At 71.6% G+C, this 57,671-nt stretch carries 50 protein-coding genes and 1 pseudogene (1 of these 51 running past the window's edge); 32 read left to right on the top strand and 19 right to left on the bottom strand.

Going from position 1 to position 57,671, the window contains the following annotated elements; all coding sequences use genetic code 11:
• Together ADK67_RS20180 and ADK67_RS20175 are read right to left on the bottom strand one after the other, a co-directional pair.
• Positions 1-1,241, bottom strand: the 5' portion of a protein-coding gene (locus tag ADK67_RS20180) for a hypothetical protein (protein WP_053718005.1). It extends 271 nt beyond the left edge of the window; 1,241 of the gene's 1,512 nt are visible here — the first part of the coding sequence; it begins with the start codon at positions 1,239-1,241; its stop codon lies beyond the left edge, outside the window.
• The gene (locus tag ADK67_RS20175; RefSeq protein ID WP_053718004.1) at positions 1,238-1,651 is read right to left on the bottom strand and encodes a hypothetical protein; all 414 of its coding nucleotides are present in this window, start codon (positions 1,649-1,651) and stop codon (positions 1,238-1,240) included. Before ADK67_RS20175 ends, ADK67_RS20180 begins: the two co-directional genes overlap by 4 nt.
• A 105-nt stretch (positions 1,652-1,756) precedes the next feature.
• Here ADK67_RS20175 and ADK67_RS20170 point away from each other — a divergent pair, with 105 nt between their 5' ends.
• The 4 genes from ADK67_RS20170 (at position 1,757) to ADK67_RS20155 (ending at position 6,186) form a co-directional block, all read left to right on the top strand.
• The gene (locus ADK67_RS20170) at positions 1,757-2,494 is read left to right on the top strand and encodes an SIR2 family NAD-dependent protein deacylase (protein WP_082403628.1); all 738 of its coding nucleotides are present in this window, start codon (positions 1,757-1,759) and stop codon (positions 2,492-2,494) included.
• A gap of 62 nt (positions 2,495-2,556) precedes the next feature.
• Positions 2,557-3,129 (top strand): carbonic anhydrase family protein, encoded by a 573-nt coding sequence (locus tag ADK67_RS20165; RefSeq protein ID WP_157620622.1) that lies wholly within the window; start codon positions 2,557-2,559, stop codon positions 3,127-3,129.
• 45 nt (positions 3,130-3,174) lie between these two features.
• Positions 3,175-4,707, top strand: coding sequence for an AMP-binding protein (locus tag ADK67_RS20160; protein ID WP_053718001.1), 1,533 nt, complete (start codon positions 3,175-3,177; stop codon positions 4,705-4,707).
• Between the two features lie 171 nt (positions 4,708-4,878).
• Positions 4,879-6,186 (top strand): NlpC/P60 family protein, encoded by a 1,308-nt coding sequence (locus ADK67_RS20155; RefSeq protein WP_053718000.1) that lies wholly within the window; start codon positions 4,879-4,881, stop codon positions 6,184-6,186.
• A gap of 21 nt (positions 6,187-6,207) precedes the next feature.
• On the opposite strand, the gene ADK67_RS20150 is transcribed toward ADK67_RS20155, so the two are convergent.
• From ADK67_RS20150 to ADK67_RS20140, 3 genes are all read right to left on the bottom strand, one after another.
• The gene (locus ADK67_RS20150; protein ID WP_053718038.1) at positions 6,208-6,987 is read right to left on the bottom strand and encodes an ion transporter; all 780 of its coding nucleotides are present in this window, start codon (positions 6,985-6,987) and stop codon (positions 6,208-6,210) included.
• Between the two features lie 84 nt (positions 6,988-7,071).
• Complete coding sequence (locus ADK67_RS49155) at positions 7,072-7,869, bottom strand: GrpB family protein (protein ID WP_231648273.1); 798 nt, start codon at positions 7,867-7,869, stop codon at positions 7,072-7,074.
• Between the two features lie 50 nt (positions 7,870-7,919).
• Positions 7,920-8,666 (bottom strand): SAM-dependent methyltransferase, encoded by a 747-nt coding sequence (locus ADK67_RS20140; RefSeq protein ID WP_053717999.1) that lies wholly within the window; start codon positions 8,664-8,666, stop codon positions 7,920-7,922.
• Positions 8,667-9,034: 368 nt separating this feature from the next.
• Between ADK67_RS20140 and ADK67_RS20135 the strand changes: the two genes are divergently transcribed.
• From ADK67_RS20135 to ADK67_RS20100, 8 genes are all read left to right on the top strand, one after another.
• Entirely contained in the window at positions 9,035-9,790 is a 756-nt protein-coding gene (locus ADK67_RS20135; protein WP_231648272.1) for an alpha/beta fold hydrolase, read from the top strand.
• Entirely contained in the window at positions 9,787-11,241 is a 1,455-nt protein-coding gene (locus ADK67_RS20130) for a sensor domain-containing diguanylate cyclase (RefSeq protein ID WP_053717997.1), read from the top strand. The genes ADK67_RS20135 and ADK67_RS20130 overlap by 4 nt, the downstream gene beginning before the upstream one ends.
• A 161-nt stretch (positions 11,242-11,402) precedes the next feature.
• A complete protein-coding gene (locus ADK67_RS20125) occupies positions 11,403-12,152 on the top strand; it encodes an MHYT domain-containing protein (protein ID WP_053717996.1) in 750 nt (249 codons plus the stop codon).
• A gap of 16 nt (positions 12,153-12,168) precedes the next feature.
• Positions 12,169-12,705: a molybdenum cofactor guanylyltransferase gene (gene mobA, locus ADK67_RS20120; protein ID WP_053717995.1), complete on the top strand. Its 537-nt coding sequence runs from the start codon at positions 12,169-12,171 to the stop codon at positions 12,703-12,705.
• A 135-nt stretch (positions 12,706-12,840) separates the two neighbouring features.
• Positions 12,841-13,872, top strand: coding sequence for an AAA family ATPase (locus tag ADK67_RS20115; RefSeq protein WP_053717994.1), 1,032 nt, complete (start codon positions 12,841-12,843; stop codon positions 13,870-13,872).
• Positions 13,873-13,937: 65 nt separating this feature from the next.
• Entirely contained in the window at positions 13,938-14,819 is an 882-nt protein-coding gene (locus ADK67_RS20110) for a DUF58 domain-containing protein (RefSeq protein ID WP_231648279.1), read from the top strand.
• The gene (locus ADK67_RS20105; RefSeq protein ID WP_053717992.1) at positions 14,819-15,784 is read left to right on the top strand and encodes a VWA domain-containing protein; all 966 of its coding nucleotides are present in this window, start codon (positions 14,819-14,821) and stop codon (positions 15,782-15,784) included. Before ADK67_RS20110 ends, ADK67_RS20105 begins: the two co-directional genes overlap by 1 nt.
• A gap of 9 nt (positions 15,785-15,793) precedes the next feature.
• The gene (locus tag ADK67_RS20100; protein WP_053717991.1) at positions 15,794-16,375 is read left to right on the top strand and encodes a DUF5655 domain-containing protein; all 582 of its coding nucleotides are present in this window, start codon (positions 15,794-15,796) and stop codon (positions 16,373-16,375) included.
• Positions 16,376-16,598: 223 nt separating this feature from the next.
• Here ADK67_RS20100 and ADK67_RS20095 read toward each other — a convergent pair whose 3' ends face one another.
• From ADK67_RS20095 to ADK67_RS20085, 3 genes are read right to left on the bottom strand one after another with little or no spacing between them, the layout of a single operon-like run.
• On the bottom strand, positions 16,599-17,483 hold the full coding sequence (locus tag ADK67_RS20095; RefSeq protein ID WP_053717990.1) for a TAXI family TRAP transporter solute-binding subunit: 885 nt from the start codon (positions 17,481-17,483) through the stop codon (positions 16,599-16,601).
• On the bottom strand, positions 17,480-18,835 hold the full coding sequence (locus ADK67_RS20090) for a sensor histidine kinase (protein WP_053717989.1): 1,356 nt from the start codon (positions 18,833-18,835) through the stop codon (positions 17,480-17,482). Before ADK67_RS20090 ends, ADK67_RS20095 begins: the two co-directional genes overlap by 4 nt.
• Positions 18,836-19,495, bottom strand: coding sequence for a response regulator transcription factor (locus ADK67_RS20085; protein ID WP_053717988.1), 660 nt, complete (start codon positions 19,493-19,495; stop codon positions 18,836-18,838).
• Positions 19,496-19,551: 56 nt separating this feature from the next.
• Between ADK67_RS20085 and ADK67_RS20080 the strand changes: the two genes are divergently transcribed.
• Together ADK67_RS20080 and ADK67_RS20075 are read left to right on the top strand one after the other, a co-directional pair.
• Entirely contained in the window at positions 19,552-20,277 is a 726-nt protein-coding gene (locus tag ADK67_RS20080; protein ID WP_231648271.1) for an ANTAR domain-containing response regulator, read from the top strand.
• Between the two features lie 137 nt (positions 20,278-20,414).
• A complete protein-coding gene (locus ADK67_RS20075; protein ID WP_053717986.1) occupies positions 20,415-21,128 on the top strand; it encodes a hypothetical protein in 714 nt (237 codons plus the stop codon).
• 82 nt (positions 21,129-21,210) lie between these two features.
• On the opposite strand, the gene ADK67_RS51050 is transcribed toward ADK67_RS20075, so the two are convergent.
• Both ADK67_RS51050 and ADK67_RS20065 read right to left on the bottom strand, forming a co-directional pair.
• Positions 21,211-22,350, bottom strand: coding sequence for a DUF6801 domain-containing protein (locus tag ADK67_RS51050; protein WP_157620620.1), 1,140 nt, complete (start codon positions 22,348-22,350; stop codon positions 21,211-21,213).
• 71 nt (positions 22,351-22,421) lie between these two features.
• The gene (locus ADK67_RS20065; RefSeq protein WP_053717984.1) at positions 22,422-23,630 is read right to left on the bottom strand and encodes a DUF6801 domain-containing protein; all 1,209 of its coding nucleotides are present in this window, start codon (positions 23,628-23,630) and stop codon (positions 22,422-22,424) included.
• Between the two features lie 223 nt (positions 23,631-23,853).
• Here ADK67_RS20065 and ADK67_RS20060 point away from each other — a divergent pair, with 223 nt between their 5' ends.
• Complete coding sequence (locus ADK67_RS20060; protein WP_053717983.1) at positions 23,854-24,480, top strand: hypothetical protein; 627 nt, start codon at positions 23,854-23,856, stop codon at positions 24,478-24,480.
• Here the strand turns inward: ADK67_RS20060 and ADK67_RS20055 are convergent.
• Together ADK67_RS20055 and ADK67_RS20050 are read right to left on the bottom strand one after the other, a co-directional pair.
• Entirely contained in the window at positions 24,449-25,744 is a 1,296-nt protein-coding gene (locus tag ADK67_RS20055; RefSeq protein ID WP_063797663.1) for a helix-turn-helix domain-containing protein, read from the bottom strand. The genes ADK67_RS20060 and ADK67_RS20055 overlap by 32 nt on opposite strands.
• Before the next feature lie 134 nt (positions 25,745-25,878).
• On the bottom strand, positions 25,879-26,391 hold the full coding sequence (locus ADK67_RS20050) for an AMP-binding protein (RefSeq protein ID WP_197289536.1): 513 nt from the start codon (positions 26,389-26,391) through the stop codon (positions 25,879-25,881).
• A 228-nt stretch (positions 26,392-26,619) separates the two neighbouring features.
• Here ADK67_RS20050 and ADK67_RS20045 point away from each other — a divergent pair, with 228 nt between their 5' ends.
• The 6 genes from ADK67_RS20045 to ADK67_RS20020 are packed head-to-tail and all read left to right on the top strand — an operon-like array spanning position 26,620 to position 32,807.
• Positions 26,620-27,726 carry an MCE family protein gene (locus ADK67_RS20045; RefSeq protein ID WP_082403624.1) on the top strand — a complete coding sequence of 369 codons (1,107 nt, stop codon included), beginning with the start codon at positions 26,620-26,622 and terminating at the stop codon, positions 27,724-27,726.
• Positions 27,727-27,750: 24 nt separating this feature from the next.
• Entirely contained in the window at positions 27,751-28,767 is a 1,017-nt protein-coding gene (locus ADK67_RS20040) for an MCE family protein (RefSeq protein WP_053717980.1), read from the top strand.
• Positions 28,764-29,744 carry an MCE family protein gene (locus tag ADK67_RS20035; RefSeq protein WP_053717979.1) on the top strand — a complete coding sequence of 327 codons (981 nt, stop codon included), beginning with the start codon at positions 28,764-28,766 and terminating at the stop codon, positions 29,742-29,744. The genes ADK67_RS20040 and ADK67_RS20035 overlap by 4 nt, the downstream gene beginning before the upstream one ends.
• A complete protein-coding gene (locus tag ADK67_RS20030) occupies positions 29,744-30,751 on the top strand; it encodes an MCE family protein (protein WP_053718036.1) in 1,008 nt (335 codons plus the stop codon). Before ADK67_RS20035 ends, ADK67_RS20030 begins: the two co-directional genes overlap by 1 nt.
• Positions 30,748-31,713, top strand: coding sequence for an MCE family protein (locus ADK67_RS20025; RefSeq protein ID WP_053717978.1), 966 nt, complete (start codon positions 30,748-30,750; stop codon positions 31,711-31,713). The genes ADK67_RS20030 and ADK67_RS20025 overlap by 4 nt, the downstream gene beginning before the upstream one ends.
• A complete protein-coding gene (locus tag ADK67_RS20020; RefSeq protein ID WP_053717977.1) occupies positions 31,713-32,807 on the top strand; it encodes an MCE family protein in 1,095 nt (364 codons plus the stop codon). Before ADK67_RS20025 ends, ADK67_RS20020 begins: the two co-directional genes overlap by 1 nt.
• Here ADK67_RS20020 and ADK67_RS20015 read toward each other — a convergent pair.
• The 4 genes from ADK67_RS20015 to ADK67_RS20000 form a co-directional block, all read right to left on the bottom strand.
• Entirely contained in the window at positions 32,804-34,075 is a 1,272-nt protein-coding gene (locus tag ADK67_RS20015) for a PIN-like domain-containing protein (protein ID WP_053717976.1), read from the bottom strand. The genes ADK67_RS20020 and ADK67_RS20015 overlap by 4 nt on opposite strands.
• A 33-nt stretch (positions 34,076-34,108) precedes the next feature.
• The gene (locus ADK67_RS20010; RefSeq protein WP_053717975.1) at positions 34,109-34,489 is read right to left on the bottom strand and encodes a YchJ family protein; all 381 of its coding nucleotides are present in this window, start codon (positions 34,487-34,489) and stop codon (positions 34,109-34,111) included.
• Positions 34,486-34,791, bottom strand: coding sequence for a hypothetical protein (locus ADK67_RS20005; protein WP_157620618.1), 306 nt, complete (start codon positions 34,789-34,791; stop codon positions 34,486-34,488). Before ADK67_RS20005 ends, ADK67_RS20010 begins: the two co-directional genes overlap by 4 nt.
• 84 nt (positions 34,792-34,875) lie before the next feature.
• Entirely contained in the window at positions 34,876-36,303 is a 1,428-nt protein-coding gene (locus tag ADK67_RS20000; RefSeq protein WP_082403623.1) for a glycoside hydrolase family 6 protein, read from the bottom strand.
• A 429-nt stretch (positions 36,304-36,732) separates the two neighbouring features.
• On the opposite strand from ADK67_RS20000, the pseudogene ADK67_RS19995 reads away from it, so the two are divergent.
• The 7 genes and pseudogenes from ADK67_RS19995 to cutA all read left to right on the top strand — a co-directional run.
• Positions 36,733-38,571 (top strand): annotated as a pseudogene (locus ADK67_RS19995) (glycoside hydrolase family 3 protein); the annotation flags it as partial.
• Positions 38,572-38,679: 108 nt separating this feature from the next.
• Positions 38,680-38,967, top strand: a complete 288-nt coding sequence (locus tag ADK67_RS53770; RefSeq protein ID WP_231648278.1) for a cellulose binding domain-containing protein — start codon at positions 38,680-38,682, stop codon at positions 38,965-38,967.
• 216 nt (positions 38,968-39,183) lie between these two features.
• Positions 39,184-42,126: a glycoside hydrolase family 9 protein gene (locus ADK67_RS19990; RefSeq protein ID WP_082403621.1), complete on the top strand. Its 2,943-nt coding sequence runs from the start codon at positions 39,184-39,186 to the stop codon at positions 42,124-42,126.
• Positions 42,127-42,242: 116 nt separating this feature from the next.
• Positions 42,243-45,179, top strand: coding sequence for a glycoside hydrolase family 48 protein (locus ADK67_RS19985; protein ID WP_053717973.1), 2,937 nt, complete (start codon positions 42,243-42,245; stop codon positions 45,177-45,179).
• Positions 45,180-45,440: 261 nt separating this feature from the next.
• Positions 45,441-47,972: a beta-glucosidase family protein gene (locus ADK67_RS19980; RefSeq protein ID WP_197289535.1), complete on the top strand. Its 2,532-nt coding sequence runs from the start codon at positions 45,441-45,443 to the stop codon at positions 47,970-47,972.
• A 1-nt stretch (position 47,973) separates the two neighbouring features.
• Entirely contained in the window at positions 47,974-48,972 is a 999-nt protein-coding gene (locus ADK67_RS19975) for a LacI family DNA-binding transcriptional regulator (protein WP_053717972.1), read from the top strand.
• A gap of 55 nt (positions 48,973-49,027) precedes the next feature.
• The gene (gene cutA / locus ADK67_RS19970) at positions 49,028-49,357 is read left to right on the top strand and encodes a divalent-cation tolerance protein CutA (protein ID WP_053717971.1); all 330 of its coding nucleotides are present in this window, start codon (positions 49,028-49,030) and stop codon (positions 49,355-49,357) included.
• 40 nt (positions 49,358-49,397) lie between these two features.
• Here the strand turns inward: cutA and ADK67_RS19965 are convergent, their stop codons facing one another.
• The gene (locus ADK67_RS19965) at positions 49,398-50,975 is read right to left on the bottom strand and encodes an alanine/glycine:cation symporter family protein (RefSeq protein WP_053717970.1); all 1,578 of its coding nucleotides are present in this window, start codon (positions 50,973-50,975) and stop codon (positions 49,398-49,400) included.
• Between the two features lie 150 nt (positions 50,976-51,125).
• On the opposite strand from ADK67_RS19965, the gene ADK67_RS19960 reads away from it, so the two are divergent.
• Positions 51,126-51,482: an ester cyclase gene (locus ADK67_RS19960; protein WP_053717969.1), complete on the top strand. Its 357-nt coding sequence runs from the start codon at positions 51,126-51,128 to the stop codon at positions 51,480-51,482.
• Positions 51,483-51,494: 12 nt separating this feature from the next.
• On the opposite strand, the gene ADK67_RS19955 is transcribed toward ADK67_RS19960, so the two are convergent.
• Positions 51,495-52,373 (bottom strand): NmrA/HSCARG family protein, encoded by an 879-nt coding sequence (locus tag ADK67_RS19955; RefSeq protein ID WP_053717968.1) that lies wholly within the window; start codon positions 52,371-52,373, stop codon positions 51,495-51,497.
• A gap of 106 nt (positions 52,374-52,479) precedes the next feature.
• Between ADK67_RS19955 and ADK67_RS19950 the strand changes: the two genes are divergently transcribed.
• A complete protein-coding gene (locus ADK67_RS19950; RefSeq protein WP_053717967.1) occupies positions 52,480-53,055 on the top strand; it encodes a TetR/AcrR family transcriptional regulator in 576 nt (191 codons plus the stop codon).
• Between the two features lie 95 nt (positions 53,056-53,150).
• On the opposite strand, the gene ADK67_RS19945 is transcribed toward ADK67_RS19950, so the two are convergent.
• A complete protein-coding gene (locus ADK67_RS19945) occupies positions 53,151-55,859 on the bottom strand; it encodes an FAD-binding and (Fe-S)-binding domain-containing protein (RefSeq protein ID WP_082403620.1) in 2,709 nt (902 codons plus the stop codon).
• A gap of 24 nt (positions 55,860-55,883) precedes the next feature.
• Between ADK67_RS19945 and fabG the strand changes: the two genes are divergently transcribed.
• Positions 55,884-56,588 carry a beta-ketoacyl-ACP reductase gene (gene fabG, locus ADK67_RS19940; RefSeq protein WP_053717965.1) on the top strand — a complete coding sequence of 235 codons (705 nt, stop codon included), beginning with the start codon at positions 55,884-55,886 and terminating at the stop codon, positions 56,586-56,588.
• Positions 56,589-56,664: 76 nt separating this feature from the next.
• The gene (fabI, locus tag ADK67_RS19935; protein WP_053717964.1) at positions 56,665-57,432 is read left to right on the top strand and encodes an enoyl-ACP reductase FabI; all 768 of its coding nucleotides are present in this window, start codon (positions 56,665-56,667) and stop codon (positions 57,430-57,432) included.
• Positions 57,433-57,671: the final 239 nt, after the last annotated feature.

Here is a 57,671-nt window from a genome sequence, read left to right as displayed (position 1 = left end):
GCGCTGTAGCAGTCGCCGTCCCGGCTCAGCTCGACCGTCTCGCCCTCGGCCTCGACCACGAGCTTGCGGATCGTCAGCAGCTTGCCGCCGGAGACGTCCTTCGCGTCGGTCTCCAGCTCGATCAGCTTCGCGCCCGTGGCGGGCGTCTTGCCGATCTGGTCCAGGATCACCGGGCCGACGTCCTGCAGCACGCCCATCTCGTCCGGCGGCAGCAGCGCGATGACGCCCTTGACGTCACCCTCGAGCGCCTTCTCCACCATCTGCTTCGCGGCGTCGTTCGCCGAGCCCGCGCCGGCCGGCGCGATGCCCTGGGCGGGCCACTTCAGGTCCTCTTCCTCCAGCGCCGCGTTCGCGAGGGTGTAGAAGAGGCTCGGGTACCACTCGTCGCCCACCTTGATGGTGGCGATGCCGATCGGCTTGCCGCCGCGGTCGGCCTTCTCCTTGGCGAAGTCCAGCGTGTCGGTCTCGGTGCCGGCCTTGTCCAGCTCCGCGCCGAGCGCGTCGACCAGCTTGTCGGTCAGCGGGATCTGCTTGACGTCCGAGGTGATCGTGATCTTGCCCTCGACCACCTTGTTGATCGTCAGGTGGTCGTTGACCTTCTCCGCGGCGGCGTCGTCGAACTTGATGCCCTCGCTCTTGATCTGGACGCCGCTGAGCTTGTTCGGGTCCGCGTCCTTCTTCAGGATCTCCAGCCGCTTGGCCTCGCTGATCGTGGCCTCGGTGTAGTCCTTGCTGAGCTTCGCCTCGGCGGGCGCCAGACCGTTCATGATGCCGAGGACGTCACCGCTGCCCAGCGCGCTGAGCAGGTTGTTCGCCGCGGTGGACGGGCTCTCGGAGCCGGCGGCCACGTCGTCGGAGCTGCGCAGCGCCCACACCGTGGCGACCGTGCCCGCGGCCAGCGCGAGGACGGCGACGACTGCGGTGATGACCAGGCCGGTGCGCTTCTTCTTCGGCGGCTCACCCGAGAAACCGGCGGGCGCCTGGCCGTAGGGCTGGCCGAAGTCCTGCTGGTAACCCGGCTGCTGCGGCTGCGCGAAACCCTGCGGGCCGGTCTGCGGGTAGCCCTGCTGCTGCGGCTGGGGACCGGTCTGCGGGTAGCCGCCCTGCTGGGGGTAGCCCCCCTGCTGCGGGTAACCGCCCTGCTGCGGGTAGCCCCCCTGCTGCGGCTGGCCCTGCTGCGGCTGGCCGTACGGGTTGTTCTGCGGTGGCCATTCGCCTCCGCCGCCACCTGGGTACGTCACGGTGCTCCTCCTGGAGTGCTGATCGCTGTGCGGGAAGTCGCGGTGAGCACGGTGATCGCCCCGGCGATCCCCAGCACAGCACCACCGAGGGTCGCCACCGGTCCGGTCAGGCTGATCCCGACCAGTGCCGCCTCGTTGCCCCCTTGGACGGCGGCAAGTGCCGCCACCGTTCCCGCAATCGTGCCAAACACTAGTGCGAGCCATGACGCGAACCGGTGAAAACCCGCGACCCACAGCACCACGCAGCACACCGCCAAAGGGGTGAGCGCCACCCACACACCGCGCACGACCTCGCCCGGCACACCGTTCAACCCGGCGAAACCACGCAGAGCGAGCACCTCGTAACTGGTCCTCGTGACGGTGCCGGAGCGCAGCCAGGGCAGGAAGAAACCCGTCACCGCCGTGACCAAACCGATAACTCCGAGCGCCGCGCCCGTCCAGTGTCTGAATGTCGGCCTCGCCGACGGTGTCCCGCGCACGCACCCATGCTCGCAGGCGTGTGGGACGGTGGTGCCATGAGTGCACGGGACGTGATGGCCCTCGCGCGGCGCATCACCGCGCTCACCGGCGCCGGTGTCTCGCTGGAGTCGGGGGTGGTGCGGTTCCGGTTCGACGCGTCGGCGTTCCTGACGTCGGCACGCGTGCGGCGGGAGGCGTGGGAGTCCTGGCTGGACGATCCGATGTGGACGGCCGAGCCGAATGCCGCGCACCGCGCGTTGACCGGGTTGCAGCGGATCGGGCGGCTGCGGTCGTTGCTGACGCAGAACGTCGACGGGCTGCACCAGCGGGCCGGGTCGTCCTCGGTGATCGAGCTGCACGGGTCCATGTCACGTGTGGTGTGCGTCTCATGCGGCGCCGTCGGAGCGATGAGCGAGGCGCTGGCGCGCGTTCGCGGCGGTGAGCTGCCGCCGGATTGCCAGGTGTGCGGCGGGGTCCTGCGGCCCGCGGCGGTCGCGTTCGGCGAGCCCCTGCACGACGACGTGCTGCGCGCGGCGCGGATGGCGGTGCTGGACTGCGACGCGATGCTGGTCGCCGGGACGTCGCTCACGGTCGAGCCCGCCGCGCAGCTGGTGCCATTGGCGGCGAAAGCGGGCGCGGCGGTGGTGATCTGCAGCCTCGACCCGACGCCGTACGACTCGCTGGCGGCGGCGGTGGTGCGCGAGCCGGCCGCGTCGGCGCTGCCCGCACTGGCCGCCGTGCCCGTGGTGGCGACCGGCCCGATCCGAACGTGGGGCGACCCCAGCACCTGGTGAACCACTCGTTCGTGGCAGGCAACCACCCGAACGTGACCGCGTCGCGGTGCAAGGGTGACCGCATGGGGAGTCTGGGGAGTCAACAGTCACCGATCAACCTCCGGGACGCGGTGGTGGTGCCCCGGCTGGCGGACGAGTTCGACGTGCGCTGGCGGGCCGACCAGTTCGTCGCCCGGGACGAGGGCCACGGCTGGCGGTTCCGGCCGAGGGGCGAGCACCTGGTGTGCCTGGGCGGGCAGGAGTTCCGGCTCGACAACCTCCACTTCCACCGGCCGAGCGAGCACTGGGTGCGCGGCCGGGCGCGGGGCGCGGAGCTGCACGCCGTCCACCTGAGGGCGGACGACGCGTTGCGCGCGTGCGTGGTGGCGGTGTTCGTCGACCTCGGCGAGCCGGGCGCGTCGGAGGGGAAGCCGCCGAGCGGCATCGACCTGCCGGCGCTCTTCCCGGGCGGCGGGTTCCACCGCTACGAGGGCTCGCTGACCACGGGCGAGTTCGACGAGATCGTCAGCTGGGTCGTGATGAACGAGCCGGTCCAGGTGGAGGACCCGGCCCTGCGCGCCTTCGTCCGCACGCACGCCGACCACCCGCGCCCCGTGCAGCCGGTGAACCGGAGGTTCGTGCTGGCGACCGGGTGACGTGGAGGTAGCCGGGGCGGTGGCGGGTAAATAAGGTCACCTCGTATGCGCGTACCCCTGACCGTCGCCGATTTCCTCCACCGGGCGGAGCAGGTCTTCGCCGACACCACGGCCTCCGTCGACGAGCCCGTCCAGCCCGCCGCGCCCGTGCCGACCACGACCTACGGCGAGTTCGCCACCCGCGTCCGCGCCTGGCAGGCCGGGTTCGACGCGCTCGGCGTCGGCGAGGGCGAACGGGTCGCCGTGGTCAGCCACAACTCGGCCCGGCTGCTCGAACTGCTGCACGCGGTGCCCGCCTCCGGCCGCATCGCGGTGCCGGTGAACTTCCGGCTGCGGCCCGACGAGGTGTCCTACATCGTCGAGCACAGCGGCGCGTCCGCGCTGCTCGTGGACCCCGAACTGGAGCTGGACGGCGTCACCGCCCGGCACCGCTTCGTGCTCGGCGAGCAGACCGAGACCGAGCTGATGCGCTTTGACACCGAGCCGCGGCCGTGGCGCGAGCCGGATGAGGACGCCACCGCCACGATCAACTACACCTCCGGCACGACCGCGCGCCCCAAGGGCGTCCAGCTGACCCACCGCAACGTCTGGCTCAACGCGGTCACGTTCGCCATGCACGCCCGCGTCTGGGAACGCGACGTCTACCTGCACGTGCTGCCGATGTTCCACTGCAACGGCTGGGGCATGCCCTACGGCCTGGCCGGGCTCGGCGTGCCGCAGGTCGTGCTGCGCAAGGTCGACGGCACCGAGATCCTCAACCGGGTCCGCGACCACGGCGTCACGCTGATGTGCGGCGCGCCCGCCGTGTGGAACGCCGTGCTGGACGCCGCCCAGGACTGGGACGGCGAGATCCCCGGCCGCGACCGGGTCCGCGTCATCTGCGCGGGCGCGCCGCCGCCCAGCCGCACCATCGCCCGCGTGGGCGAGGAGCTCGGCTGGGAGTTCCTGCAGCTCTACGGCCTGACCGAGACGTCGCCGCTGCTGACGTTCAACCGCACCCGACCGGCCGACGACGAGCTGCCGCCGCTGGAGCGGGCGCGCAAGCTGTCGCGGGCGGGCGCGCCGGGGCTCGGCGTGCGGCTGAAGGTGTCCGAGACCGGCGAGGTGCTGGCCCGCGGGAACGTCGTCATGGCCGGCTACTGGGAGAACCCCGAGGCGAGCGCCGAGGCGCTGGAGGACGGCTGGTTCCACACCGGCGACGGCGGCGAGCTGGACGACGAGGGCCACCTGACGATCTCCGACCGCAAGAAGGACGTGATCATCACCGGCGGCGAGAACGTGTCGTCCATCGAAGTGGAGGACGCCCTGTTCGGCCACCCCGCGGTGGCCGAGGCGGCGGTCATCGGCGTGCCGCACGACAAGTGGGGCGAGACGATCAAGGCGCTGGTCGTGCGGGCCGAGGGCGCGGAGGTGTCGGAGGCGGAGCTGATCGCGCACTGCAAGGCCAGGCTCGCCGGGTACAAGGCGCCGACCTCGGTCGAGTTCCGCGACGCCATCCCGCGCACCGCCACCGGCAAGGTGCAGAAGTTCAAGCTGCGCGAGCCGTACTGGGCCGACCTCGACCGCAAGGTCAACTGACCGTGATCCCGTCACCCGGCTGAGGGTGGTTCCCCGCGTCTGCTGTGACCCGTGTGGCTGATGTTCACGCCGGGTCGGTTGGAAACAGTGAGGCACGAGTGGCAGAGTCGGCCTGCGTAGCGCCGTTCGGCGTAATGCCGATCGGCCGAGTGCGCGGGGAGGGCGGCAGTCGTGACTCGCTGGGTGATCCCGATCGTGATCGCGTTGACCACCGCGACGGGCCTGGGAGGCGCGGCGCACGCGGTGCCGCCGCCACCGCCCAACCCCAGCGACGCCGAGATCAGCGCCGGCAGGCAGGAGGCCGACGCCAAGGCCGCGCGCGTCGGTGAGCTGACCGGACGGCTCACCGACGCCGAGGCCCGGCTCCGGGACCTGACCGACGACGTCGCGTTCAAGCTGGAGCTGGCCAACAAGGCACGGGTCGACCTGGAGACCGCGCAGGGCGAGGCCGACCAGGCACGCCGGGACGCCGACGCCGCACGGGTCGAGGCCGAGGCCGCCGGCCGCGCCGTCGAGGACGCCCGCGTGCGGCTCGACGAGTTCGCCGCCGCCAGCTTCGAGCAGGGCAGCCTGGTCGGCTCCGTGTCCGCCTACTTCGGCGCGACCAGCCCGCAGGACCTGCTGGCCCGCGCCCAGTTGCTCCAGGCCGTCAGCGAGTCGAGCCTCGACGCGCTGGACGACGTGGAGCGCACCCGCGCCGAGCAGGCGAACAAGGACTCCGCCGCGCGTGCCGCGCTCGACCTGGCCGACCGCAAGCAGGACGCCGCGGACCAGGCCAAGAGGGACGCCGACGCGGCGCAGGCCACCGCCGTGCAGGCCCAGCAGGGCCAGGCCGCCGCCGCGCGGGACATCCAGGACGACAAGGCCCGCGTGGAGGGCGAGCTCGACCAGGCGTTGAACGCGGTCGAAGGGCTGGAGGGCCAACGCGCCCAGTACGACCGGTGGCTGGACGACAAGCGCCGCGAGGAGGAGGAAGCCGCGCGCCTGGCCGCCCTCGCCGCCGTGCAGGCCCCTCAGGCACCGCAGGCGCCGCGACCGCCAGTGGTGACGGCGCCGAGCAGCAGCGGTGTGGAGACCGTCGTCGCCCGCGCCCTGCAGCAGCTCGGCGTGCGGTACTCGTGGGGCGGCGGCAACTACGACGGCCCCACCGTCGGCATCCGGGACGGCGGCGTCGGCGACGCGCACGGCGACTACTACAGCGTCGGCTTCGACTGCTCCGGGCTGATGATGTACGCGTTCGCGGGCGTCGGCGTGTACCTGCCGCACTACAGCGGCTACCAGTACCACGCCGGCCGCAAGGTGCCGCTCGCCCAGGCCCGGCGCGGCGACATGCTGTTCTGGGGACCGGGCGGCGGCACCCACGTCGCGCTCTACCTCGGCGACGGCATGATGGTCGAGGCGCCGTACTCCGGCTCGCACGTCCGCGTCGCCCCGGTCCGGTACGGCGGGATCATGCCGTACGCCACGCGCCTGCTGTAGCCGTCGCCGGCGTCTCCCCGGTCAACGGCGGTCTCCGACGGGCTCCAGCCGCAGCGCCCGGACCTCCTCGCGCAGCGCCTTGATCTCGTCCAGCAGCCGGTCGTCCGGTGCGCTCGGCGGCGCGGCCTCGGACTCCATCGCGCTGCACACGACCGCGATGAACAGGTTCAGCATGGTGAACGTGCCGACCAGCAGGTAGACCACGAAGAAGATCCAGGCCAACGGCTGGGTGGCCATCAGGTCGCGCATCACGTCCGACCAGCCGTCGCCGGTGGTGAGCTGGAACAGCGTCAGGATGGTCGCACCGAGGTCGCCGAACCGGGGGTCGCCGCTGGCGCGGAACAGGTTGATGGCGACCACGCTGCCGACGTACAGCATCAGCACGAGCAGCCCGGACAGCGACAGCAGGCCCGGGACGGACTTCACCAGCGCGGTCACCACGCGGCGCATGCTCGGCACCATCGCGACCAGGCGCAGCGCGCGCAGGATGCGCAGGGCCCGGACGACCGACAGCGGACCGGCCGCGGGCAGCAGGGCGACGCCGACCACGACGAAGTCGAAGCAGTTCCAGGGGTCGCGGAAGAACCGGAGGCCGTGCGCGTACAGCCGCGCGGCCAGTTCCAGGACGAAGATCGCCAGGGCGGCGTGGTCCAGCGCGTCGAACACATCGCCGTAGGACGCGACCAGTGCCGTCGACGTCTCGCAGCCGAGGGTGATCGCGTTGACCACGATCACCGCGATGACCATCCGCTGGAAGCGCCTGCCGTCCACGACATCGCGGACGCGGTCGCGCAAAGCCATGCCGAACTCCTCCTGCACGCGTCGGGGATCTTGCTCGATCGAGCACCGCCCCATCGGCGTGCCGGCTGTACGGCTTGAGCGAATTCACCCCGTCGAGCGGAAGAATTCCGATTTCGCGCGGGTGTAGTCGTCGTAGTCGTCGTCTCCGGCGTGCGCTTCGGCCGCACGGAGTTTCGCGGTCTCGTACGCTTCCCGCACGGCCGGGTCGGCGCGCAGCCGGTCGCGGAAGTCGATCGTCCGCCGGTGCCACGGGTTGCCGAGCTGCCGCACGTGCAGGATCGCGGGCGCCTCCGGGTCGTGCCGGACGTAGAGCCGCTTCCGGTACAGCGCCTCCGGCACCTCCGGGTCGGTGTGCCAGTCGTGGGTCACGCCGGGGGAGTCCGGGCGGGCGCCCGTCTCGGCGCGGAATCCCAGCGCGGCCAGCGTGTACTCGTCGTCGGGGTCGGGCAGCAGGGGCACGCCGAGCTGGAGGTCGATGAACCGCTTGGCGCGCAACCCCGGCACGGCGGTCGAACCGATGTGGTCGTACGTCCGCGACCGCTTGCCGAGGGCGTCGCGCAACCGGTCGAGCAGGCGGCGCGCGAGGACGGGCAGCCGCGGGTCGTGCTCCTCCAACACGGGCGGTGTGCGCGGTGGCGGGTCGATGCCCGCGAACCGACGTGCGAACGGCTCGATCCGCTCGGTCCACAGCGCGTCCGCCTGGGTGGAACTGTTCACCACGACGTCCGCCCGCGGGTCCTCGAGACCGCTCACCACCAGCGCGGCGGGCCCGGGCGAGGTGGAGTCGGCCACCATCGCCAGCCCGGTCACGTCCAGCGCGCGCAACCGGTCCGCGACGGCCGCGGCGGACAGCACTTCGACGATCAGTCGACGATCTTCCATGGGTCCATGATGGCGCGGACCCCCGACAAACCGGGGGCCCGCGCTCCTCATCAGCGGTCCATCAAGGCGAACACTCCCCAGCCCATGTACTCGCGTTGGTAGCGCGCGTACCGGACCGGTGCGGCCGCGAGTTCGGCGCGCAGCACGGGCGCCAACTCGTCGTCCGGGTTCCGGTCGAGCCACTGGCGGGTGTTGAGCCACTGCGCCGCGACGTAGCGGTCCCAGCTGTCCTGGTCGGCCAGCACCATCTCGACCACGTCGCAGCCCAACCCGTCGAACTGCGCGAGCAGCCCAGGCAGGGACAGGAAGTCGTCCCGGCTGGTCGCGTGGCTGCCTTCCACCGCGGCCTGGTCGGGCGGGTCGACCCGCCAGAACGGGTGCCCGATCAGCAGCAGGCCGCCGGGGCGCAGGCTGCGCCGCAACAGCTCCACCGTGCCGGGCACGCCGCCGCCGATCCACGCCGCGCCGACGCACGCGGCGATGTCCACCGGCTCGTCCGCGACGTGACCCGACGCGTCGCCGTGCGCGAACTCCACCCGGTCGGCCACGCCCAGCTCGGCCGCACGTGCCCGCGCCGAGGCGAGGAACGCCGGGCTGAGGTCGACGCCCGTGCCGGTCAGCCCGTGGTCACGGGCCCAGGTGCACAGCATCTCGCCCGAACCGCAGGCGAGGTCGAGCACGCGCCACCCGGGTTCCGGGCGCAACGCCCGCCCGAGGACGGCCAACTTGGCTTCGTCCAGCGGGTTGTGGATGCGGTGGGTGCTTTCACGGATGGTGAAACCACGAGGTATGTCCACTTCCGGTCGTCCTCACGTCAAGGGGAAAGGTCGGCGTGATCGGCCGCTCGGCGGCCGGGACCCGGACGGGCATGCAATGCACCTCGTTCGCACACGTGAGGACAGGGGACGGTGAGGTTAGGCATGATGGCGAGAGGCTGTCCACCGGTTTACCGGATCCGTCTCACTTGGCCTGTCCACAGTGGACTACGGGTGGATATGAACCCCTATTCGGCGTGATCGCGGAATTGTGACCCCCGAAATGCGGAGAAATGCCCGTGATCACCCGAATGCGCCGCGCGGATTCGGTAGCGTCAGTGGTCTGAGGGAGGAAGTCAAGTCCAGGGGGGACCATGACGGCCGGCCGCTTGATTCTCGACGACGGCGAATTGACCTATCACAGACGTGGCGACGGGCCACCGGTCGTGCTGCTGCACGCGGGCGGGCTCGGGGTCGCCATGTGGGACCGTCAGTACGACCTGCTGGCGCGGGACCACACCGTGATCCGGTACGACGCGAGGGGCCACGGCGAGTCTTCGCCGGTGACCGGCCCGTTCGCGCACCACGAGGACCTGAGGGACCTGCTGGACGGTCTCGACCTCGACCGGCCGACGCTCGTCGGCCTGTCGATGGGCGCCCGCACCGCGATCGACTTCGCGGTCACCCACCCCGACCGGGTGGCCGGCTTGGTGCTCGTCGGGCCGGGCGTGAGCGGGATGAAGTTCGAGGACCCGTTCGTCCTGGACCAGTTCGCGCGGATGCGGGCTTCGACCACGGTGGACGAGGTCGCGGAGTGCGTGCTGCGGATGTGGGTCGACGGTCCACACCGGTCACCGGACGAGGTCGACCCCGAGGTGCGGGAGATGTGCCGCGTGCTGACCGTCCACGCCGTGACGAGCGGGGTGTTCACGATCATGGGGGACGAGGTGCACGCGGTGGACCGCCTGCACGAGCTCACCGCGCCGACGCTGGTCGTCGTCGGCGACCTCGACTCGTCGGACATCCACGTGGTCGCCGACCTCGTGCTCGGCGCCGCGCCGCGGGCCGGGAAGGTCGTCGTCGAGGGCGCCGCGCACCTGGTGAACCTCGACCGGCCCGACGAGTTCGACCGCGCCCTGCTGCGGTTCCTCAGCGCGTCGCGATGAACGGCGGCTTCCACCAGGCGGTGCTCGACCGGGCCGACGCCGCCGTGCTGGTGGTCGACCCGACCGACCTGGGCGTCCGCTGGGCGTCCCCGGCGGCCCGGCGGTTGTTCGGCGCCGCGTCCGGCCTGCTGCCCGACCTGGTGGCGAACGGCGACGCGGCGGCGGTCGGCACGTTCCTCCAGGCGGCCGGCCGCACGGGCGCGTCGCGGTTGACGTGCGCGGTGCCGGTGGAGGGCTCGGTGCACCGGCGGGTCGACCTGATCGCCCGCGACCTGAGCGAGGACCCCGACGTGCGCGGCCTGGTGGTGGTCGCGCTCGACGTCACGGGGTGGGCGGAGACGGCCGACGAGCTGGGCAGCCGGCTCAACACCGACGCGTTGACGGGCCTGGCCAACCGCACCGGCTTCCTGCCGCGGCTGGAGCAGGCCGTGCGCGGCGCGCCGGGCCCGGTGCTGGTGTTCCTCGACCTCGACCAGTTCAAGGACGTCAACGACCTGCACGGGCACGCGGCGGGCGACCACGTGCTGCGCCTGGTCGCGTCCCGGCTGGCGGCGGTGGTGGCCGGCCGCGGCACGGCGGCCCGGCTCGGCGGCGACGAGTTCGCCGTGCTGCTCGACGAACTGGACGAGCAGCAGGCGATCGCCGCGGCGCAGGAGATCCTGGCCGTGATCGCCACGCCGGTGACGTTGGACGAGGGCGTGGTCCGGGTGACGGTGTCGGCGGGCATCACGTTCGTCCGGCCCGGCCACGGCGCGGAGGACCTGCTGCACCAGGCGGACCTGGCGATGTACCGGGCGAAGACGATCGGCCCGGTCGGCGTCGCCGTCTACGACCAGGACCTGGAGGACTGGGCGCTGGCGCGCAAGCACCAGGTCGACCGGCTCGCCGAGCGGCTGGAGGAGCTGCACGCGGAGAACCGGGCGCTGGCCGAGGCGGCGACCATCGACCAGCGCACGGGCCTGCCGAACCCGGCCACGTTCGACGCCGACCACGCCCGCCGCAACCGCGCCGGCGAGCCGTACAGCCTGCTGCTGGTCGACATCGACCGCTTCCACAGCTACAACACGCTGTACCGCTACCTGGCCGGGCACGAGACGTTGCGCAAGGTCGCCGAGGCCATCGACCGCACCACCCGGGCGGGTGATCGCGCGTACCGGTACGGGGGCGAGGAGTTCACCGTGCTGCTGCCGGGCACGCGACTGGACGGCGCGCTGGCGTCGGGCGAGCGGATCAGGCAGGCGGTGCAACGGCTCGGGCTGGAGCACCGGGGCAACACCGGCGGCGTGGTGACGGTGTCGATCGGCGCGGTGGAGGTCGTGCCGGGCGCGTCCGTGACCGACGCGGTGGAGGAGGCCAGCGTGGCGGTGCTGGAGGCCAAGGACGCGGGCCGCAACCGGGTGGTCGGCCGCCGTGCCGGTGGGGTGGGCGTGCCGCACGACGTGACCGCGTAGGACGGCCACGGGCGCGGCTCACCCTCACGGTGTTCCGAGTCGTCCATTTAGCCTAGCTAAAGACTACGCTCGGTAGAGAAATGGCCCAGGTGCATTGCGAATCAATGAATTCACCTGGGCCGTTCTGGTGAACGTGATCACCGTGAGTTAGTAATTGGGGTGTGGACCACGACTCGATGCAGCACTTCTCCGACGGCCTCTCCACCCTCGTGCTCGCCTACGTCGTCTCCGTGGTCGGCTCCCTCATCGGCCTCGCCTGCATGGCCCGCGCCCAGGCCGAGCCGAGCCGGGCCGCCAAGGCGCGCTGGACCGTGTTCGGCGCGTTCGCCATCGGCGGCGTCGGCATCTGGCTCATGCACTTCATCGCCATGCTCGGCTTCGACGTGCCCGGCGTCGTGGTCAAGTACTCCGTGCCGCTGACCGCGCTGTCCGCCGTGGTGGCCATCGCGGTGGTCGGCGCCGGGCTGTCGCTGGTCACGCTCGTCCGGTTCACCAGGATGCGGCTGCTCATCGCGGGACTGCTGGCCGGGCTCGGCGTGGCGGGCATGCACTACCTGGGCATGTCCGCCATCCGGTTCCGCGGCGGGATCTCCTACGCACCGGCGCTGGTCGCGTTGTCGGTGCTGATCGCGGTGGTCGCCGCGACCGCCGCGTTCTGGTTCACCCTGGTCGTGAAGACGGCGCTCGCGCGGATCGCGGCCGGGCTGATCATGGGCGTCGCGGTCACCGGTATGCACTACACGGGCATGGCCGCGGTGCGGGTCGACGTCGACCCGACGATCGCCGCGCCGCTGGGCACGGCCGCGTTCGACCTGGTGTTCCCGGTGTTCGTGACGAGCGCCCTGGTGGTGGCCGCGCTGCTGTGGCTGCTCTTCACCTCCGACGACGACGCGCTGGGCGAGCCCGTCTAGCGGCTACGGTTGGCCCGTGGCGTCCTGGACGGCGGTGGTCCTCGCGGGTGGTCGGGGCAGCAGGCTGGGCGGCGTGGACAAGGCGTCGGTCGTGGTCGGCGGCCGCACGCTGCTCGACCACGTGCTGGACGCGGTCGCGCTCGCCCGGCGGACCGTCGTCGTGGGCCCGCGCAAGGACGACGTGCCCGGCGTGACGTGGGCACGGGAGGACCCACCCGGCGGCGGACCGGTCGCGGGACTGGCCGCCGGGCTCGCGCACGTCGCGACCGACCTGGTGGTGGTGCTCGCGGTGGACCAGCCGGGCCTCACCCGGTCCACGGTGGACCGCCTGCTGGCGGCCGTCGGCGACACCGGCGCGGTCCTCGTGGACGACGAGGGCCGCTCGCAGTGGCTCATCGGGGCGTGGCGCACCGGTCCGCTGCGCCGAGCCGTGCCCGCCGACCCGCGCGACGTCTCGCTGCGCTCGGTCCTCGGCCCGCTGAACCCCGCGGCCGTCACCGCCCTGCCGGGCGAGGCACGGGACGTGGACACGCCGCGCGACCTGACACCCTGACGGGTGACCAAGATCGGGTGAGATGGGCGTGAGCTGCACCGCTGCCCGATTCCGGGGTCCGACCCCCTTCACAAGAGCCATACCGTCGGCAGGGGAGACTGGGCCACAGTCGTACAACCCTGTCGAGGAGGACCTTTGTCCGAGCCCGCCGCCGAGGCGCCCAACACGCCGGCTCGTGACGCCCAGTTGCTCGAACGCACCGTGTTCGAGGTCAAGCGGGTGATCGTCGGCCAGGACCGGCTGGTCGAGCGGATGCTCGTCGGCCTGCTGGCCAAGGGCCACCTGCTGCTGGAGGGCGTGCCCGGCGTGGCCAAGACGCTCGCCGTCGAGACGTTCGCGAACGTCGTCGGCGGCTCGTTCTCCCGCGTCCAGTTCACCCCCGACCTGGTGCCCGCCGACATCCTCGGCACCCGCATCTACCGCCAGGGCAGCGAGACCTTCGACGTCGAGCTGGGCCCCGTGGTGGCGAACTTCGTCCTCGCCGACGAGATCAACCGCGCGCCCGCCAAGGTGCAGTCGGCGATGCTCGAGGTGATGGCCGAGCGGCACGTGTCGATCGGCGGCAAGACGTTCCCGATGCCCAACCCGTTCCTGGTCCTGGCCACCCAGAACCCGATCGAGAACGAGGGCGTCTACCCCCTGCCCGAGGCGCAGCGCGACCGGTTCCTGTTCAAGATCCAGGTCGAGTACCCGACGGCCGAGGAGGAGCGGGAGATCGTCTACCGGATGGGCGTCGAGCCGCCGGTGCCGAGCCAGGTGCTCGGCCCGGACGAGCTGGTCCGCCTGCAGGGCGTGGCCTCCCGCGTCTTCGTGCACCACGCGCTGGTCGACTACGTGGTGCGGCTGGTCATCGCGACCCGCGCGCCCAAGGAGCACCAGCTCACCGACGTGGCCGGGTGGGTCGCCTACGGCGCCTCGCCGCGCGCCAGCCTCGGCATCATCGCCGCGGCCCGCGCGCTGGCGCTGGTGCGGGGGCGTGACTACGTGCTGCCGCAGGACGTCGTGGACGTGGTGCCGGACGTGCTGCGCCACCGCCTGGTGCTGTCCTACGACGCGCTGGCCGACGGCGTGCCGCTGGACCACATCATCACCCGCGTGCTGCAGACCGTGCCGCTGCCGCAGGTCTCCGCACGTCCGCAGACGCCGCAGCCCGCGGGCAGGCCGTGACCGAGCCGAACCCGACGGGCGCCGACCGGCCGAGCTGGGCGCCGCCCGTGCTGCACGGCGGCCGGATGGAAGCGGCGCTGCGCACGCTCGAACTGGAGGTCCGCCGCCGGCTCGACGGGCTGCTCCAGGGCAACCACCTGGGCCTCGTCCCCGGACCTGGCTCCGAGCCCGGCGAGGCGCGGCCCTACCAGCCCGGCGACGACGTGCGGCGGATGGACTGGGCGGTCACCGCGCGCACCACCGTGCCGCACATCCGCGAGACCGTCGCCGACCGCGAGCTGGAGACGTGGCTCGCGATCGACCTGTCCCCGAGCCTCGACTTCGGCACGGCGGCGTGCGAGAAGCGCGACCTGGTGGTCGCCGCGACGGCCGCGGTGGCGCACCTGACCCGCGGCGGCGGCAACCGGATCGGCGCCCTCGTCTCCACCGGCGAGGACCTCGTCCGGGTGCCCGCACGCGGTGGCCTGGCGCACTCGCGCGGCCTGATCCGCAAGGTCGCCGAGACGCCGCGCGCACCCGAGGGCACCCGCGGCTCGCTGGCGGAGGTGGTCGAGCAGCTGCGTCGCCCGCCGCGGCGTCGTGGCCTCGTCGTGGTGATCTCCGACTTCCTCGGCGGCACGGAGTGGCAGCGCCCGCTGCGCGCGTTGTCCGCCCGGCACGACCTGGTGGCCATCGAGGTGATCGACCCGCGTGACATCGACCTGCCCGAGGTGGGCACGGTCGTGCTGGCCGACCCGGAGTCGGGCCGGCAGCGCGAGGTCGTCGCGTCACCGCTGCTGCGCCGGGAGTTCGCCGCCGCGGCGGCCGAGCACCGCGCCGAGGTGGCGGCGGGTCTGCGGCGGGCCGGGGCGGGTCACCTCGTGCTGCGCACCGACTCGGACTGGATCGCGGACACCGTGCGGTTCGTCGTCGCGCGCAAGCGCCGCTGGTCGGGAGGGGTGGCCTGATGAGCCTGTCGGGTTTCACCGCGCCGTGGTGGTTCTTGTTGCTGGCGGCAGTGGTGGCGATCGCCGCGTTCTACGTGGTGCTGCAACGCGTGCTGCGCAAGCGGACGCTGCGGTTCGCGAACCTGTCGATGCTGGAGAAGGTCGCGCCCAAGCGGCAGGGCTGGTACAAGCACGTGCCGGTGGCGGTGCTGATGGTCGCGTTCATCGCGCTGACCGTGGCGCTGGCCGGGCCGACCGCCGAGCAGAAGGTGCCGCGCAACCGCGCCACCGTGATGCTGGTGATCGACACGTCGCTGTCGATGAAGGCCACCGACGTGCAGCCGTCCCGGTTGGAGGCCGCGCAGGTGGCCGCCAAGTCGTTCGCCGACGGGCTCACGCCGGGCATCAACCTGGGGCTGATCTCGTTCGCCGGTTCGGCCACCGTGCTGGTCGCGCCGACCACCGACCGCGCCGCGGTCACGCAGAGCATCGACGGGCTGAAGCTGGCCCAGTCGACCGCGACCGGTGACGCGATCGTGGCGGCGCTGGCGGCGATCGACTCGTTCGGCAAGGTCGTCGGCGGCGCGGACGGGCCACCGCCCGCGCGGGTCGTGCTGATGACGGACGGCAAGGAGACCGTCGGCACGCGTGACGCGTTCGATGCGGCCGAGGACGCGAAGAAGGCGGGCGTCCCGATCTCCACGATCTCGTTCGGCACCGAGGAGGGCGTGGTCGAGATCGAGGGCCGGCAGCAGGAGGTGCCGGTGGACGACGACTCGATGAAGGAGATCGCGAAGCTGTCCGGCGGCGAGTTCTTCAAGGCCGCGAGCGCCGAGGAGCTGCGCCGGGTGTACGACACGCTGGGCGAGCAGATCGGTTACGAGAAGAAGCAGGCCGACGCGTCGCGGCCGTGGGTGGCGCTGGGCACCGTGCTGGGGTTGATCGCCGTGGCGGGCGCGCTGCTCTTCGGGCAACGTCTGCCGTGAGCGGGCAGTATGTCGCCCGTGGTGGTGGCGGAGAACTGGCGGGAGATGGTCGACTGGTCCGTGGCGCTGCTGCGCCGCGGCACCGGCGAGGGCGTGCCCGAGTGGAATCGGCGGGTGCTGTCGTCCGGTCTCGACAACGAGTGCGACCTGCGGGTTTGGCTGCGTGAGCAGGGCGTGACCGGCTACCCGCAGATGCTGCTGGTGATGGAGCGGTTCGGGTACCCGGACCTGCTGAGCGCGTCGTCGGACGAGCTGGTGGACGCCCAGTACGCCGACCGGCCCGAGCTGCGGCCGATCCTCGACCGGCTGCTGGCCGAGGCGGCGTTGCTGGGTCCGATGCACGTCCGGGCGCGCAAGACGTACGTGGCCCTGGTGACGCCGCGCCGGACGTTCGCGATCGTCAAGGCGAGCACGCGGGCGCGGGTCGACCTGGGCCTGCGCCTCGCGGGCCACCCGCCGACCGGTCGGCTGGAGCCGGCGGGCTCGCTGGGCAACGACACCATCACCCTGCGGATCGGCATCAGCAGCGCCGACGACATCGACGACGACACCCTGACCCGCCTCCGCCAGGCCTACACCGCCAACACCTGACCTCTCGCGTGTCGAACCTTCAGGTCGCGCGTGTCCTACGTTCGCGTCACGCGTGTCCTACGTTCAGAACACCTGAATTCAACGCTCAGAACACGACCGGCCGTCCTGAGCGTTGAATTCGGAGTACCGGAACGTAGGACACGCGCGACCTGAACGTAGGACACGCGCGTTCTGAACGTTCGACACGCGCGGGTTGGAGGTTCGGCACGCGTGGGTTGAGTGGTTAGCCGTGGAGGTTGCGGTAGGTGGTGGCGGCGCCCGGGTGGAGGGGGAGGCCGGCGGTGCCGATCAGGCTGCGGACGTCGAGGAACTGGGTGCCCAGGGTTTGGCGGGGGACCAGGGCGGCGGCGCGGGAGATCAACGTCCGGGTGACGGCGGCGGCCACGTCGTTCGGCAACGAGGCCCGGCACACGAGCAGGTTCGCCACCCCGATGGTCGGCACCTCGCGGGTCGCGCCGTACACGCCGACCGGCACCGGCACCTGCTCGTACACCGAACCGTGCGCCGCACGCAGCCGCGGCACCAGCTCGGCCAACGGCAGCAGGCGGATGCCGGGCAGGTCGTCCAACGCCGGCGTCGGCACGCCACCCGACCACAGCAGCGCGTCGACCCGCCCGGCCGCCAACGCCTCCGCCGCGTCACCGAGCCGCAAATGCTCCACCCGCACGGAGTCGCGAAGCCCGAGCGCGACCAACATCCGCTCACCGGACAGCGACGCGCCGGAACCCTCCGCGCCCAGCGACACGGTCCGCCCGGCCAGGTCGGCGGGCGCCCGCGCCGGGTCGTCCTCGCGCACGACCAGCTGCAGGTAGTTCTCATACACCCGGCCCAACGCGCGCAGCTCCAGTCCCGGATCGGCCACGAGCGCGGAGTCGGCCAACGCCAGCGCGACCTGCGCCCCGCCCGACGCCAGCAGCGCCAGGTTCGCCAGGCTGCCCTCCGTCTCCAGCGCCCGACCCCGCACGTCGACCAACTGCTCCGCGAGCAGGGTCGCGAAGTCGAAGTACATGCCGCCCCGCTCACCGGCGGCGATGGCCACCTCGCCCGACGGCGCGCCGCTCGTGCACCCGGCGGCCAGCAGCCCGAGCAGGAACACCCGCCGGTTCACAGCGCCGGCTCCAACGGCAGCGTGACGCGGGCGGTGAACCCGTCCGCCGACGACAGGCCCAGCACCCCCTGCCGCGCCCTGACGAGCTGGTCCGCGATGGCCAGCCCGAGCCCCGTGCCCGGCTGCCCGGACCGCCCGCGCCAGAACCTCGACGTCGCCAACGCCAACTCCTCCTCGCTCAGCCCGGGCCCGTCGTCGTGCACCTCGACCCAGCCGACGCCCGCCGCGCGGTCCGCGCCGAGCGACACCCGCACCGCGCCGCCGTACTTGACCGCGTTGTCCAGCAGCACGTCCAGCACCTGCGCCAGGTCCGACTCCGGGCAGCGCACCAGCACCGCCAACGCGGGCGTCCGCGGCAGCGGCACCTGCCAGAACCCGGCCCGGTCCACGGCCACCGCGCCGACGTCGGCCAACTCCGGCTCACGCCCACCGGCCGCCACCTCGGTGGCCGCGCTCTCCGCCGACGCCAGCGCCAGCAGCCCGTCCAGCAGCGACTCCAGCCGTTCGATCTCGGCCACGCCCGCCGTGTACGCGCGCATGCCCTCCGGCTTGACCTGCCCGCTCAACGTGTCCATGCGCAGCCGCAACGCCGCCATCGGGTTGCGCAACTGGTGCGAGGCGTCGGCGATCAGCCGTCGCTGCTGGTCGGCGGCCTCCGTGACGGCGTCGGACATCCGGTTGAACGACTCCGACAGCTCCCGCACCTCCGGCGGCCCGCTGCTGCCCGCCACGTGCGCCCGCCGTTCGCCCGCGGCCACCGCCCGGACGCCGATCGCCAGCTCCGCCAGCGGTTTGAGCAGCCACCGCGTGACGGCCAGCACCAGCAGGATCGAGATGACGGCCGCCGCCAGCGCGCCGCCGAGGACCAGCGCCCACCGCCTGCTCACGTCCGCCGCCGCACGGTCAACCGACGCGCGCAGCACCACCGCCCCGGCCACCCGGGTGCCCGTGCCGACCGGCCGGGCGAACACCACGTGCCCCGACGACCAGGGCGTCACCGTCGGCACCGACGACGCGGGCTGGTTGCGCAGCGCCGCGTCCAGCACCCGTGCCAACGCGGGGTCGTCCGCGGTCAGACCGGCCTGGGCGACCGGCTGCCTGCGCGCGTCGACCACCACCACCGGATCCCCGTACAGCTCGACGTACGCGGTGACCTCGTCCTCCAGCGCGGCCTTGTCGCGGGTGGTCTCGGCCTGCTGGGCGAGCGCGGCGAACCGGTCCAGGTCACCGGTGCGGGTCAGCACGAACCGCTGCGTGCGCTCGGCGGCCGTGGACGACAGGAGCGGCACGGCGAACGCGGCCACCGCGGCGGCGGAGAACAGCAGCAGCACCAGCAGCAGGCGACGACGCATTCACTCACCGAGCCGATAGCCGAAACCGCGGATGGTGGTCAGCAGGCCGGGGCGGCCCAGCTTGGCCCGCAGCCCCGCCAGGTGCACGTCCAACGACCGCGACACGGCGAGGTACGCGTCGCCCCACACCTCGTCCATGAGCTGCTGGCGGCTCACCGCCGTGCCCGCCCTGCTGGCCAACGCGGCCAGCACCTCGAACTCCTTCGTGGTCAACGAGACCTCCGCGTCGCCGACCACCACGCGCCTGCCCTCCAGGTCGATCTCCACGTCACCGACCCGGACCGTGCGGTCCTTCGGCCCGGTGAGCGCCGCGCTGCGCCGCGCGACCGCGTCCATCCGGGCCAGCAACTCACCGAGGCGGACCGGTTTCACCAGGTAGTCGTCCGCGCCGAGGCGCAGACCACGCACGATCGACCGCTCGTCGCCCCGGGCCGTGAGCACCAGCACGGGCACCGGCGACACCTTGCGGATCTTGCGCAGCACCTCCAACCCGTCGGTGTCGGGCAGTCCCAGGTCGAGCAGCAGCAGGTCGAAGTCGCGGTGGACCAGGAGCGCGTCCGCGCCGCGGGCCACCCGGCTCGGCCGGTGGTCGTTGGCCTCCAGCGCCTCGACCAGGGCGTCCGCGACCCCGTCGTCGTCCTCGACGAGCAGCACGCGCACCCGTCCACCCCCTTTGGTTGGGGCGATTATGGCCTCATGGGTGTAAACAAGTGGCTGTGAGCATTGAGGAACACGTGCCGGCGTCCCTGCTGGACGAGGCCAGCGAGGCGTTGGAGGAGCTGGCCGGCGTGCTGGCCGACGGCCAGACCCTGAACGACGCCCTCCAGCAGCTGGTCGAATCGGCGTCGCGGGTCATCCCGGACGCGGAGAACGTCTCCGTGACCGTCATCGGCGCGGAGGGCGCGTCCACGGTGGCCTGGACGGACGAGAAGGTCGTCGCGATCGACCGCGACCAGTACGCGGCGGGCAACGGACCGTGCCTGGAGGCGGCCAGGACGCAGCGGCCGGTGCGGGTCACCGTGGACGGCGGCCGGGAGAAGTGGCCCGAGTTCGCCGCCGTGGCCGAACGTGCGGGTGTGCGGGCGTACCTGTCCGCGCCGATCTCCGTCGAGGACGACGTGCTCGGCTCGCTGAACCTCTACAGCTCCGACGTCCGGGCGTTCGACCCGTTCGACGAGGCGTTGTTGCGGCTGTTCGTCACCGCCGCGTCCACCTCGATCACCGGGTTCCGCCGGTACGAGCGGTCCCGCCGGCTGGTCGAGCACCTCCAGCGGGCGCTGGAGTCGCGTGCCGAGATCGACCAGGCCAAGGGCGTGCTGATGGCCGCGCACGGCGTCGACGCCGGCGAGGCGTTCGCCCGGCTGGTGACCGAGTCGCAGCAGCACAACACGAAGCTGCGCGAGGTGGCCCGCAACCTGCTCGCGTCGGTGCGGAGACCGTGATTGTCACGGCCCTGACAAAAGTCGTATTCGAATTTTGGTTTTGGCAACAGGCGTGAATTGACCGGTTCGAATTCTTCGGAGTGCGGTTAGAGTGGGTCGGCAGAAAGCCTGATTCCCATTCTGGTCCGAGGAGGGGCATGCGCTCCAACCGTGTCGCCGCGGCGGGATTCGCCGTCGTGGTCTCCGTTGTGCTGTCCGCGTGCGCCGACGACCCGTCGTCGACGATGAGGACGTTCGACACGCCGCAGGCGTTGGCGGAGGCGAACCGGGTGGCCGCCGAGGGCAAGGGGTCGGTCACCGTCGACCTCGACCTCGCGACCAACGGCAAGGGCAGCTGCGGGTTGCGCACCGACGACTTCGCCGCGTCGTGCCGGATCTCCATCGCCGACGCCGAGGAAGTCGCGTACGTGATGGTGCCGGACGGCATCTTCGTGCGGATACCGCAGGGCCAGGCGCCGCAGCCGGACAAGCCGTGGCTCAGGATCGACCCGGACGACCCGGACAACGCGCTGGCACGGGCCATGGCGGACGTCGCGGTGCACATCCGCGACACCGCCGACATCCGCAAGGCGTTGCCCGAGGGCGCGCGAATCGTGGAGAAGGCCGAGGAATCGTTGTCCGGCAAGCAGACCGTCCGCTACACCGCGCACGTGACGGTGGACGGGCGGGCGTCGGTGCTGAAGCTGTGGGTGGACGACCAGGACCTGCCGGTGAAGACCGAGGCGCGCACGCCGGTCGAGGGCGGTGAGGCGGTGCGGGTGGTCGCCCACTACCGCGACTGGGGCAAGCCGGTCGACATCACCCCGCCCACGCCGGAGCAGCTCAGCGAACTGCCCGCGCTGCCGGGCTGACCGCACGGCGATCGGCCCCCTCCGGCGGTTCGTCGGAGGGGGCCGATGTCGTTGGCGGGCAAGGGGTTCCGGCCGGCGTTCGTCAGGCGCGACGGCGGGTGTGGCGGAGGTATAGGAGCACCCCCACGCCCACGGCCAGCAGCGCGCCGCCCAGGACGAGCGGGCCCGTGATCGAGGAGCCGGTGTTGGCCAGCTTGCCGTTGCTGTCCGGGTAGTTGACGACCGGGACGACGGCCTGGGTCGTTGTCGTTGTGGTCGTGGAGGTCGTGGTCGACGTCGTGGTGCCGGCGCTCGTGGTTGTGGTGCTGGTGGGCGCGCTGGTGGTGGTGGACGTCGGGGTTGTCGTGGTGGTCGTGGACGTTGGAGTGGTCGTCGTGGTGGTCGGCCGAGTCGTTGTCGTTGTGGTTGTGGTGGTGGTGGGACTTGTGGTGGTGGTCGTCGGCTGAGTGGTGGTCGTGGTGGTGGTTGGCGATGTGGTGGTGGTGGTCGTGCTGGTCGGGTCCGTTGTGGTCGGATCCGTTGTGGTGGTTGTGGGATCCGTGGTCGTGGTCGTCGTCGTGGTGGGCTCGGTCGTAGTCGTCGTGCTGGTCGTCGTGGACGTCGGAGTTGTCGTGGTGGTGGTTTCCGGCTTCACGGTGAACTGGTAGAGCTGCGTCGACTGGCCGGGTTTGAGGGTGCACGGTGAGGTGAACGTGCCCAGCCCGGTCAGCGAGCCGTCGGACTTGCGCGGCGTCAGCGTGGTCTCGAAGTCGCCGATGCTGATCGTGGTGCTGCCCGCGTTGGGGAAGCTCACCGGCGGCGTGGTGCCCGAGGCGATCGTGTCGAACGCCCCCGACGGCGGCACCGGGGTCTTCGCCACGGTCAGGTTCGGCACGATGTCCAGCGCGAAACCGGCGTTGTCCACCCGGGTCTGCGCCTTCGCCGTGCCCTCCACGGTCGCTGCGCCGACCAGCGCCAAGCCCTGCGTCGCCAGGTCCGGCACGGTCGCGGTGGCGGTCACCCGCCCCTCCGGGATCGGGCTGCCCACCACCGCCTCGTCCGGCAGGTCGTCCACCACGATCTTGACGCTCATATCTTGCGCCCCGATCAGCGGGAACGGGCAGTTGTAGACCAGGGTGAGCGTCGCCGTCGCGGCACTGCCGACGCCCGCGCCCCACAGGGCCGCGCCGCCGACCAGCACCGCGCCGAGGCCGAGCGCGGCCACCCGGTGTCGCAATCTCATGTCAGGTTCTCTCCTGGGGAACGCCCTTCAGCGGGCCGGCGACGACGCCGACCCGCTGCGGGGGAGTGGGGTCACTGCTTGGCGATCTGGAGGTCGAGCGTGTTGCCCGGCCCGGGGATGGTGCCGTTGACGACGGCGGTCACCAGGCCGCACCGGTCGAACTCGCCGATGCTGTACGAGCCGGTGAGGCCGCCGCCGTTGAGCGGGTCGAAGCCGGGCTTCGAGGTCAGGTCGACGATGCTGGGCGCCACGGTCTGGCACCAGTCGGTCGGCCGCACGACCTGGATGCCGAGCACCCGCACGTCGGTCAGCTTGATGCCCACGGCGGTGCGCGCGGTGACGGCGCCCGCGGTGATCGTGCCGTGCGTGCGCATCTGCGGGATCAGCCGCACCTTCGCCGTGGTCGGCATGAACCCGAACAGCTTGAAGGTGCCGGACGTGTCGGGCAGCGCCAGGTCGCCCTCGAACTTCCCGGCCATCAGGTCCACTTCGGTGGCCAGCGTGCCCGGTCCGAGCGGCAGGCCCGAGTTCAGCTTCTTGATGGTCGACGACCCGTTGACGCCGTAGGTGATCCGCAGCGGGTCGTTCGGCGCGGTGGTGGTGGTCGTCGTGGTCGTCGGCGGCAGGGTGGTGGTCGTGGTGGTCGGCGCGGTGGTGGTGGTCGGCACGGACGCCGGCGACACCGTGAACTGGTAGAGCTGCGTGTTCTGGCCCGGCTTGAGCGTGCAGTCGGAGGTGAACGTGCCGAGGCCGGTCTCGCTGCCGTCGGCCTTGCGGGGCGTCAACGTGGTGCTGAAGTTCCCGACCGTGATCGTGGTGAGGCCCGCGTTGGCGAGGGTGAGCGGCGGCGTGCCGCCGGTGGCCACGGTGTCGAACGGGCCGGAGGCGGGCACGTTCGTCTTGGCGACCACCAGGTCCGCCACGACGTTGTGCGCCGCGCCCGCGTTGTCCACCAGCGTGTTCGCCTTGGCGGTGCCCTCCACGGTCGTGGCCCCGACCAGCGTGAGGCCCTGGGTGGCGGTCGCCGGCACGGTCGCGGTGGCGGTCACCTTGGTCGCCGGGATCGGCTGACCGGCCACCGCCGAGTCGGGCAGGTCGGTCACGTCGATCTTGACGCTCATGTCCTGGTTGCCGATCAGCGGGAACGGGCAGTTGTAGACCAGGGTCAGGCTCGCGGTGGCGGCCGTGCCGGTGCCCGCGCCGGCGAACGCCACCGTGCCCACGACCGCGGTGGCGATCGCGAGCGCGCCGACGACCGACCGACCAGTTCGTTTCAGCATGTGCGTCTCCTCGTCGAGAGCAGTGCGGAAAACAGATGCTACTGGTGAGTAAAGTAGCCAGGTCGAACAGTCGCGGCAAGTATTCTTTCGTGTTTCCCCTGGCCATGTCAGAGGTGCGACAAAAGCGCCGGAAAGCTTTGTCACGCGCGTGACAAATCATTGATCGGCGCTTGTGCGCGCCAGGCCGGGGAAAGTAGTTTCGAAGAATGAGCGGAGCGGTGCGGTGAGGATCGCGGTGGTGCTGGCCGCGGTCGCCGCGCTGCTGGGCGCGGCGCTGACCCCCACGTGGGTGGTGCGCCACGCCGAGGTGCGCGCGCCCGTGCTGACGGCCGGCATCAAGGTCGTCTACCGGGTCGAGGGCGTGAGCCGGATCCACAAGCTCCAGTCCGACCTCGCCATCGGTCCCGGCGTCCTCGAAGCCGAGATCGACCTCGCCAACGGCACCATCACCGGCGACCTGTCGCTGCCGCCCAGCCTCGGCTACTTCATCGTGTTCGGCTTCGTGCCCAACACCGCGCGCACCGAGCTGATCCCGGTCGCCCGGGTCACCGGCACGATCAAGGACGGCTACGTCAAGGCGAACGCCAAGCTCCTCATCAAGCTCGACGAGGTCGCCGTGAACGAGCAGCCGCTGGACGTCGGGCAGGCGTGCCAGACCGTCGAGCCCGCGTCGATCGACCTGGGAGGGCCGTTCGAGCTGGCGAAGATGCGGATGACGGGCGTCTACACGATTCCGCCTTTCGGTGGCTGTCAGGGCCGCGAGCGGCTGGACCCGCTGCTGACCGGCCTGATCTCCGGACCCGGCAACACGATCGACCTCACGCTGACCTTGCTCCCGACGGTCCCGTGAACCCCGGCGGGCCCGCCGGACCGAGCCGGCGCGGTTGCCCGGCCGCGCCGCCCAGCAGCCGCAGCGCCCGCAGCGCGATGCCCATGTCGAACAACGCGTCCGGGTCGTGCAGCTTCGCCCCGAACAGCTCCTCCAGCTGCCGCAAGCGGTAGCGCACCGTCTGCGGGTGCACGGCGAGGCTCGACGCGACCTCCGGCGCGCTGCCGCGCGTCTCCACCCACGCGGTCATCGTCTCCCGCATCCGCTGCTGCTGCTTGGGCGTCAGCCCTTCCAGCGGCGCGAGCGTCCGCTTCACCAGCTCCCGCACCAGCTCCTCGTCACCGAGCAGCAGCAGCGTCGACAGGTGCTCGGTGGTGTCCACCATCGGCCGGTCGGCGATCACGCCCGACTGGATCAGCGTGATGGTGCGGCGCGCCCAGCGCAGCGACTGCCGCGCCGACGTCAGCGGCACGACCGGGCCGACGGCCGCGCGCCACCCGCCGAGCTTCTGCTCCAACGCGACCAGCTGCCGTTCCGGGTCGGTGAGCAGCAGGCACGGCTCGCTGCCCTCCAGGTCCATCAGGATGTCCTCGTGCAGCGCCGGTATCGGCAGCTGGTGCTGGTCGGTGCGCCGTTCCAGCGCCACCACCAGCACCTTGTCCGGCAACGGCCAGTGCGCGGCCTCGGCCAGCTCGGCCAGCGCGTTCGGGTGGTAGCCCGGCTCGCCCAGGAGCAGCTCCAGCAACCGCTTGCGCCGCCGCTGCAACGCACCCGCGTGCCGGGCCTGCGCCTCGGCGTAGCCCTCCATCGACCGCAACGACAGCTCGTCGATGTAGGCGAAGATCGCCTCGGCGATCAGGCACATGGTGGCCAGCGGCACGCGCTCGGTCTGCCCGAACTCGGAGATCCGCCGCCACGCCACCCGCGCGCCGATCCGGTACGCCGTCTGCAGCAGGTCGAGGCTGCGGCCCGCGCTGACCTCCAGCTTGCCCAGCAGCCGGAACAGCTTGGCCCGGTCCTCCCGCTGGGCGGTCGGGTCGACCATCCGGTCGATGAACTGGTGGATCGCCTGCTCCACCCCCTCGACCACCACTTGGCCGAACATCCCCTCCAACTTCTGTGAATACTCGGCGATCTGGTCCTGGATTTCCCGGACCATGTCCACGGCCACGTCGCCCGCCCTGGCGCGGAACTTCGGCGCGAGGTCGGCGGGCAGTTGCTCCCACAGGTCCGCGTTCCCGATGAGCGGTAACTCGGAGGCTCGGAGTTCTCCGGTTCTGTTCATGCTGTTCGCCCACCACCAAACGGTTGGGTGTGATTCCGAACACTGTATTTTTGATCATGAAAAGTTGTCAACCAGGGCGCACTCGCATGACAAAGTCGCCAGTGTTGTTGTGCGCGGCGTGACAAAAACCGGCGCTAGCGGAGCTGCCGGCGCAGCACCTTCCCGGTCGCGTTGCGCGGCGGGCGGCCGACCGTGCCCGGCGCCTCGCGCAGGTCGGCCGGCGTGGCCACGGTCGCCACCGCCCCGGAGCTGAGCACCACCCGCAACGCCGACAGGTCGTGCGACTCCAGTTCCAGCGGACCGAGGTCGAGGATGCGCTGGAGCATGGTCGGCACGAGCATCAACGCGGTGGCCCGGTGCCGTGCCGCCGACTCCACCGTCCGGCTCGCGTCGAACCTGCGCGCCAGCACCACCGCCGAACCCGGGCCCAGCGCGAGCACCAGGTGCGCGAAGCCGATGCCGTGGAACATCGGCGCGGCGATCACCGCCGTGGCGTCGGGCTGTTCGCGCACGGCACGCCGCACCGACCCGAGCAGTGGGCGCCGGGCGCGCACCTCGACCAGCGAGCGCAGCGCCCGATCGGGCCGGCGCGCCTGGACCACCCCGGCGCGGTGGAGCACCCGAACGCAGTGCGGCAGATGTGACACGCGTGCACCCCCCGATTCTCGACAACGCCCATCATTGGTAGCCGCACCGCGGGCCGGGGCGCCAGGCCCCGATCGGCTTTGTGCATCCGGGTGAGTGTTTCGCGAACCGACTTTGTCACGTGCTTGACAAGGATTTCCGGTTGCTTGTGCGGTGGGACGTCCGTTAGTAACGTACTCGTCGGTAACGTCATTTCGGTTTATTCACACCGCACCTTTCGGAGAATACCCGTGGCATTGCGCCGTCGCCTGCTGGGGCTGCTGTTCGCGGCCCTTCTGGTCGCGCTGTGCGGTTTGTCCGTCGCGGCGTACCAGAAGGTGTTCACGTCCCGGGTGACCGTGCTGCTGCGCACCGACCACGTCGGCAACCAGCTCCAGGCGGAGTCGGACGTGAAGCTGCTCGGCGTGCTGGTCGGGGAGGTGCGGGAGATCCGCTCGCACGGCGACGGCGCCGAGATCGAACTCGGCCTGCACCCGGACCAGGTCGGCCGCATCCCGGCGAACGTGTCCGCCCGGCTGCTGCCGAAGACGCTGTTCGGCGAGCGGTTCGTCAGCCTGGAACTCCCGGACGACCCGACGGGCGCGCTCGACGACGGCGCCGTGATCGAGCAGGACCGCACGTCCGGCGCGATCGAGCTGGAACGGGTGCTCGGCGACCTGCTGCCCACGTTGCAGGCCGTGCGGCCGGACAAGCTGTCGTCCGCGCTGACGTCGATGGCGCAGGCGCTGGACGGGCGCGGCGCGACGCTCGGGCAGACGATCGTGGCGCTGGACGCGTACCTGCGCGAGCTGAACCCGCAGCTGCCCGTGCTCAAGGAGGACATCACCAGGTTCGCCGACGTCACCGGCCTGTACGCGGACGCCGGACCGGACCTGGTGGCGGCGTTGAAGGACGCCACCGCGGTCAGCCGCACGCTCGCCGAGCAACGCGCCGACCTCGACGCCGTCTACTCCAGCCTCACCACCGCGTCCGCCGACCTGACGGGTTTCCTGCGCGCCAACGGGGAGACGGTGGTGGCGCTGGCGGACCGGTCGCGGCCGACGTTCGAGCTGTTCGCCACCTACTCGCCCGAGTTCGGCTGCGTGCTGAGCGCGGTCAACGCCATCCGGCCGCGGATGGACCAGGTGCTCGGCAAGGGCACCGACCAGCCGGGCCTGCACGCGGAGATCACCGTCGTGCCGCCGGGTGACGCGTACGTGCCCGGGCGGGACGACCCGGCGCACCGACGGGGCGGCGGTCCGCACTGCCCGTCCGGGCCGCTCAACGCCGTCGCGCCGGACCAGCTGCCCGAGTGGGCCGGGCTGCTCGTGGACGGACCGACGACGGGGCGCAGATGAGAGGGAACAGATGAGGGGGCGCAGATGAGGAACGTTGCCGCGCCGTTGACCAAGTTCCTCGTGTTCGTCGTGGTCACGGTCGCCGCCACCTGGTTCCTCGCGGCGACCATCGCGGGCAGCCAGGTGGGCTCCACGGCCGTCTACCAGGCGCGGTTCACCGACGTCACGGCGTTGGCCGAGGGCGACGACGTGCGCATGTCCGGGGTGAAGGTCGGCCAGATCGAGTCGCTGGAGCTGGTCGACGACGAGCTGGTGGACGTCGGGTTCTCCGTCGCGGACGGCCGGTCGCTGTCCGCCGACGTGACCGCCACCATCAAGTACCGCAACCTGGTCGGCCAGCGGTACGTCGCGCTGGAGCAGCCCGCCGGACGGCTGGGGGAGAAGCTCGCGCCCGGCGGCCTCATCCCGGTCGAGCGGACCACCCCGGCGCTGGACCTGACGACGTTGTTCAACGGGTTCAAGCCGCTGTTCCAGGCGCTGAACCCGGAGGACGTCAACAAGCTGTCGCACGAGATCGTCCAGGTGCTGCAGGGCGAGGGCGGCACGGTGGAGAGCCTGCTCGCGCACACCGCCTCGCTCACCACCACGTTGGCCGCCAAGGACGACGTCATCGGCAAGGTCGTGGAGAACCTGAACGCGGTGCTGGAGACGGTGAACTCGCGGGACGACCGGTTCGGCGAGCTGCTGACCTCGCTGCGGCGGCTCGTGTCCGGGTTCGCCGCCGACCGGGAGCCGATCGGCAACGCCATCACCGGCCTGGCCGCGTTGAGCGACAGCACGGCGTCGCTGCTGGAGCAGGGCCGCCAACCGCTCAAGGACGACATCGCCGCGCTCGGGCTGCTCGCCGGCAACCTCGCGAACGCGCCCGAGCTGGAGCCGTTCATCCGGAACCTGCCGGTGAAGTTCGAGGCCGTCGGCCGCACCGCGTCCTACGGCTCCTGGCTCAACTTCTACCTGTGCTTCGCCTCCTCGCAGGCGCCGCCCGCGCCCGGCGGACCGCCGGTGGGCATCCCCGTCACCGAATCGAGGTGTCACCGATGACGTCCGGAAGGCCGGCACGCAGACCGGTGTTGCTGGGAGCCGTCGGCCTCCTGGTCATCGCGGCCACCGCCCTGCTCACCTTCTTCCTGGAGGACCTGCCGTTCTTCGGCGGCGGCGCCAAGCACACCGCCGAGTTCACCGAAGCGGCCGGCCTGCGCGTGGACGACGAGGTCCGCGTGGCGGGCCTGAAGGTCGGCACGGTGACCGACGTCGAGCTGCACGACGGCCGGGTGCGGGTGACGTTCCGGGTCAGCGGGGTGGAGCTGGGCGACCGCAGCCGGGCCGAGATCCGGATCAAGACCCTGCTCGGGCAGAAGTACCTGGCGCTGGACTCCGAGGGCCGCGACCCGCTCACCGGCACCATCCCGGTCGAGCGCACCACCTCGCCGTACGACGTGATCGAGGCGTTCAGCGGGCTGTCTACCACCGTCAGCGAGATCGACACCGACCGGCTGGCGCGGAGCTTCGAGGTGCTCTCGGACACCTTCCGCGACTCGCCCGAGCACGTGAAGCAGGCGTTGGACGGGCTGTCGGCGCTGTCGAAGACCATCTCCTCGCGCGACGAGCAGCTGGCGTCGCTGATCAAGGGAGCGAACCGGGTCAGCGGGGCGTTGGCGGAGCGCAACAACGACTTCGCCGCGCTCATCACCGACGGCAACCTGCTGCTGGCGGAGATCGGGCGCCGCCGTGACGCGATCGCGGCGCTGCTCGACGGCACGCGGGAGCTGTCCCGGCAGCTGTCCGGCCTGGTCGCGGACAACAGCGAGCAGCTGCGGCCCGCGCTGGAGCAGCTGGAACGCGTCACCGACGTGCTGCGGAACAACCAGGACGCGCTGGACCGGGGCCTCGCGCTGGCCGGGCCGTACTACCGGGTGCTGAACAACTCCCTGGGCAACGGCCAGTGGGTCGACACCTACCTGTGCGGGCTCGTGGTCGACCCGGGCGCGCGGCGCGACTGCCCGACGGGAGGCCGCTGATGTTCGTGCGCACGCGTGGTCGTCGCCGGTTGGTGGTGGCGTTGGCGCAGGGGTTCGTGCTGGTGCTCGTGGCGGCGGCCGCGGTGTGGTGGATCTTCCTGCGGCCGTCGTCGACGCGGGTCGCCGCCTACTTCACCGCCGCCGTCGGCGTGTACGAGGGCTCGGACGTGCGGGTGCTCGGGGTGCGGGTGGGCCAGGTCGTCGGCGTGCTGCCCGAAGGCGGGGCGGTGCGGGTCGACCTCGAACTCGACCACGGCGTGGACGTGCCCGCGGACGCCCGTGCCGTGGTCGTGTCGCCGAACATCGTGGCCGACCGGTACGTGCAGCTCACGCCCGTCTACACCGGGGGCGACAAGATCGCGCCCGGCGCCGTGATCACCAGTGCGCGCACGGCGGGCACGGTCGAGCTGGACGAGCTGTACTCCAGCCTGGACGCGCTGCTGACCGCGCTGGGGCCGAACGGGGCCAACCGCAAGGGCGCGCTGTCCGACCTGCTGAGCACGGGTGCGGCGAACCTCGACGGGAACGGCACGGCGCTGGGCGAGTCGATCCGGCAGCTCGCCGACGCGGCGAAGACGTTGGCCGGATCGCGGGACGACCTGTTCGGGACCGTGGACAACCTCCAGTCGTTCACGTCGATGCTCGCGGCGAACGACGAGCAGGTGGGGCGGTTGGCCGACCAGCTGGCCGACGTGTCCGGCTTCTTCGCCGCCGAACGGGAAGACCTGGGCGCGGCGTTGGGCGAGCTGGCCACGGCGCTGGAGCAGGTGCGGGGATTCGTGCACGACAACCGGGACCGGGTGAAGTCCAGTGTGGAGGACCTGGCGGTGCTGACCGGAACCCTTGTGCGGCAACAGGAGTCGTTGACCGAGATGCTGGAGGTCGCGCCGGTCGCGTTGCACAACGTGGTGAACGCCTACGACCCGGCGACGGGGACGTTGAACGCGCGGGCCAACCTGAGCGAGTTCGTCACCGACCTGCTGAGCGTGCCCGGGGGTGCGCGGTGAGGCGGCTGGCGGCGGTGGGGCTCGTGCTCGTGCTGACGGGGTGTTCGGCGATGCCGAGCGCGTACGACCTGCCGCTGCCCGGCGGCGCCGACCTCGGCGACCGGCCGTACCGGGTGACCGTCGAGTTCGACGACGTGCTCGACCTCGTGCCGCACGCCGGCGTGAAGGTGGACGACGTGGCGGTGGGCAAGGTCGAGGACATCGGGCTGTCCGAGGACGGCGCCACGGCGTTGGTGCGGGTCGCGGTGCGCGGTGACGTGCTGCTGCCGTCGAACGCCCTCGCCCGGCTGCGGCAGTCGAGCCTGCTGGGGGAGAAGTACGTGGAGCTGGCCGTGCCGGACGAGCGGTCGGCGTCGCCGTTGGTGGACGGCGCGGTGATCCCGGTGACGCGCACCAACCGCAACCCCGAGGTGGAGGAGGTGTTCGGCGCGCTGTCGATGCTGCTCAACGGCGGCGGCATCGCGCAGATCCGGGACATCTCGCGGGAGCTGAGCGCGGCGTTGTCCGGCAACGAGGCCGCGGTGAGGTCACTGTTGTCCACTGTGGACTCGTTCGTCGGTGCGATGGACTCGCACAAGGGTGAGATCACGCGTGCTCTTGAGGGGATGGACAAGCTCGCGTCGTCCCTGGAGTCGCGCAAGGGGGACATCGGCGAGGTGCTGGACGGGTTGGAGCCGGGCCTGCGGGTGCTGCACGACCAGCGCGGGCAGCTCGTCGGGCTGCTGAACGCGTTGCGGGAGCTGTCCGACGTCGCGGTGGACACGGTGAACCGCAGCCGTGACGACCTGGTGGCCGACCTGCGGGCGTTGGAGCCGACGTTGCGGCAGCTCGCCGAATCCGGGCAGAACCTGCCGCAGTCGCTGGAGATGCTGCTGACGTTCCCGTTCACCGACGCCGTGCTCGACGGCATCAAGGGCGACTACCTCAACACCTACCTGACCCTGAAGCCTGGAGCGCGGTGATGATCACTCGACGGATCAGGGTGCAGATCGCGTTGTTCGCGGTCGTCGCGCTGCTCGGCGTCACGTACGTGAGCGCGAAGTACGTCGGGCTCGTGGTGGTGGACGACGGCTACGTGGTCCGGCTGGAGCTGGCCCGGACCGGCGGCCTGTTCACCGGCGGCGAGGTGACGTACCGGGGCGTGCCGGTGGGTCGGGTCGGGCCGATCCGGTTGGGCGACGGGCAGGTCGAGGTCGAGCTGCGCATCGCGGCGGGCGCGCCGCCGATCCCGGTCGACCTGGAGGCCGTGGTCGCGAACCGCTCGGCCGTGGGCGAGCAGTACGTCGACCTCCGGCCGCGCCGCGACAGCGGGCCGCACCTCGGTGACGGTTCGGTGATCGAGCGGTCGCGGACCAGGCTGCCGCTGCCGGTGGAACAGGTGTTGACCAGCCTGGACGACCTGGCGCGTTCGGTGCCGGTCGAGTCGCTGCGGACCGTGGTGGACGAGCTCGACCAGGCGTTGCGGGGTACCGGGCCGGACCTCCAGGTGCTGCTGGACGCGACGACGGAGTTCATCGGGACGGCCGGCGCGCACCTGCCGCAGACCACGCGGCTGCTGAACGACTCCGTGGCGGTGCTGCGCACGCAGCTGGACCACTCGGCGGCGATCAACTCGTTCGCCGACAGCGCGCTGCTGGTGGCGTCGCGGCTGCGTGAGGCGGACGGCGACCTGCGGCGGCTGATCGGGGCCGTGCCGGGCGCGTCGGCGGAGGTGAGCGCCTTGCTGCGGGAGTCGGGGCCCAACCTCGGCGTCGTGCTGGCCAACCTCCTGACCACGGCGGACGTGCTCGTCACCCGGCAGGGCGCGCTGGAGGAAGTCCTGGTGACGGTGCCGGACGCCGTGTCGGTGGGCGCTTCGACCGTCGCGTCCGGCCAGGCGCGGTTCGGGCTGGCCCTGACGTTCTTCGAACCCCCGCCGTGCCACGCGGGCTACGAGTCCACCTCGCGCAAGTCCGGCCTCGACACGTCCGCCGGCCCGTTCAACACGGCCGCCGCCTGCACCCTCCCGCGCGGCTCCGCCACCGGCGTCCGCGGCTCGCAGAACGTCCCGCGCTAGTCGGAGTCGCCGTCCGGTTCGTCGTTCTCGGTCAAGACGGCCATCATGTCGTGCGGGATCTCGAACCCGACCAGCTCCACGCCGCTGAACACGGGGGTCAGCGCCGATGCGACACCTCGCGCGACGACGCCCCGGCTCTGCAACATGCGGGTGATGCGGTGGACCGGATCGGTGAAGTCGTGCGGTATCCCACCGTCGTAGGTCCCGCTCAGGCCGATCGTCCTGTTGTCGATGAACCCGCCGAGCCGGGCCGCCTGACGGATGATCTCGGCCTGCGGCCGTTCCTCGAAGTCGAGGAGGCGGAGCAGTTCAGCCACGCCGGCGGCCGACCAGGTTGCCTGCTCCCGGTTCTCACTCACCCGCGCGACGTCGCTCACCGATTCGCTGCGCACCTCGACGTCGAGCGCGGACGCCCGCCTGAGGAGGTCGACGGGCCGCATCATGTAGAGCTGCTTGCCGGACTCGGCGGCGAACTGCTCCACCAGTTCGACGCGCGGACCGAGGAACTCCGACCGGTAGCGCCACCACCAGTCCTCCTTCTCGTCGCCGGTCACGAAGAGCAGGTCGGTGTCGCGCCGTGCCGCCTCCTGGACCGCCTGCGCCCAGACGAGGTAGTCGCCCGCCGCTCCTTCGGGCAGGCTCGACTCGTCCTTGCCCGCGTCGAGGTAGCCGGGCGGCTCCTTCGCGGCGGCACGTCGTTTGCCCTCCTTGACCAGCTCGGTCCACCGGGTGGGCTCGGGCTTCGCGCCCACCTTGCCGCCCAGGAGCGCTTCCAACTGGTCGAGCACCGGCTCGCGTCCCGGCATTCCCGGCGAGTCGGGCGACGGCGGGGTGTGCGAGCCGATGGCGTCCACCAGTTCCTGGTGCAGCGCGGCGACCTGGCCCACGAGGTCGTCGCGGACCGCGTCGGCCAAGGCCGTGGTCTTCGCCCACTGGTGCAGCGCGGCGTCAGCGGCTCTCTGCTGTTTGGCCAGAGCTTCGAGCACCTGGTCGGTGGCCGTCGCACGGCCCGCCAGGACCGTCAGCCGGTTGCGCCAGAACTCGCGCATCACCTGGTGCGGCACCCACAGCCGGTCGCCCACCCCGCGCAGCAGGCCGAGCAGGTCGTCCCGGGTCGACTCGTTGTACCGGTAGAGGTTGAGCAGCACGTTCGCGTCGACCACGACCAGCGCGGAGCGGAGGGCTTCCGCCAACTCGTCCTCGGACGGACGCCGATAGCCGGGGAAGGCGTCGTAGATGCCTGAGTTGCCCTCTGCCTGCTCGACCATGTCCGGTAGATCGTCAGGGCGGCGGTCGGTGTTTCAGGCGGGGGAGACGTAGAACCAGGCGCCGTCCTCGCGGACGAAGCTGCTGTTCTCGTGCAGCACGTCCCGGTGGCCCTGCCAGCGGTAATGGGCGCGGAACTCCACGGTGCCCGTCGTCTGGAACGGCGTGCCGCCGGTGTGCGAGAGGATCTCCAGGTGGGTCCAGCTCTGGTCCGGGTCCAGGTCCAGGGACGCCGGGCGGGTGCTGGGGTGCCACGTGGCCAGGAGGTAGTCCTCGTCGCCCACCGCGAACGCGCTGTAGCGGGAGCGCATGAGGGCTTCGGCGGTCGGCGCCTGGCGGCGGCCCCGGTGGAACGGGCCGCAGCACGCCTCGTACGGCTCGCCCCGGCCGCACGGGCAGCGGTCGGGCACGCTCATTCCGGCCGGTCGCACGCGGTGCGGCCGGAACGGTCGTAGCGCACCCACGCCAGCGCGTTCTCCGCCTCACGGTCACCGGCCGCCGCCTCCGCGGACAGCGAGGCGTGCACCTGGTACCGCAGGTCGGCGGGCACGGCCGGGTTGGTCAGCAGGTTCGCGCGGATCGCCGGGCGCGGGTCGTCGGCCAGCAGCGCCAACGCCTCGGCGGGCGCGGTCGGGTCGGTCGACAGCGCCTCGCGCACCGCGTCGTCCGGGTCGCCGGCCAGGGCCACGCCCCGGGCGACGGACATCGGTTCGGTCACGTGCACAAGGATATAAGGAGAGCGGCTCCCCTCCCGTTGACTGCCAGTCGGGGAGGGGAGCCGCATGAGGGCTGGGCTACGGCGTCAGCCGCACGCCACACCGTTCAAAGTGGGAGAAGTGAACGGTGGGGTACCGCCGCTGAAGCTCGCGTTGTACCCGATGGTCGCGGTACCACCGGTCGCGAGTCCGCCGTTCCAGGCCGCGTTGCCGACGCGGACGATGTCGCCGCCGTCGGTCCACGTCCCGTTCCAGCCCTGGGAAACGGTCACACCGGGCGCGGAGAACGTCAGGGTCCAGCCGTTGAGGGCCGCGCCCCGGTTCTCGATGACGATCTCACCGGTGTAACCGCCCGACCACTGGCTCACCACGCGGTGCGTCACCCTGCATCCGTCCCCTGGAGGCGGAGTGGTGGTCGTGGTGGAAGTGGTCGTGGAAGTAGTTGTAGTGGTGGAGGTGGTGGTCGACGTCGAAGTGCTCAAGGACGTCGTGCTGGTCGGACCCGCCGCGATCGCCATGTCGTACGCCCGCTGCGGCACGAACTGGCCCGCACCCGCGATGCAGCCGTCGGCCTCACCGGGGAGCTTGATCCACAGGAACGCGTCGATCTGCGAGTCGCCCGTGTTGGTGGTGCTCGCCGTGCCGATCGCCCGGCCCGCCGGGTCGCACCACTCGTCGCCCAACGGCCCGTTGCCGTTGCGGCTGGTGTCGATGACCGCCTTGAACCGCGAGTCGCCCAGGTTGTTGAGCACGGCCTTGGCGAACGCCACCTCGTCACGGGTGTGCCGGTAGTTCGACACGTTCGTGGAGATGCCGTCGGCGCTGTTGGCGATGTCCGCGCCGCGGAGCCGCTGCCCGGCCTCGGCCGGGGTCAGCCACGCCGAGTGGCCGATGTCGAAGTACACCTTGGTCTGCGCGGAACCGCTCTTGAGCTTCTTGCCCGCGTAGGCCATCGACGCCATCGTCTCGGCCTGCTGCGAGGAGCTCTGGCAGTTGGTCATGATCGGCAGCACGTCGGGTTCCAGGACGATCGACGCCGGCCGGCCCGCGATGCCCGCGGCGACCTGGTCGACCCACGCCCGGTAAGCCGAGTGCGAGGGCGCGCCGCCGCCGCTCGCGCCCCCGCAGTCTCGGTTCGGCACGTTGTAGACGACCAGGATCGGGATCTTCCCGGCCGCCGCCGCCGCGCCGACGAATGCGTCGACCTGCCCCCTGACCTCGGAGGTGTTGGTCGTGGTGAACCACCGCGCCTGCGGCGTGTTGACGATCCGGTCGCGGATCACCGCGGCCCTCGAGTCGTTCGGGTTCTGCGCGACCCACCTCGCCGCTGAGGTGTTCGGGTCGACGTAGAACGCCGAGTCGGCCGCCTGCGCGGTCGTCGCGCCACCGCCGAGGACCAGTGCGACGGCACTGGCGACCAGTGCGCTGGAGAGCGCGCCCGCCGCGGCCAGCCTCGTCTTGTGACGTGGCCGGCGTACGTCGGAGCCGGAGTCGTGGGCCTTGTGTGCTCGCATCGGAAGGTCCTCGCAGCGTCGGTGCTGAACGGGGGCTGACTTCGACTGGGAGCGCTCCCAGGTGGCAGGACTGTAGCCAGTGGGAAACGGTGAAGAAAAGAGGGCGTGATCAACTGATGACCCCCACCGCTTCTTACGGTCCGTGAAGAAAACGCCGGATGAACCGTGCCTGAGACGGGCCGGCCGCCGATGAACAGGGTGTTCACCACTGAGGGTAAGCATTTTGGCGGTCGACTAGCCCGATCAGGTGACTGAGATCCAGGTCACGGCGGAGTCGAAGTTGATGTCCGAAATTCGTCGAATTGCGCCGTGCGGCGGCATTGTCGTTACGCCGAAAAGTCGAACTCTGGTGCTTTAAACCGGACATTCCTAGTCTGGGAACGCTCCCATACCCCTCTCCGACCCTGTTCTCGACCCGGAGGCAACGCAATGACGCGCACTCCCTCCCGACCTGTCGCGGTGGCGGCGACGACGGCCCTCCTGGCGGCCGTCGCCCTCGCCGCCACCGTGCTGGTGCCGCACCTGCGACCGGTGGCGACCGCGCAAGTGGCGGCCCAGGCCGACCCGCGGGTCGAGCAGCTGCTCGCCCGCATGTCGCTGGACGACAAGGTCGGCCAGATGACCCAGGTCGACCGCGGCGCCCTCGACTCCACCGCGGACCTGGCCACCTACCGGATCGGCTCGCTGCTGTCCGGCGGCGGCTCCGCGCCGACGCCGAACACGCCCCAGTCGTGGGCCGACATGTACGACAACTTCCAGCGCACGGCCCTGTCCACGCCGTTGGGCATCCCGCTGATCTACGGCGTGGACGCGGTGCACGGGCACAACAACGTGCGCGGCGCGACGATCTTCCCGCACAACATCGGCCTGGGCGCCACGCGTGACCCGGAGCTGGTCAAGCGCATCGGCGAGGTCACCGCGAAGGAGGTCGCGGGCACCGGCATCGACTGGAACTTCGCGCCCTGCCTGTGCGTGGCGCGCGACGACCGGTGGGGCCGGACCTACGAGTCGTTCGGCGAGGTGCCGGAGATCCCCACCGCGATGACGACCTACGTCGACGGCCTCCAGGGCGCGACCCTCGGCGGCACGCCGAGTTCCGTGCTCGCCACGGCGAAGCACTACATCGGCGACGGTGGCACCGCCGCGGGCGACGACCAGGGCGACGCGCGGATCACCGAGCAGGAGCTGCGCACGGTGCACCTGCCGCCGTTCAGGGCCGCCGTGGACCGGGGCGTCGGCTCGGTGATGATCTCCTACAGCAGCTGGAACGGCGTCAAGGCGCACGGCCACCGCTACCTGATCACCGACGTGCTCAAGACCGAGCTCGGCTTCACCGGTTTCGTGGTCTCGGACTGGGCGGGCGTCGACCAGATCGACGGCGCGACCGGGTTCACCGGCGCCGAGGTCGCCGCGGCGGTCAACGCGGGCATCGACATGGTCATGGTGCCGACCGACTACCGGCGGTTCATCAGCCTGCTCAAGGCCGAGGTCCAGGCCGGGCGCGTGCCGATGGCCCGGATCGACGACGCCAACCGCCGCATCCTGACCAAGAAGTTCGAGCTGGGCCTGTTCGAGCGCCCGCTCACCGACCGGTCGCTGACCTCGACGGTCGGCTCGGCCGCGCACCGCGACCTGGCCCGCCAGGCGGTGCGGCAGTCGCAGGTGCTGCTGCGCAACGACGGCGTGCTGCCGCTGGCCAAGTCCGGCCGGTACTTCGTCGCGGGCAAGTCGGCCGACGACATCGGCCACCAGAGCGGCGGCTGGACGATCTCCTGGCAGGGCGGCAGCGGCAACGTCACGCCCGGCACCACGATCCTCCAGGGCATCCGCGACCTGGTCGGCAACGGCGCCGCGATCACCCACGACCGCTACGGCGCCGGGGTCGACGGCTCGTACGACGCGGCCATCGCGGTGGTCGGCGAGACCCCGTACGCCGAGGGCCAGGGCGACCGCCCGTACGGCCTCGGCATGGACCGCGAGGACCTGGAAACGATCAACCGGCTGCGGTCGGCGGGCATCCCGGTGGTCGTCGTGCTGGTGTCCGGACGCCCGATCGACTTCATCGGCCAGGAGGGCCACTGGAACGCGCTGCTCGCCTCCTGGCTGCCCGGCACCGAGGGCCGCGGCGTGGCCGACGTGCTGTTCGGCGACCACAACCCGACCGGAAAACTGCCCGTGACCTGGATGAACAGCGGCGCGCAGCAGCCGCTCAACGCCGGTGACGGCAAGGCCGCCCTCTACCCGCTCGGCCACGGCCTGAGCTACCGCCCGATCACGACCAGCACCACCCCGACCAGCACGACCAGCAGCACCACGACCACGACCCCGACGTCGACGAGCACCACGACGACCACCGCACCACCGCCCGGCGGCTGCGTGGCCACCGCGCGCCTCACCGGCTCCTGGCAGGGCGGTTTCCAGGTCGAGGTCACCGTGACCAACGCCGGCGCCGCCCGGCTGAACGGCTGGACCGTCACCTGGGCGAAGCTCGGCGGCCAGACGATCAACAGCCTGTGGAACGGCAAGGTGACCGAGACCGGGACGTCGGTGTCCGTGGACGACGTGGGCTGGAACGGCACGCTCGCACCGGGGACTTCGGGGTCCTTCGGGTACACGGCGACCGGTTCGGCGGCCACGCCCGAGCTGACCTGCCGGGCGAGGTAGCGCCGAGCCGTGGTCACGTTCTGGGAGCGCTCCCCCACGCTGGGTCATTCGGCCCAGCGCCGGCCAACGTTCGGCCCAGGGGTCGGGGGCCCGCAAGCCGAATTTGTCAAGGCTTTGTGGCTGAACCCTCTTTTCACGGTGTTTCGTTGCCGTTACAGTCCCGGACTGGGAGCGCTCCCAGAAAACCTCCACCGCCCTGCCCCTCGGAGGCACCGCATGCGACGACGCATGTCCGGAGCACTGGCCGGCACGCTAGCTGTGCTGGTCAGCGCCTTGACGCTGACCCCGTTCCAGCCGTCCGCGACGGCCGCGCCCGCGTTCAACTACGGCGAGGCCCTGCAGAAGTCGATCTGGTTCTACGACGCCCAGAGGTCCGGGGACCTGCCCGCGGACAACCGGGTGAACTGGCGCGGCGACTCGGCCCTGCGCGACGGCAGCGACGTCGGCCTCGACCTGTCGGGCGGCTTCTACGACGCGGGCGACCACGTCAAGTTCGGGCTGCCGTTCGCGGCCACGATGTCGATGCTGGCGTGGGGCGCGGTGGAGAACCGGGACGCCTACGAGAGCTCGGGCCAGCTGCGGCACCTGATGGCGAACCTCAAGTGGGGCACGGACTGGATCATCAAGGCGCACCCGTCGCCGAACGTGGTGTACGGGCAGGTCGGCAAGGGCGACGACGACCACAAGTGGTGGGGCGCGGCCGAGGTCATGCAGATGGCCCGCCCTTCGTACAAAGTGGACGCGTCCTGCCCCGGCTCCGACCTCGCGGGCGAGTACGCCGCGGCGATGGCGTCGGCCTCGATGGTGTTCAAGGCGACCGACCCGACCTACTCGGCGACGCTGCTGACTCACGCCAAGCAGCTCTACAGCTTCGCCGACACCTACCGCGGCAAGTACAGCTCCTGCATCACCGACTCGGCGAACTTCTACAACTCGTGGAGCGGCTACCAGGACGAGCTCGTGTGGGGCGCGATCTGGCTGTACCGCGCCACGGGCGACGCCAGCTACCTGGCCAAGGCCAAGGCGGAGTACCCGAAGCTGTCCACGGAGCCGCAGACGACCACGCGGTCCTACCGGTGGACCATCGCGTGGGACGACAAGTCCTACGGCGCCTACGTGCTGCTGGCCAAGCTCACCGGTGAGGCCGAGTACGTCGCCGACGCCAACCGGTGGCTGGACTACTGGACCACCGGCTACAACGGCAACCGTGTGCGGTACTCGCCGGGCGGCCAGGCGCACCTCGACACCTGGGGCTCGCTGCGGTACGCGGCCAACACCGCGTTCGTCGCGCTGGTCTACAGCGACTGGCTGCGCGAGCGCGACGCGGCGAGGGCGACCACCTACCACGACTTCGGCGCGCGGCAGATCAACTACGCGTTGGGCGACAACCCGCGCAACGCCAGCTACGTCGTCGGCTTCGGCGCCACGCCGCCGCGCAACCCGCACCACCGCACCGCGCACGGCGCGTGGGCCGACACCATGCAGGACCCGGTGACCAGCAGGCACGTCCTGTACGGCGCGCTGGTCGGCGGCCCCGGCACGAACAACGACGCGTACAAGGACGACCGCACCGACTTCGTCGCCAACGAGGTCGCGCTGGACTACAACGCCGGGTTCACCGGCGCGCTCGCCCGGCTCTACAAGGAGTACGGCGGCACGCCGCTGGCGAACTTCCCGGTCGCCGAGGCCACCGACGGTCCCGAGCTGACCGTGCAGGCCTCGGTCAACCAGAGCGCGCCCGGCTTCACCGAGGTCAAGGCGTTCGTCCTCAACAAGACCGCGTGGCCCGCCCGGATGTTCAACGGCTCGCTGCGCTACTACTTCACCCTCGACGGCGCCACCACGCCCGAGCAGATCACGGTCACCACGAACTACAACCAGTGCGGCACGCCCAGCGGCGCCAAGCAGCACAGCGGTTCGGTGTACTACGTGGACGTGCCGTGCCCCGGCGTGTACCCCGGCGGCCAGTCCGCGCACCGGCACGAGGTGCAGTTCCGCATCACCAGCGCGGGCACGTGGGACCCGACCAACGACTGGTCGTACGAGGGCCTCGGCACCGGCAACACGGTCGCGTTGACCGACCGCCTGGTGCTGGCCCAGGACGGCCAGGTGCAGTGGGGCAAGGAACCCGGTCCGGGGGTGGTGGACCGCGAGGCCCCCACCGTCCCGATCGGACTGCGCGCGTCCGGCGTCGGCGCCTCCAGCGTGACGCTGACCTGGACCGCGTCCACCGACAACGTCGGGGTGACCGGCTACGACGTGCTGCGGGCGGACGGCACGCTCGTAGGTGCCACGGCCACCCCGACGTTCCAGCTCACCGGCCTGACCCCGGGCGCGCACAGCTTCTCGGTGCGCGCCAAGGACGCCGCGGGCAACCGGTCGGCGGCGAGCACGCCGGTGTCGTTCACCATCGTGGTCGGTGACGACGACGAGCCGCCCACCGCGCCCGGCGGCCCGGTCGTGGGGTCCATCACCAGCACCGGCGCGACGTTGACCTGGACCGCGTCGTCGGACAACGTGGGCGTCGCCGGCTACGACATCGTCCGTCCGGACGGGACGGTCGCGGCCACCACCACGGGGGTGCGCCACCAGCTGACCGGCCTGACCGCGGACACCGCGTACACGTTCACCGTCCGCGCCAGGGACACCTCGGGCAACGTCTCCACGCCGAGCGCCGCGGTGACGTTCCGGACCACGCCGGGCGGCGCCACCGGCCCGGTCGTCGTGCAGCAGCGCGGCGGCGGGTCCGCGAGCGCCAACCAGATCGGCGCGACGCTCGCCGTCGTCAACCGCGGCACGACGGCGGTCGACCGGTCGACGATCACCCTGCGGTACTGGTTCACCGGCGACACCGCCAACGCCAACTACCAGGTGTTCTGCGACTGGGCGGTGGTCGGCTGCGCCAACGTGCGCGCCACCGTCGTGAAGCTGCCCACCGCTCGACCGGGCGCGGACGCCTACCTCCAGGTGTCGTTCGCCGCGGGGTCCCTCGCCGCGGGCGCGAGCACCGGCGACATCCAGTTGCGGGTGGCCAAGTCCGACTGGTCGACCTTCAACCAGGCCGACGACCACAGCTACCGGGTCTCCTCGACCCTCACCGACTTCGACCGGGTGACCGCCTACGCGGGCGGCGCCCTCGCCTGGGGCACGGAGCCCTGACACCCAGACTCGGCACGGGGCGTTCTGCGCGCCCAGGCGTCCCGTGCCGACTCCACTCTCCGCCACGCCCTTTCAAGCTCGCGGGTCAATGGCTGATCCGTGCAGGAGGAGGACGCATGAGGTACCGCACCAGAGCGGGACGGTTGCGCACCGGACCGCTCGCGCTGATAGCCGCGGCGGCAACTGCCGCGGGTGTTATGCCGTTCGTCGCGCCGGTGGCGAACGCGGCCGTGGCTTGCACGGTCAACTACCAGGTCACGAACCAGTGGCAGGGTGGCTTCGGCGCCAACGTGTCCATCCGCAATGAGGGTGACGCGGTCAACAACTGGCGCCTCACGTGGACCTTCCCGGACGGCCAGCGCGTGCAGCAGGGCTGGAACGGCACGTTCTCGCAGAGCGGCAGCGCGGTCACCGTGGCCGCACCGGGTTGGGCGCCCAACCTCGGCACGGGCGCCAGCGTGACGCCGGGCTTCAACGGCTCGTGGACCGGCCAGAACCGGCCGCCCACGGACTTCGCCCTCAACGGCACGCGGTGCACCGGGCCGAACGTCAACGTCGACCCGACGGTGTCGCTGACGTCGCCGACGCCCGCGCAGACGTTCCAGTCCGGCCAGGCGGTCCCGCTGGCGGCCACCGCGGCCGACACCGACGGCACCGTCTCCAAGGTCGAGTTCCTGGCCGACGGCGTGGTCGTCGCGACCGACACGAGCTCCCCGTACACGGGTTCGTGGACCGGTGCGACCGTGGGCGAGCACGCGATCGTCGCCCGCGCCACCGATGACAAGGGCGGGATCGGCAACTCGAGCATCGCCAGCATCCGCGTCATCGCGGGCCAGGCGATCCAGGCGAGCCCGCCGTCGCTGACCGTGCGTCAGGGCGGCACCGGCACCTTCGGCGTCTCGCTGGCCACCGCGCCGACCGCGAACGTGACGGTCACCGTGGCGCGGTCGGGCGGCAGCACCGACCTCACGGCCGGCCCCGTGTCGCTGACGTTCACGCCGACCAACTGGGCGACCAAGCAGAACGTCACGGTCAGCTCGGCGGCCAACGGCGGCGAACTGGCCACGGCCACGTTCACCGCGAGCGCCACCGGCGCGGCCGCGGCGACCGTGGAGGTCCGCGAGACCAGCGCCGACACGTCGCCGTTCGAGCAGGAGTTCCTGGACCTCTACGCCAAGATCAACGACCCGGCGAGCGGCTACTTCCGCACCTTCTCCGATGGCCTGAAGGTGCCGTACCACTCGATCGAGACGCTGATGGTCGAGGCGCCGGACCACGGTCACCAGACCACGTCCGAGGCGTTCAGCTACTACCTGTGGCTGGAAGCCAGCTACGGCAAGATCATGGGTGACTGGGCGCCGTTCAAGAAGGCCTGGGCCTCGATGGAGAAGTACATCATCCCGGCCAAGGCGGACCAGCCGACCAACGACAAGTACGACGCCTCCAAGCCGGCGACGTACGCGCCGGAGCACCCGCGGATGGACCAGTACCCGTCGGTGCTGGACTCCGGTGTGCCGGTGGGTCGCGACCCGATCGCGGCCGAGCTGCGGTCGGCTTACGGCAACGCCGACATCTACGGCATGCACTGGCTGCTCGACGTCGACAACACCTACGGCTTCGGCCGGTGCGGCGACGAGTCGGACGCGGCTCCCGCGTACATCAACACCTACCAGCGCGGTTCGTCGGAGTCGGTGTGGGAGACCATCCCGCAGCCGTCCTGCGACACCTTCGCGCACGGTGGCCCCAACGGCTTCCTCGACCTGTTCACCAAGGACGCCAGCTACGCCAAGCAGTGGAAGTACACCAACGCCCCGGACGCCGACGCGCGTGCGGTGCAGGCGGCCATGCTGGCACTGGAGTGGGCGACCGAGCAGGGCAAGGCCGCCGAGATCGCGCCCGAGCTGGAGAAGGCCGCCAAGATGGGCGACTACCTCCGCTACGCCATGTTCGACAAGTACTTCAAGAAGATCGGCAACTGCGCCAGCCCCAGCTGCCCGGCCGGCACCGGCAAGGACAGCGCGCACTACCTGATGTCCTGGTACTACGCGTGGGGTGGCGCGACCGACACGTCCGCGGGTTGGGCGTGGCGCATCGGTGACGGCGCGTCGCACCAGGGTTACCAGAACCCGTTGGCGGCCTACGCGTTGGCGAACGTGCCCGCGCTGAAGCCGAAGTCGACGACCGGCCAGCAGGACTGGGCCACGTCGATGACCCGCCAGTTGGAGCTGCTGCAGTGGCTCCAGTCGGCCGACGGCGCCATCGCCGGTGGTGTCACGAACAGCTGGGAGGGTTCCTACAGCGCGCCGCCTTCGGGCACGCCGACCTTCTACGGCATGTACTACGACCCGCACCCGGTGTGGCGCGACCCGCCGTCGAACCGCTGGTTCGGCTTCCAGGCGTGGCAGATGGAGCGCACCGCGGCGCTGTACGAGAAGACCGGCAACGCGACGGCCAAGAAGATCCTCGACAAGTGGGTCCCCTGGGCCATCGCGAACACCACGGTCGGCACCGGCGGCCAGTTCCAGATCCCGAACGACCTGACCTGGACGGGCGCTCCGGACAACTGGAACGCCACCAACCCCGGCGCCAACGCGGGCCTGCGCGTCACCGTGGACAACCACAGCCAGGACGTCGGCATCGCCGCGTCCTACGCCAAGACGCTCCTCAACTACGCGGCCAAGTCGGGCAACGCCCAGGCGAAGACCGTCGGCGAGGGCCTCTTGACGGCGATGTTGTCGCACAAGGACGACAAGGGCATCGCGGTGCCGGAGCAGCGCAAGGACTACAACCGCTTCGACGACGTCTACAACACGTCGACGCGTGAGGGCCCTTACGTTCCGACGGGCTGGACGGGCGACATGCCCAACGGCGACCAGATCAAGCCCGGTGTGTCCTTCGTGGACATCCGCTCGATGTTCAAGCAGGACAAGGACTGGCCGAAGGTCCAGGCATACCTGGACGGCGGCCCCGCGCCGACCTTCACCTACCACCGGTTCTGGGCGCAAGCTGAGATCGCCACGGCGTTCCAGCTGCACGTGGAGCTGTTCGGGTAGACCTGGGAAGGTCGCCGACACCCCCCTCACGACGTGGTGAGGGGGGTGTTCGGCGTGTCCCGGAACGTCTCGATTGTCGAATGCGATCGACGCCGCTGAAACACCCCTGAAACTTCGGTGTTGACTCCGGTGAGAGAGCTGTGCCACATTTCTGGCACCCCGCCCCGCTGACTCCGGTCGGCGTTGTTGTCGCAGCGATCGAAACGATTCGATTCAGTGAGCTGCAGCTTCGAACAATTCGACGACCGCGAGAGGTGTGCCGTGGACCCGCTGCCGTTCCGCGATCCGGGTCTGCCGGTCGAGGACAGGGTGACCGACCTGCTCGGCCGGCTGACCGACGAGGAGAAGGTGGAGCTGCTGCACCAGCACCAGCCCGCCGTGCCGAGACTGGGGTTGGCGGCGTTCCACACCGGCATGGAGGCGCTGCACGGCGTCGCGTGGCTGGGGCCAGCCACGGTGTTCCCGCAGGCGATCGGGTTGGCGTCCTCGTGGGACCTCGGGCTGGTGCGGCGGGTCGGCGAGGCGACCGGCGTGGAGGCGCGCGGATTCCACCACCGCGACCCGGTCGCGCACGGGCTGAACGTGTGGGCGCCGGTGGTGAACCCGCTGCGCGACCCGCGCTGGGGCCGCAACGAGGAGGGCTACGCCGAGGACCCGACGCTGACCGCGGCGATGGGCACGGCGTACGCGAGCGGCCTGCGCGGCGACCACCCGCGCTACCTGCGGACCGCGCCGACGTTGAAGCACTTCCTGGGCTACAACAACGAGACCGACCGCTGCGTCACGTCGTCCGACCTGCGGCCGCGGGTGCTGCACGAGTACGAGCTGCCGTGCTACCGGGGCCCGATCGAGGCGGGCGCGGCGGTGGCGGTGATGCCGTCGTACAACCTGGTCAACGGCCGTCCCGCGCACCTGAGCCCGTTGCTCGACCAGGAGTTGCGGACGTGGGCGCCGGACGGTGTCGCGGTCGTCAGCGACGCGTACGCCCCGTCGAACGTGGCCGGGTTGCAGGCCTACCTGCCGACGCAGGCCGAGGCGCACGCGGCGTTGCTGAACGCGGGCCTGGACAGCTTCACCGACCAGGACGCCGACCCGACGTTGATGATCGAGAGCGTCACCACGGCGATCAAGGACGGCCTGCTGGACCGGGCCGTGGTGGAACGGGCCGTGGGCCGGGTGCTCGCGCTGCGGTTCCGGCTCGGCGAGTTCGACCCGCCCGAGGGCAACCCCTACGCCGCGATCACGTCCGACGTGATCGGCACGCACGGCGGGTTGGCGCTGGAAGCCGCACGGCAGGCGGTCGTGCTGCTGCGCAACGAGTCCGCGTTGCCGCTGGCGCGCGGCACGAAGCTCGCCGTCATCGGCACGCACGCCGACACGGTGTTCGAGGACTGGTACAGCGGCACCCTGCCGTACCAGGTGACCGTCCGAAGGGGACTGGAGGAGTTCGCGTCCTCCGTCGCCCACGCCGAGGGCGTCGACCGGATCGCGCTGCGCGCGGCGGACGGCCGCTACCTCGGGGTGCGCGGCGGCGTGGTCGGCCTGGGTGAGCGGGCGCTGTTCGACCTCTTCGACTGGGGCGACGGCGTGTGGACGTTGCGCGACGTGGGTTCCCGCCGCTACCTGGGGGTGGCCGAGGACGGCTCGCTGGTCGCCACCGCGGCCATGCCGGGCGGCTGGGACGTGCGCGAGCTGTTCGAGCCGCGGCTCACGGACGGGGGTGTGGTGCTTCGCAACAAGGTTAGGGGGAGCGACACCGTCCCGTTCCAGGTCGAACGCGTGGTGGACGGGATCGCGGCGGCGGTCGAGGTGGCCGCCGACGCCGACACCGTCGTGCTGGTGCTGGGCAACGACCCGCACGTCAACGGCCGCGAGACCGAGGACCGCACGACGCTGCGCCTGCCGTCGCTGAACCTGGTGCGCGCGGTGCGGGAGGCCAACCCGAACACGGTGCTGGTGCTCGTGAGCAGCTACCCGTACGCGCTGGACGGCGAAGAAGAGCACCTGCCGGGCATCGTGTGGACCGCGCACGGCGGGCAGGAGCAGGGCCGGGCGGTCGCGGAGGCGTTGTTCGGCGCGTTCTCGCCGTCGGGCAAGCTCACCCAGACCTGGTACCGGTCCGACGACGACCTGCCGGACCTCTTCGACTACGACATCATCCGCACGGGCAGCACGTACCTGTACTTCACCGGTGAGCCGCTGTTCCCGTTCGGCCACGGCCTGTCCTACACCACGTTCGAGTACGCCGACCTCGCGTGGGCCGACGGCGTCGCCACGGTCTCGGTCACGAACACCGGTGCCGTCGCGGGCGCGGAGGTTGTGCAGCTGTACTCCTCGGCGCTCGACTCGCGGGTGCGCCAGCCGGTGCGCAAGCTCCAGTCGTTCCACCGGGTCCACCTCGAGCCGGGCGAGACCGCGGTGGTCGAGCTGCGGTCCGACCAGCTGTGGCACTGGGACGTCACGACGGGCCGTCGGGTGGTCGAGGCCGGGCGGTACGAGCTGCTGGCCGGCGCGTCGTCGCGGGACGTCCGCGCCCGGCTGGTGGTCGACGTGCCGGGGGAGACCGTCGCGCCACGCGTGGGCGCGTTGCCCGCCTTGGACTTCGACGACTGCGACGGCGTGCGGCTGGTGGACGACGAGGTCGTGTTCACCCGCGAGGGCGCCTGGATCTCGTTCCACGACGTGACACCCGGGTCGCGGTCCGCGCCACCGGACACCCGGATCACGGTCGACGGCACGTCGTTGGTGCTCACCGCGCAAGCGGCGGGCGTACGCGTTCGGGAGGTGCGCTGACATGGTCACGATCGCCGATGTCGCGAAGCACGCCGGGGTCGCGCCCAGCACGGTGTCCTACGTGCTCACCGGCCGCCGTTCGATCTCCACGGCCACCAAGGCGCGGGTCGAGGCGAGCGTGCGGGCGTTGGGCTACCACCCGCACGCGGGCGCCAGGTCGCTGGCCAGCAACCGCGCCAACGTGCTCGCGCTCGTGCTGCCGATGCGCGAGGGCATGCACATGCCGGTGTTGATGCAGTTCGTCGTCGCGGTCGCCAACGCGGCCCGCCGGCACGACCACGACGTGCTGCTGGTGACCGCCGACCAGGGCGCGGCGGGGCTGCGCCGGGTGGCGGGCAGCGCCCAGGTCGACGGGCTGCTGGTGATGGACGTGGAGATGCACGACGAGCGCGTGCCGGTGCTGCGCGACCTGGACCGGCCGTCGGTGCTCATCGGCTTCCCCGCCGACGCGGCCGGGCTGACCTGCGTGGACCTCGACTTCGCCGAGGCGGGTTCGCGGTGCGTGGACCACCTCGCCGACCTCGGGCACACCTACGTCGCGCTGGTCGGCGCGCCGCGCGCGGTCTACCAGCGCGACACCGGGTTCGCGCACCGCACCATGGCCGGGTTCAGCGCGGCGGCGATGCGTCGCGGCGTCTCCTCGACCACGTTGCCGACCGACACCGACCACGAGTCGGTGCGGGTGGCGATCACCGGTCTGCTGGAACGCCACCCCGCGGTGACGGGCCTGGTGGTGCACAACGAGGCCGCGTTGCCGTCGGTGGTCGAGGTGCTGCGGTCGTTGGGCCGCAAGGTGCCCGACGACGTCGCGGTGATCGCGATCTGCCCGGACGACCAGGCCGAACGGCTGATGCCGCCGCTCACCTCGGTGGCCGTGCCCGCCGAGCAGTTGGGCCACCACGCGGTGGCGCTGCTGATGGCCAAGCTCGACCGGACGCCGACGCCACCGCTGACCCTGCTGCCGCCACGGCTGACCGAACGGGCCAGCACGACCCGCTGACCACCCGCGCGGCGTCCGGGGTCGCGGCCCCGGCGCCGCCGCTACCCTCCGGTGGATGAGCGACAACCACGTCGTGGTCATCACCACCACGGACAGCGAGGACGCGGCCGGCACGTTGGCGAAGGCGATCGTGGCGGCGCGGTTGGCGGCGTGCGTGCAGATCAGCGGCCCGATCCGCAGCGTCTACCGCTGGGAGGGCGCGGTCAACGACGACCGCGAGTGGCAGCTCTGGATCAAGACCGCCTACGACCGGGTGGACGAGCTGACCGAGTTCGTGACGGCGCGGCACACCTACGACGTGCCCGAGGTGCTGGCCCTGCCGGTGCTCGGCGGCAACCCCGACTACCTGGCGTGGCTCACCGAGGAGACCCGGCCGGCCGGGTGACGGGTGGCGGCCCGCGGCCTCTCGGACCGCCACCCGGCGCTCACTCGGTCCCGGTCGTCGCCCGGGCGCGCTCGTCGGCGCGGTCCCGGGCCAGCGACGCGCGGAACGCGGTCAGCTCCCGCTTCACCACCGGCGCGAGCAGGTACAGGCCGATGATGTTGAACAGCGCCAGCGTGAACAGCACCGCGTCGGCGAAGTCCAGCACGCTGCCCAGCGTGAGCACCGAGCCGACCACGGTGAACGCGCAGAAGATCACCCGGTAGGCGGTCTCGCTGCCCTTGCTCTTGCCGAACAGGTAGACCCACGCCTTCTCGCCGTAGTAGCTCCACGTGATGATCGTGGACACGGCGAACAGGACGACGGCCACGGTCAGCACGTACGGGAACCACGGCAGCACGGTGCCGAAGGACTCCGAGGTGACCGTGACGCCGTCCGGTCGCGGCCCGCCCGCCGCGACCGTGGCCTGGGCGTCCTTCCAGAACTGGGTCTGCGCCACGACGATCGTCAAGGCGGTCATCGTGCAGATGACCACGGTGTCGATGAACGGCTCCAGCAACGCCACGTAACCCTCGGTCACCGGGCGGCGGGTCTTCACCGCGGAGTGCGCGATGGACGCGGAGCCGAGGCCGGCCTCGTTGGAGAACGCGGCCCGCTGGAACCCGACGATCAACGCGCCGACAGCGCCTCCCGCGACGCTGTCGGCGCCGAACGCGCCCGAGACGATCTGGCCGACCGCGGCCGGGATCGTGGTGATGTTCAACAGGATCACGATGAGGCACGCCGAGACGTAGAGGATCGCCATCGCGGGCACCAGCTTGCCGGTGACGCGGCCGATGGACTTGATGCCGCCGATGATGACCGCGCCGACCACCAGGGCGAGGACGATGCCGAAGACGAGCGCCGCGCCGTCGCCGCCGAGGAAGCCCTCCGGGCCGCCGGTCACCGAGCGGAGCTGCGCGAACGTCTGGTTGGCCTGGAACATGTTGCCGCCCGCGATCCCGAAGAACAGGATCATGATCGCGGCGCCGGCGGCGAGCACCCGGCCCACGCCGCGCCCCGCCGTGCCGGGGAACCGCTCGGCCAGGCCCTTGCGCAGGTAGTGCATGGGACCGCCGGACACCGAGCCGTCCTCGTGCACGTCCCGGTACTTCACGCCCAGCGTGCACTCGACGAACTTCGTGCACATGCCGAGCAGGCCGCACACGATCATCCAGAACGTCGCGCCCGCGCCGCCGATGGTCACCGCGACACCGACACCGGCGATGTTGCCGAGGCCGACGGTGCCCGACACGGCGGAGCTGAGCGCCTGGAAGTGGCTGATCTCGCCGGGGTCGTCCGGCTTGCTGTGCTTGCCGCGCACGATCCGCAGCGCCGTGCCGAAACCGCGCAGCTGGATGACGCCGAAGTACGCGGTGAAGACCGCGGCGGCCAGCACCAGCCAGCCGACGATCCACGGGAACGTCACGCCGAAGACCGTGACCTCGGCGAAGATGAAGCCCGAGACGGCCTCCGAGACCGGGGTGAAGGCGCTGTTGATCACCTCCTCGACCGTGGACAGCGTGCCGCCCTCGGCGGCGAGCACGGTGGGCGGCGGTGACAGGGGTGGACTTGTGGTCATGGGCGAGTAGTTGACCGGATGCGAGGAGCCGGCAGAAAGTGCACTTGAGCATTTCTTTAGGTTCGGTTCACCTCCGGGCCGCCTGGCGGCTTCCCCCCGCGTGACGCGGCCGGGTGGTTTGGCGAGCCGTTCCGGGGCCACCCCTCAGCCATGGTCTCCACCTCAGCGCACGACCTGTACCGGCGGTGGCTCGACGAGCTGTGGAACGGCGGCCCGGACGCCGCGGCGCGGCTGGTCGGCGCGGACTTCGTCGGGCACTGGCCGCACCGCGACGTGACCGGCCCGGACGGACTCGCCGCCGCCGTCGGCGAGACCCACGCGATGTTCACCGACCTGTCGTTCACGCTCGACGTCGGTCCCATCGCCGAAGGCGACCTCGTGGCGGCGCGCTGGACCGGTCGCGGCCGGACGGCCGAGGGGCCGACGAGCTTCTTCGGCAACGACATCCTGCGGGTCCGGGACGGCCTGTTCGTCGAGTACTGGGTCGCCACCTGGGCCGGGACCTGACGCGCGTGGGGCTCACCCGCCGTTGAGGAAGGCCGTGATCAGCGCGGCTCCGGTGGCGGCCAGCCAGGCGCGCAGGTCGAGCAGACCGGGGTGCAGCCGGCGGGTGGCCGCCACGTCGGCCCGGTAGCCGCGCTCGTTCAGCCACTCGTTGGCGTGCGCGAAGTCCTCGCTCACCTGCCTGATGGCGTCGAGCGGGATCTGCTCGTACGGCAGCTCGCGCCCGGTCGCCGCCGAGATCGCGGCGGCGATGTCGACCGGGGTGAGCTCGTCCCCGGCCAGGTCCTCCGTGCGGCCGATCCACTCGTGCGGCTCGGCGAAGGCCATCGCGACGAACGCGGCCACGTCGTCCACCGCGATGAGCTGCTGCGGCACGTGCGGTGCGAGGCCGGTGGACACCGTGCCGCCGCGCAGGGCGTAGCCGCCGGTGAAGTTCTCCATGAACGACACCGGGCGCAGGACCGTGGCGGGCAGGCCGAGGTCGGCGACGTGCCGTTCGACCCGGTGCTTGCTGACGACGTTGACCGGCAGCACCTCGGCGGCGTGCCTGCCCGCGCCGGCGACCGAGCTGAACACGAAGTGCCCGACACCGGCTTCCCGGGCGGCTTCGGCGACGTTGACGCCCCAGCGGACCTCGTCGTCGGCGCCGAAGTCCGGTGACGTGCCGGGTGAGCCGACCGTCGGCTGCACGCTGAACACGCCGTGCGCGCCGTCCATCGCGGCGACGAGCGAGTCCACGTCCTCCATGTCGGCACGCACCAGCGGCGCCCGTGACTCGGCCCCCGCCGGGTCGCGGGTCAGCGCGCGGACCCGCCAACCGTCCGCCAGCAGCCGTGCCGTCACCGCGCGGCCTTGCGTTCCGGTCGCCCCGACCACCGCGATCGTCTTGTCCACAGCTCTCCTCGAACCGATAAACGGGGTGACCCCCCGTTTGCTGGTCGGTACGATAGGGAGGACCACCCCACTTAGTCCAGTGCCATTCGGGAGAGGGAGTCGTCCGATGCGTGCCGACGCGCGCCGGAACCGGGAGCGGATCGTCGACGTCGCGGGTGTCGCGATCGCCGAGCAGGGCGCGGACGCGTCGCTGGAGGAGATCGCCCGCCGGGCCGGGGTCGGCTCGGCCACCCTGCACCGGCACTTCCCGACTCGTCAGGCGCTGCTGGAAGCGGTGTTCACCGGCCGGGTGGAGGCGCTGTGCGACCAGGCCGGCGCCCTGGCCGCCGACCTGGCGCCACGAGCCGCGTTGACGGACTGGCTGCGTGCGGTCGGCAGGCACGCGGCGGCCAACCGGGGTTTGGCCGCGTCACTGCTGCGCGGCGCGGACCCGTCCCTCGGCCGCACGTGCCACGCGATGATCACCGCGGCCGGCGACGAACTGCTGGCGGCGGCCCGTCGTGCGGGCGACGTGCGCGCCGACGTGTCCATCGTGGACCTGCTCACCCTCGCCAACGCCGTCGCCCTGTCCACCGAGGGCGACCCGTCCGAAGCCGACCGCCTGCTCACCCTGGCCCTGACCGGCATCCACCCCGAGAGTCCTACCTCCAGCACGCGAGAGTCCTACGTCCAGCACCCCTGAATTCAACGCTCGGCACGAGCCGCCGTGTCGTGAGCGTTGAACTCAGGGGTCGCGAACGTAGGACTCTCGAGGCGTGGACGTAGGACTCTCGGCGGTCAGAGGCCCAGTTGCCGCCTCAGCAGGGTGGCCGTGTGGACGGGGTCGGCGGACGAGCCGTGGCGGACCTGCGTGCGGCAGCTGAAGCCGTCCGCCACGACCGCGGTGCCGGGGTCGGCGGAGCGGACGGCCGGGAACAGGGTCTGCTCGCCCACCGCCATGGACACGTCGTAGTGCCCGCGTTCGAAGCCGAAGTTGCCCGCCAGGCCGCAGCAGCCTTCGAGCAGCGAAGCGCTGACACCGGACTTCGCCAGCAGCTCACGGTCCGCGTCCAACCCCAGCTCCGCGTACTGGTGGCAGTGCGGCTGCACGACCGCCCGCGCGTCACCCGCCACCGGCTCCAGCAGCGGCGACACGTGCTCGGCGAACGTGCGCACCGACTCCGCCAGCCGCACCACGTCCGGGTCGTCGCCAGCCACCTCCAGCGCGTCCGACCGCAGGAACGCCGTGCAGCTCGGCTCCAGCCCCACCACCGGCACGCCGTCCCGCGTCCACGGCCGCAGCACCCGCGCCGTCCGCCGCACCACCCGCCGCGCCACGCCGAGCTGACCGGTGGAGAACCACGTCAACCCGCAGCACACCGCACCGCGCGGCACCTCGACGCCCTGCCCCGCGTGCCCGAGCACCGCCGCCGCGTCGAACCCGATCCCCGGCTCGAAGTGGTTGGTGAACGTGTCCGGGAACAACAGCACCCGGTCACCGCCGCCGACCGGCGTGAACCGCGACTGGAACGACCGCACCGGCGTCGGCAGCGGCCGTTCCGGGGCCACGCCGCCGAACCGCCCGAACCGCGCGGTCAGCCCGTTCACCAACCGCAGCCGCAGCCACAGCGGCAGCCAGCCCATCGAGTAGTGCGCCGCCGGCCGCACCCGTCCCCGGTAGTGGTGGTGCAGGAACTCCGCCTTGTAGGTGGCCATGTCCACGTCCACCGGGCAGTCCCGCTTGCACCCCTTGCAGCCCAGGCACAGGTCCAGCGCGTCCCGCACCTCCTCCGACCGCCACCCGCCGCGCACCACCTGCCCGCCGAGCATCTCGAACAGCAGCCGCGCCCGGCCCCGCGTGGAGTGCTTCTCCTCCTTCGTCACCCGGTAGCTCGGGCACATCACCCCGCCGGACGTGTTCAGGCACTTGCCGACGCCGACGCACCGCCGCGTCGCCGCCGCCAGGTCGCCGCCGTCGGCGTGCAGCGCGAGCTTCGCCCGGGTCGGGATCACCGGGGGAGCGACCAGCACGCGCAGGTCCTCGTCCAGCTTCGCGGGCGCGACGATCCGGCCCGGGTTCATCCGGTTGCCGGGGTCGAACGCCGCCTTGAACCGCCCGAACGCCTCGATCGCGGCCGGCGGGTACATCCGGGGCAGCAGCTCCGACCGCGCCTGCCCGTCGCCGTGCTCGCCGGACAACGACCCGCCGTGCGCCACCACCAGGTCCGCCGCGTCCTCCAGGAACGACCGGTGCCCGCGCCGGAAGTCGAAGTCGATCCGCACGTGCAGGCAGCCCTCGCCGTAGTGCCCGTACGTGACGCCACGCCTGCCGTGCCCGGCCAGCAACGCGTCGAACTCCCGCAGGTAGGCGCCCAGCCGCTCGGGCGGCACGGCCGCGTCCTCCCACCCCGACCACGCCTCGCCGCCGTCGGCCATCCGCGTCGCCAGCCCCGCGCCGTCCTCCCTCACCCGCCACAGCGCGCGCTGCCGTCCCGGATCGGTCACCACCACCGAGTGCGGCGCGAGCGCGGCGGCCCGGTGCGCGACCGCGTCCTCCGCCGTCTCGACGAACAACCAGCTCTCGCCGCGCGGCAGCAGCCGCCGCGACTCACCCGCCGCCCGCGCCAGCTCGACGTTCAGGCCCTCGATCGTGAGCACGTCCAGCTCGCGCAGCTGCGGCGCCAGGTCCGCGGCGTCGTACGGGCCGTCGAAGCCCAGCACGGCCAGCACCCGGCGCGGCGGCGCCTCCACCAGCTCCACGGTCGCACCCAGCACGGTCGCGCACGTGCCCTCCGAGCCGACCAACGCCCTGGTCAGGTCCGGCAACGCGTCCAGCCGGTAGCCGGACACCCGCCGGTCCAGCGCCGGGAACCACGCCGGGTCCACGTCGGGCAGGTCCAGCGGCGGGGGAGTGCGGGTGTCGAACCGGCGGCCGTCGGCCAGCAGCACGTCGAGCGCGCGCACGTTGTCGCTGGTCTTGCCCCAGGCCACGGAGTGCGCGCCGCACGCGTCGTTGCCGATCATGCCGCCGAGCGTGCAGCGCGAGTGGGTCGACGGGTCGGGGCCGAACACCAGCCCGTGCGGCCGGGCGGCGTCGTTGAGCCGGTCCAGCACCACCCCCGGCTGCACCACCGCGACCCGCTCGACCGGGTCCACCGAGATCACCCGGTCGAGGTACCGGGAGAAGTCGATCACCAATCCCGCGCCCGCCGAGTTGCCCGCGATCGACGTGCCCGCACCCCGGTTGGTGATCGGCACGCCGTGCGCGACCGCCACCCCGACCGCCGCCACCACCGCGTCCACCGACCGCGGCCGCACCACGACCTCGGGCACGTGGCGGTAGTTCGACGCGTCGACGGAGTACAGCGCGCGGTCGGCGGGGTCGGCGAGCACGTCGCCGTCCACCGCGGTCCGGAGTTGTTCGACGAAACCGGTCACCGCCCGATTGTGATCCACCCCCGGCCAATGGTGGCGTACTTGGGGGTACGAGATAGCCTCGCCCCGCATCAACCAGCAGCGATGGGAGCAAGCGTGTCGAGGTCCGTTCTGGTCACCGGCGGCAACCGGGGCATCGGTCTGGCGATCGCGCGGGCGTTCGCGGCTCAGGGCGACAAGGTCGCGGTGACGCACCGCGGGTCCGGCGCGCCCGAGGGCCTGCTCGGCGTCAAGTGCGACGTGACCAGCTCCGCCGAGGTGGACGCGGCGTTCACCGAGGTCGAGGCCGCGCACGGACCCGTCGAGGTGGTCGTGGCCAACGCGGGCATCACCGACGACACCCTGCTGCTGCGGATGACCGACGACCAGTTCACCCGCGTCCTCGACGCCAACCTGACCGGCGCGTTCCGGGTCGCGCAGCGCGCGTCCAAGGGCATGCTGCGCAAGCGCTACGGCCGCATCGTGTTCATCTCGTCCGTCGTCGGCCTCATGGGCGGCGCGGGCCAGGTCAACTACGCGGCCAGCAAGGCGGGCCTGGTCGGCGTCGCCCGCTCGATCGCCCGCGAACTCGGCACGCGCAACATCACCGCGAACGTCGTCGCACCCGGCTTCATCACCACGGACATGACCGACGCGCTGCCGGAGGACCGCAAGAAGGCGATCCTCGCCCAGGTGCCGTCGGGTCGGTACGGCACGACCGACGAGATCGCCGCCGCCGTCACGTTCCTGGCCTCCGACGCCGCCGCCTACATCACCGGCGCGGTGCTGCCGGTCGACGGCGGCCTCGGCATGGGCCACTGAACCGCCGGACCACTGTGCCGCCGAACCACCGGGCGGGCACCACTACCAAGCACAACATCTCGGAGGACGGGTTTCAGTGACGGGACTGCTCGAAGGCAAGCGGCTGCTGGTCACCGGCGTGATCACGGACGCGTCGATCGCCTTCCACGTGGCCAAGGTCGCCCAGGAGCAGGGCGCCCAGGTCGTGCTCACCGGCTTCGGCCGGATGAGCCTCGTGGAGCGGATCGCCAAGCGCCTGCCGCAGGCCGCGCCGGTGGTCGAGCTCGACGTGCAGAACCAGGAACACCTGGACACGTTGGCGGACCGGCTGCGTGAGCACGTGGACGGCCTGGACGGCGTGGTGCACGCGATCGGCTACGCCCCGCCGTCGTGCCTGGGCGCGCCGTTCATGGACGCGCCGTGGGAGGACGTCGCCACGGCCATGCACGTGTCGGCGTACTCGTACAAGGCGCTGGTGAGCGCCGCCCTGCCGTTGCTGGGCAGCGGCGCGTCGGTGGTCGGCCTCGACTTCGACGCCCGCCAGGTGTGGCCCGCCTACAACTGGATGGGCCCGGCGAAGGCGGCGTTCGAGTCGATCAACCGCTACCTGGCCCGCGAACTCGGCCCGCAGGGCATCCGGATCAACCTGGTCTCGGCGGGCCCCGTGCGCACCATGGCCGCCAAGTCGATCCCCGGCTTCCCGGCACTCGAGGCCATGTGGGGCGAGAAGGCGCCGCTCGGCTGGAACGTGGACGACCCGGAGCCGGTCGCCAAGTCCGTGTGCGGCCTGCTGTCCGACTGGTTCCCCGCCACCACCGGCTCGATGGTGTTCGTCGACGGCGGCGTGCACTTCCTCGGCCTTTAACCTCCGCTCCGGCACCCGACTCGCACCTGCTCCGGCCCGACTCTCGCACCCTCGCCGGTAGCCGATTCGCGCCTATTTGACATGGGTTCGGGTGCTTTAGGCTGGTCGAAGCCGGGCAGGCTTGGCGGGCGCTCTTTCCGCCAGGCCTGCCCGGCTTTGGCCTGCCTGGAGTGCCCGTAAGGGCCCCATGTCAAATCGACGCGAGTCGGCGTGCGCCCAACCCAACCCGCCCACCAACC

The organism is Saccharothrix sp. NRRL B-16348 (genome assembly GCF_001280085.1).
GTDB lineage: Bacteria > Actinomycetota > Actinomycetes > Mycobacteriales > Pseudonocardiaceae > Actinosynnema.
The sequence above is the reverse complement of the archived record's forward strand: the minus strand, read 5'-3'. Positions and strand labels throughout refer to the sequence as shown.

Bases quoted from the DNA above. Each gene is read 5' to 3' on its own strand.
- ADK67_RS20170 (WP_082403628.1), top strand. From the start codon at position 1,757: ATGAGTGCACGGGACGTGATGGCCCTCGCGCGGCGCATCACCGCGCTC.
- ADK67_RS20165 (WP_157620622.1), top strand. From the start codon at position 2,557: ATGGGGAGTCTGGGGAGTCAACAGTCACCGATCAACCTCCGGGACGCG.
- ADK67_RS20160 (WP_053718001.1), top strand. From the start codon at position 3,175: ATGCGCGTACCCCTGACCGTCGCCGATTTCCTCCACCGGGCGGAGCAG.
- ADK67_RS20150 (WP_053718038.1), bottom strand. From the start codon at position 6,987: ATGGCTTTGCGCGACCGCGTCCGCGATGTCGTGGACGGCAGGCGCTTC.
- ADK67_RS49155 (WP_231648273.1), bottom strand. From the start codon at position 7,869: ATGGAAGATCGTCGACTGATCGTCGAAGTGCTGTCCGCCGCGGCCGTC.
- ADK67_RS20130 (WP_053717997.1), top strand. From the start codon at position 9,787: ATGAACGGCGGCTTCCACCAGGCGGTGCTCGACCGGGCCGACGCCGCC.
- ADK67_RS20110 (WP_231648279.1), top strand. From the start codon at position 13,938: ATGGAAGCGGCGCTGCGCACGCTCGAACTGGAGGTCCGCCGCCGGCTC.
- ADK67_RS20105 (WP_053717992.1), top strand. From the start codon at position 14,819: ATGAGCCTGTCGGGTTTCACCGCGCCGTGGTGGTTCTTGTTGCTGGCG.
- ADK67_RS20100 (WP_053717991.1), top strand. From the start codon at position 15,794: ATGTCGCCCGTGGTGGTGGCGGAGAACTGGCGGGAGATGGTCGACTGG.
- ADK67_RS20090 (WP_053717989.1), bottom strand. From the start codon at position 18,835: ATGCGTCGTCGCCTGCTGCTGGTGCTGCTGCTGTTCTCCGCCGCCGCG.
- ADK67_RS20075 (WP_053717986.1), top strand. From the start codon at position 20,415: ATGCGCTCCAACCGTGTCGCCGCGGCGGGATTCGCCGTCGTGGTCTCC.
- ADK67_RS51050 (WP_157620620.1), bottom strand. From the start codon at position 22,350: ATGAGATTGCGACACCGGGTGGCCGCGCTCGGCCTCGGCGCGGTGCTG.
- ADK67_RS20065 (WP_053717984.1), bottom strand. From the start codon at position 23,630: ATGCTGAAACGAACTGGTCGGTCGGTCGTCGGCGCGCTCGCGATCGCC.
- ADK67_RS20055 (WP_063797663.1), bottom strand. From the start codon at position 25,744: ATGAACAGAACCGGAGAACTCCGAGCCTCCGAGTTACCGCTCATCGGG.
- ADK67_RS20040 (WP_053717980.1), top strand. From the start codon at position 27,751: ATGAGGAACGTTGCCGCGCCGTTGACCAAGTTCCTCGTGTTCGTCGTG.
- ADK67_RS20035 (WP_053717979.1), top strand. From the start codon at position 28,764: ATGACGTCCGGAAGGCCGGCACGCAGACCGGTGTTGCTGGGAGCCGTC.
- ADK67_RS20030 (WP_053718036.1), top strand. From the start codon at position 29,744: ATGTTCGTGCGCACGCGTGGTCGTCGCCGGTTGGTGGTGGCGTTGGCG.
- ADK67_RS20020 (WP_053717977.1), top strand. From the start codon at position 31,713: ATGATCACTCGACGGATCAGGGTGCAGATCGCGTTGTTCGCGGTCGTC.
- ADK67_RS20015 (WP_053717976.1), bottom strand. From the start codon at position 34,075: ATGGTCGAGCAGGCAGAGGGCAACTCAGGCATCTACGACGCCTTCCCC.
- ADK67_RS20010 (WP_053717975.1), bottom strand. From the start codon at position 34,489: ATGAGCGTGCCCGACCGCTGCCCGTGCGGCCGGGGCGAGCCGTACGAG.
- ADK67_RS20000 (WP_082403623.1), bottom strand. From the start codon at position 36,303: ATGCGAGCACACAAGGCCCACGACTCCGGCTCCGACGTACGCCGGCCA.
- ADK67_RS19990 (WP_082403621.1), top strand. From the start codon at position 39,184: ATGCGACGACGCATGTCCGGAGCACTGGCCGGCACGCTAGCTGTGCTG.
- ADK67_RS19985 (WP_053717973.1), top strand. From the start codon at position 42,243: ATGAGGTACCGCACCAGAGCGGGACGGTTGCGCACCGGACCGCTCGCG.
- ADK67_RS19975 (WP_053717972.1), top strand. From the start codon at position 47,974: ATGGTCACGATCGCCGATGTCGCGAAGCACGCCGGGGTCGCGCCCAGC.
- cutA (WP_053717971.1), top strand. From the start codon at position 49,028: ATGAGCGACAACCACGTCGTGGTCATCACCACCACGGACAGCGAGGAC.
- ADK67_RS19965 (WP_053717970.1), bottom strand. From the start codon at position 50,975: ATGACCACAAGTCCACCCCTGTCACCGCCGCCCACCGTGCTCGCCGCC.
- ADK67_RS19960 (WP_053717969.1), top strand. From the start codon at position 51,126: ATGGTCTCCACCTCAGCGCACGACCTGTACCGGCGGTGGCTCGACGAG.
- ADK67_RS19950 (WP_053717967.1), top strand. From the start codon at position 52,480: ATGCGTGCCGACGCGCGCCGGAACCGGGAGCGGATCGTCGACGTCGCG.
- ADK67_RS19945 (WP_082403620.1), bottom strand. From the start codon at position 55,859: ATGCGGGGCGAGGCTATCTCGTACCCCCAAGTACGCCACCATTGGCCG.